We start from the raw sequence: 55,035 nt of genomic DNA on the forward strand, positions 1-55,035 counted from the left end.
CCGCCCAGCAGCGCGCTGGTTTCGAAGGCGCGCCGGATCAGGTCGACCGTGTCGTACCCGACCGCCAACGCCACCAAGGCCGCCGCCGAGCCGACCAGCAGCCGGACAGCCCAGCGCCGGGGCGCCGGGACGGGGTCCGGCAGGTCGGCTTCGGCCGGCAGGCCCGATGCCGCGGTACCGGCGGCCCGGTCGTCCGGAACCACCGTCACGGCGCCGCCGGGGTCCAGTTCCATCGGCGCGATGAAGTCCTTGTCCCGCGTCCGCCCGGTCATGACAGGAAATCTCCGATCAGGAAGTCCAGCGCCTGGTCGAGCCGGATGTTCGGCAGGCCCCGGCCCTGCCGGGCCGACAGCAATGGCGGCCGGAAATCCAGGAAGTTGAGCCGGCGCACGCCGTCGTCGGTCAGCAGCCGGTGGTCGTCGGGGATCTCGCCGGGATACAGGACGGTCGGTTCGGTCCGCCCGATGGGAATGCCCCTTACACAGGCGAGCTGCCGGCCCTGGTGCTCGGCCATCACCGTCTCGGTGCATTTCAGCGCCGCGATCGCCATGGTCTCGACCCGCGCGCCCTCGAACCGGATCGCGTTCCGCCGTTCCTCGACCAGCCCGTCTAGCAGGCGGCGCAGGTTGGCGTGCTGGTTGGACGGGATATGGTCGGCCTTGGTGGCGGCGAACAGAACCCGGTCGATCCGCCCGCCGAGCAGCCGGCCGAGCCAGCTCGACCGTCCGTGGCGGAAGGATTCCAGCGTGGCGGACAGGGAGGTCTGCATGTCGGCCAGGGCGGCGGGCCCGGCATTCAGGGCGCCGATGACGTCCACCAGCACGATCTGACGGTCCAGCCGGGCGAAGTGCTCGGTGAAGAATCGGCGCACGACGTTGGTCTTGTAGGCCTCGAACCGCTCCTCCATCATCGCCCAGAGGGTATGCCGCCCAGCCCGCGCCGAGGGTTCCGGCAATGGGCAGAAGGCCAGCACCGGCGCTCCGACCAGCTCGCCCGGCTCCACGAAGCGGCCGGGCTGGATCAGGCTGAGCAGCTGGTCGGAGGCCCGGCATGCCAGCAGGTATTGCGTGTAGAGTTCCGCCGCCCGCCGGGCGACCGCCTCCTCGGCGGGGCCGGCAGGGTCGCGGTTGGACAGGTAGGCAAGCCATTCCGCCGCCAGGGCGTCGCGCGGCGGGCGCCTGGCAAGCTCAAGGGTCTCGCGCGACCACTCGGCATAGCTCCGGTCCAGCAATGGCAGGTCGAGCAGCCACTCGCCGGGATAGTCCACGATGTCCAAGTTCAGCCGGGTCGGTCCCAGCAGACGGCGCTTCAGCATCGTCCCCGGCATGTAGCGGACCGCCACCCGCACCTGGCTGGTGACCTTGGTGTTGTTCGGCCATTGCGGGTCGGGCGCGGTCAGCCGGGCGATCTGGCTTTCGTAGTCGAAGCGCGGCACCGCCTGGTCGGGCTGAGGCTCCATACGGGCGGCGATGAAGCGGCCGGTCGCGACCACGTCCAGGAACGGCAGCCGGTCGGCATGCAGCAGGTTGTCGATCAGGGCGGTGGTCAGGACCGTCTTGCCGGATCGGCGCAGGCCGGTCACGCCGATGCGCAGGTTGCCGTCCAGCATCCGGTCGGTCAGTTCGCCGACGCGGTCGAAGGCCCGGCTTCCCAGGTTGGTCAGGTCGCGGAAGGGTGATGGAGGCAATCTCTGTCTCGACAGGTCCGGTTGGTACGGGTTCGGGTGGAACGAATTCTGCGGCAAAGCCTGTCTATCGTGAACCGGCGGGAAGCACATCCGTCCTGTGCAGGTCGGCCCACCGCGCGAGATCGCCGCCCTGGACCGCCGAGGTCCCAATGCCGGGCGCCGGCTCGCGCTCGTTGTTCTCCAGCCGGTTGTCATGGTTGTGCATCGGCTCGTGCCCCCGGTTGCTGACCCGCTCGTTCAGGCACGCCCGCCGTCCCGCGCAGAGATTGTGCGTGACCTTGTTGCCGGTGGCGCCGTAGATCAGAAGCCCGACCCGCCCGGCCTCGATGTCGTTCCCGACGACCGTGTTGTACTTGGCCTCGGAGTCCGTTCCGGGCCGCATCCAGCGGCCCGTGGTCAGCCCGCCGACGGAAATGCCGTCGCGCTCGCACCCTTTCATGACGTTGCCGGCCACGAAGTTGCCCTCGCTGCCGCCCTTCATCATCAGGCAGGTATGGCCGGGCGTTCCGTCGACGACGTTGCCGACCAGCCGCGACCGGTTGACCGCGACGAGGTCGATGCCGCCGTCGCCGTTGGCGTTCCGATCGGCGCCGCTGTCGCGGACGATGTTGCGATAGAGATGGACATTGTCCGCCTGGCTGATCTTGATGCCGTCCTCCCCCGCCCGCTCGACCAGGTTGTCGGCGATCACGATGTTCCGGGCATACCGGGACATGTCGCTGGTATCGCGCCCGGACAGGCCGAACTGGATGCCGTTGCCGCTGGCCCCGGCGATCACGTGGAAGCCGAACACCCCGACGTTCCGCGTCCCGAAGCCGTAGATCCCGGTCTTCTCCGACACGATGCGCGCCTTCCCGTGGCCGTCGGCCGATATCAGCCGGATCGGGGCGCCCTCCGTCCCGTTCTTCGAGAACTTGACCGGCCCCCGATAGGTTCCCGCCCTGACCATGATGTCGGTTCCGGGCACCGCGCGCTCGATAGCCACGTTGATGTCGCCGACCGGGCCCTCGGGGGAGACCCAGATCCGGTATCTCTGCTCTCCGCCGCCGTCGAACGGCGCGGCCGCCCGGGACGGGGCCGGCCAGACGGAGACGGCGGCTGCCAGCAGCAGGGCGAAGAGGAACGGATGCTTCATCGACGGGGAAGACGGCAGGAAAGGCATGGGTAACGCGAACTCCATCCGGTCGGGAGAGATTGCGGGACGGGCCGAGCGGATCTCCGGTCAGGCGCCGATCTCGAACATCATCAGCAAGGTCCGCTGGAGACCCCAGAGATTGTCGTCGGAGACGAGGTAGAGCAAGGTGCGCCCGTCCGGCGTCGCCACCACGGAGATGCCCTCGAAATTGTCGGTCGTGACCGGCGGCTCCAGCACCGCCAGTTCGGTGCCGGACAATTCCGCGCCCGCGTCGATCGAGGCGCCGGGCACCCGGACGATCCGCGCGCCGAACCCGCCCAGGATCGAGGCCCGCCGCTCCACGACTACGAGGTCGCCGTCCGGCAGGATCGCGGCATCGGTCGGGCGGTACGGCGCCTTGCCGCGATAGCTCAGGCTTTCCCAGCCATCGGCACCGCCCAGCCAGGCCCGGCTGAAGCCGGCCTTGTCGTCGGACCCTTCCTCGATCACCAGCATCCGTCCGTCGGGAAGGGCCGCCAGCACCTCCGGGCCGCTGTTGCCCTCGGCGCTGCGGATACCCGGCGGGCGCGGCAGCTTGGGCAGGGGCCGTGTCACAGGGCCGTCCGGGTTGGGGGCATAGAGCTCGACCCGGTGCCAGCGCTCGAAGCTGACCGCCCAGCGTCCGTCGGGCAGCCGGGCCAGCCCCTCGGAGTCGGCGCGGTTGGTCACGGCCTGCTTCCCGTCGATGTCGAGCAGCGGCGCCACGGTGATGCCGCGCACCCCCGTGAGGTCGCCCTCGTCGTCATAGTCGATGTTGCCGGTTATCACCTTGCCCCGGTCGGAGATCGCGACGAACCGGCGCCCGTCCGGTTCGACCTCAATGCCGGAAAGGCCGCCGAATTCCGGATCGGGATCGGTGAGCGCCACGCCGCCGCGGTACTTCAGCGATCCGATGTCCCGCCGCTCGGGCCGGCTGTCGTCGAGGCGGACGGCATAGGAGTTCTCCAGGGGACCGTTGGCGGTGAGCGGCGAACAGCCGACCACCGCCAAGGTGGCGAGCGACGCGAGGAAGAACGCCCGCCGGACGAAATCTTGAAGTGCAGCCATGGCCCCATAGATGGCATCGCCGATGATGCGGTGCGACAGCTTTTCTCGGTTCATGCCGGGTACCACGCCGCGGTAAGACCTTTGTCCCCCGTCAGGCCGGAGGTTCTCAATAGGCTCGCAGGCCCCGGCTGCGGAAGATGTTCCGGACCGTGCGGACCTGCCGGGCGCTCGGCGGCCCGAGGGTGCGGAGCGCCGGCGACGGGCAGCGGTCGCGAAGATGGGCGGTCGCCAGCCGATGGAACGGGAGCACCTCGATCCGTTCCACGTCCGGCAGCGATGCCGCGAACTCGGCCAGGGTTTCCACGTGGCGGGGATCGTCGTTGACGCCCGGGACCACCGCGAAGCGCACCCAGACCGGCTTGCGGGCCGCCCGCAGCATCCCGGCGAACCGCAGGGTGCCTGCGGACGACGGGGACGGCCGCCCGTCCAGCGCCCCCGGCTCGACCGGCGTCAGGTCCAGCACCACAAGGTCGGTCAGATACAGCAAGCCCTTGGCCGCGAACAGGTTTCCGCCCCCGCAGGTATCCAGGGCGGTGGCGATGCCCATGTCGCGGCAGCGCCGGAACAGTTCGCGGATGAAAGCCGCCTGGTCGAGCGGCTCGGCGCCGGCCACGGTGACGCCGCCGCCGGACACCCGCATATAGTCGGCGTAGCGCGCGATCTGCTGCATCAGGGAGTCGATCTCCCCGGCGCCCTCCCTGCCCCTCGGCTCGGCTTCCGAAACCAGGGTGCTGCCCGGTTCGGCGCACTGGGTGCAACGCAGCGGGCACCCGTCCAGGAAAATGACGAAGCGCACCCCCGGCCCGCCGGGTCCGGTGCCGAGCGCGGAGACGGAATGGATCCGCCCCGAGACGTTCCGGGAACTCTCCGGCGGTTCCATCTGGTTGGAAAGATCGGTCATGAAATCCCGTGCGCCCGCCTGGCCGGATGCGTTTGCGCCATCGAGCCGCCGGTACGGCACCGACCTCGATCGTCACCATGGAGCAGGGCGCTGACGGGCGCCTTGATCCACATCAACCTGCACGGCGTCGGGTCCCGGCCGGATCGGGGTAACCGAATCTACACGCGTTGCGCCTAGCCTTGCAGGCGGTGCCCGCTCGGAGGGCTGGATCGGAAACGACGCGACGCAAGGCAATGACATCGCACATGACGTATGAACTCGTTCACAAGTTCCGTGGTCAGGGCAAGATGAACGAGGCCGAGGATTGGATAAGGGCCAACGTCAAAGGCTTATGGGAGCTTCAGTTCCTCGGCATGTCCGAGGAAATCGACGAGTTCAAGAAGACCAAGACCTATATCTTCCATGTCCGGTTCACCTTCGGGCGAAGCGAGGACATGAAGCGCTTCAAGGACGAGTACATCGACGGCAAGCAGCCGCGACGTACCCAGGCGTCGGCACCGGCGAAGAAGCGCGGGTTCTTCAGCCGCCTGTTCAACTGACCCGGCCGTCGTCCGAGCCGGAACGGACTCCCCTCATCATGTTCCGACCGCCGCATCGGAACCCCGAGCCCGCCCGGATGTTGAATACGAAATACAAGACGCGGAGTCCGGACCCAGGCCGCGATCGCCGGACGGCAGGTGCGCCCCTTTTGTCATTTTTAGGGAAACTCGAAGAAAATCTCCGGCGACCGGATGACCCTTGCGGGTCCAATCACCTAAGCCGGAAAGTATATTTGAGAGTTAGCCTGTTTGCTGTACATAATGGCGCATTCGATGGAAACTCCGTGGGTTGGATAATTTCTTCCCGCAGAGCTTTTGTTCCGCGGCGTTGCGACCACGGTCAGGAGATCCGCCTTTGACAACAGCACATGCTCCTGACATGGACGAACATACGCGGCAACTTGAACAGGCCCTGAAGGAGAAAGAGGCGGCCCTGCGCGAACTGCAGCACCGGGCCAAGAACAGCCTTCAGCTCGTCATCAGCCTCCTGAAGCTCCAGAGCGGCCGCATCCGCGACCCGGATGCCCGGACCGCCTACGACCTGACGCTTCAGCGGATCGAGGCGCTGGCCATCGCCTACCGCCACCTGCACGAGTCCGGCAGCGAGACGCAAGTCGAGTTCGGCCGGTACCTGAGCGAACTGGTGACGACCACCAGCGCCAACGTGCCGGGCGGCGCGCAAGGGACCGAGATCGACGTGCAGTCCGAGAAGATCACCGGCGGCCTTTCGCTTGCCGTGCCGCTGGGCCTGATCGTCAACGAACTGCTGACCAACAGCCTGCGGCACGCCTTTCCGGCCAAGAGCTGGATCCGCATCTCGCTGACCCGCCCCGCCCCGGACATGCTCGATCTGGTGATCGCCGACAACGGCCGGGGCCTCCCTTCCGGGTTCGACCCGGACGCCGATGCCGGGATGCTGCTGGCCGAGGCGCTGGCGGCACAGCTGAACGCGACGCTGACGGCCGAGACGACCGGCAGCGGCACCGTCGTACGGATGTCGATCCCCCTTTAGCCCATGGCGGCCGACCGTCCCGGCGGCCCTGGTCCAATCATGCGAAAGCCCGCCGAACAAGGTTCGGCGGGCTTTCCCGTCATGTCCGGCAAGGGAGCCGGCGCGGTCCTTACTTGGACGCGCCCGCCTCCTTGGTGTTCATGCCGCGGCCGGTCGTGCGCTCGCTGATGCGCGCCCGCTTGCCGCGCAGCTCGCGCAGGTAATAGAGCTTGGCCCGGCGGACGTCGCCCTTGCGGACCAGCTCGATGCTGTCGATCCGGGGGCTGTACAGCGGGAACACGCGCTCCACGCCCTCGCCGTAGCTGATCTTGCGCACGGTGAAGCTGCTGTTCAGCCCGGCGTTCTTGCGGGCGATGCAGACGCCCTCGTAGGCCTGGACGCGCTCGCGCGTGCCCTCGACCACCTTCACGTTGACGCGCAGCGTGTCGCCGGGGGAAAACTCCGGAACGCCGCGCTTGTCGACCAGCTTCTGGACCTGTTCGGCCTCGATCTGCTGAATGATGTTCATCGCACTCACCCCTTACCTTCACTGATGGCGCGCCGAACCCTTGGCAGGCTCCCGGCGGACCCGTTTGTCATCTATTCCATCGTCACGACGCGGTCGCGCCGGCGGCGCTTCCGCGGTTCTTCCGCCTCGCGGGCGGCCTCGTAGCGGGACCACAGGTCGGGCCGCCGGGCCCTGGTGATCCGCTCCGCCTCGGCCAGCCGCCAGGCCCGTACCTTCTCGTGGTGACCGGAAAGCAGGACTTCCGGCACCGTGCGCCCCTGCCAGTCGGCCGGCCGCGTATAGTGGGGATACTCCAGCAATCCCCGCTCGAAACTCTCCTCCCCGGCGGTCTCCTCGTTGCCCATGACGCCCGGCAGAAGCCGGACGACGGCATCGATCAGGGCCAGGGCCGCCGGCTCGCCGCCGGACAGCACGAAGTCGCCGAGGCTGACCTCCTCGGCCCGGTGGGCCTCCAGGACCCGCTCGTCGACCCCTTCGTAGCGTCCGCACAGAAGGGTCACGACGGGTTCGGACGCCAGCTCCCTGACCAGGGACTGGTCGAGCAGGCGTCCGCGCGGCGACAGGTAGATGACCCGGCCCCGTTCCGCCGCTGCCGCGCCGCCGGTGGCGGCCGTCAGCGCCGCGTCCAGGACATCCGGCCGCATGACCATGCCGGGACCGCCGCCGAACGGGGTATCGTCGACCGAGCGGTGTTTATCGCGTGCGAAAGACCGGATGTCCACTGCTTCCAGGGACCAGATCCCGCTTTCGAGCGCTCGCCCGGCCAGGCTGAGACCCAGCGGCCCCGGGAACATCTCCGGGAAGAGGGTCAACACGCGGACGGTCCAGGGCCGGTCCATCACGCCCCCTCCCTGCCGCCGGCGCCGTCAGCGCGGCCGTCATCTTCGTCTTCGCCCCGATCCGGGGCGCCCGGCGGCGCCAGCAGGTCTTCGGGCGGGTCGGCGACGATGCGTCCGCCGGCCACGTCCACCACCGGCACGATGGCCCTGGTGAACGGAACCATGGCGGTCCGCCGGTCGGGAAGCGCCACTTCGAGCATGTCCCCGCCGCCGAAATCGTGGAGGGCGACCACCGTGCCGATCCGCTCGCCGTCCGGCCGCAGGACCGGCAGGCCGATCAGGTCGGCATGGTAGAACTCGTCCTCGTCCTCGGGCGGCGGCAGGCGATCCCGCTCGACATGGAGCAGCACGCCGCGCAAGGCTTCCGCGGCGGTCCGGTCGGCAACCCCCTGCACCCGGGCCAGCCAATAGTCCTTCATCGCCGATTGGAGTTCGACGGTGAAGCGGCGGGTACCCGTGTGGTCGGTGAGCGGATTGTAGTCCGCGATGGCGGCGGGATCGCCGGTGAAGCTCTTCAGCTTCACCAGGCCGCGCACGCCATGCACGCCGACGATCTGGCCGACGCACACGCGTGCGCCAGTTGCATCGGGCTTGCCTGCGGACCGGGGTGCCATGGGAGGAGACCTGAGCCTTCGAGATTACCGGATGGAATTATTCGGCGCTGCCGGCGGCTTCCGCCTCGGCGCGCTTGGCCGCAGCGGCCTGCTCCGCCTTGATCCGCTCCTGGGCCTTCGCCTTGGGGGCGGCCTTCTTGGGGTTCTGGCTCTGGGCCGGCATCGGGACCACCTCGGCGCGGCCGAGGAACAGCTCGACCCGGTCGGTCGGCTGGGCGCCGACGGACAGCCAGTGCTTGGCGCGCTCGGTGTTGAGCACGACGCGCTCCGGATGATCCTTGGCCAGCATCGGGTTGTAGGTGCCGATCTTCTCGATGAAGCGGCCATCGCGCGGGCTGCGCGCGTCGGTGACGACGATGGCGTAGAACGGGCGCTTCTTGGCGCCGCCGCGGGTCAGACGGATCTTCAAGGACATTGCGAAACTACTCTCTTCACTCAGGTTGCAGGTATTGGCTGTCTTGTCGGTAGGCGAACTGTCTTGGGCGAAACTGCCCGGACGGCGGCTTACGGGAAGCCCTTGCCGCGGGGAAGGAGACCGGCCAGACCCTGGCGCATCATGCCCTTCTGGCCCATCTTCTTGACCTTCTTCATCATGGTCTGCATGTCCTGGAACTGCTTGAGCAGCCGGTTGACATCCTGGACCTGTACGCCCGACCCCATGGCGATGCGGCGCTTGCGCGACGCCTTGATGAGGTCGGGATTGCGCCGCTCGGCCTTGGTCATGGACGAGATGATGGCTTCCTGCTTTTTCAGGATGCCCTCGTCGATGTTGGCGTCCTTGAGCTGGTTCTTGATCTTGCCGATGCCCGGCAGCATCCCGAGCATGCCGCCCATGCCGCCCATCTTGCGGATCTGCTTGAGCTGGTTCGCCATGTCGTCGAGGTCGAAGGTGCCCTTCTCCATCTTCTTGGCGAGCTTCTCGGCCTCCGCCTTGTCGATGTTCTCGGCGGCCTTCTCGACCAGGCTGACCACGTCGCCCATGCCCAGGATGCGGCCGGCGATGCGGTCGGGGTGGAAGGCTTCGAGGGCGTCCACCTTCTCGCCGACGCCCAGCAGCTTGATCGGCTTGCCGGTGATCTGGCGCATCGACAGCGCGGCACCGCCGCGGGCGTCGCCGTCGATCCGGGTCAGCACGATGCCGGAGATGCCGACACGGTCCTGGAAGTTGGTCGCGACCGTCACCGCGTCCTGGCCGGTCATGGCGTCCACGACCAGCAGGGTCTCGACCGGCCTCGTGGCGTCGCGGACGGCTGCCACCTCGGCCATCAGCTCGTCGTCGATCGCGAGGCGGCCGGCGGTGTCGAGCATGACGACGTCGTAGCCTTCGAGGCGGCCGGTCTGCATGGCGCGCTTGGCGATCTCCACCGGCTGCTGGCCGGGGACGATCGGGAGGGTCGCGACCTGGACCTGCTCGCCGAGGATCTTGAGCTGTTCCTGGGCCGCCGGGCGCCGTGTGTCCAGCGAGGCCATCAGGACCTTCTTGCGCTCGCGTGTCTTGAGGCGGAGCGCGATCTTGGCGGTGCTGGTGGTCTTGCCCGAACCCTGGAGGCCGACCATCAGGATCGGCACGGGGGCGGCGGCTTCGAGGTTGATGCCTTCGCTGGACGAGCCCAGCATCTCGACCAGATGGTCGTGGACGATCTTGACGACCATCTGGCCGGGCGTGACCGAGCGCAGGACCTCCTGGCCGACGGCCTTCTCCTTGACGCCGGCGATGAACTGCTTGACGACGGGCAAGGCCACGTCGGCTTCGAGCAAGGCGACGCGCACCTCGCGCAGAGCGATCCCGACATCCTCCTCGCTCAGCGCGCCACGCCGCGTGAGACGATCGAAGATGTCTCCCAGCCGTCCGGTCAGCCCTTCAAACATGCGTCACTCGGTCATGGTTCGCGAAAGTCGGATGCCCTGCCCCACTGCGCCGCCGCGACGGCCAGACTGGCTGGCCATGCGCCCGACATGCGCCCAAACGGAAACGCGCCAGTGCGCGAAACTCGCGGACCGGCGGGCACCCTCGGGCGCAGACAAGGCGGCTCATGGGATTGAGCGGACCGCGAAACTAGGGGACCGGCGCGGCGATGTCAACAGAAGGGTTATGCTTTTGTGCGGCTCCCTCCGGCGGCTTCCTCGGCTATCGCTAATCCCCCCGGAAAGGCCGCATATGTCATCATCCGTGACGGCGAGCCCCGATTATCGGGAAGCCGACAGGCGTCCGCGACCTTGGCTGACGACACCCCCTCCCCTGGCAAGGACGCAAATGTCAGCATCCGTGACGGCGAGCCCCGACGATCGGGAAGCCGACGGGTGTCCGTGACCGTGGCTGACGACATCCCCCTCCCCTGGCAAGGACGCAAATGTCAGCATCCGTAATGACAGGGCTGTCGGCGGGCGATGTCGCGATGCGTCGAGCGGCCGTTGCGAGCCCGCAAAGTTGCATGCGTCATGAAGACGCTCGTATGAGGCGAATACCTGTTCTAGTTTGGAAATGCGGACAGCGACCGGGACTGGCCCGGCCGCCTCCGCTACAGAGGGAGTAGTTCGATGCGCAAACATCGGTTCTCTCTCCAGGTCTGGTTCCAGGCGTTCAGGGTGAAGATCCTGTTCATCCTGCAATTCTAGACCGGGAGCCGGCGGCGGGATGTGCGTCCCGCCGCCTACCCTCGAAAGATAAGCGAACCGCCGGAATTCTTCAACACTGTCATGGGTCCCCGCACCCAGGTCCATGAACGTCATCATCCGTATCGGCCAGGCTCGATGATCCTGGAGGCCGGCGGGCGTCCGGAGGCGTGTTGCAGGATTAGCCCCCCTCTCAGGGACGCCAATGTCAGCATTCGTCATGGTGGGATCGTCGGCGGGCAGCCAACGCGATCTGCCGAGCGGCTGTCGCGAGCCCACGGAGTTGCATGCGTCACGAAGACGCTCGTATGAGGCGAATGTCTATTCTAGCTTGGACATGCGGACAGCGACCGGGACTGGCCCGGTCGCCTCCGCTACAGAGGGAGCAGATCGATGCGGAAACATCGGTTCTCTCTCCAGGTCTGGTTCCAGGCGTTCAGGGTGAAGATCCTGTTCGACCTGCAATTCTAGACCGGGAGCCGGCGGCGGGATGCACGTCCCGCCGCCTACCCTCGAAAGATAAGCGAACCGCCGAAGTTCTTCAACGGTGTCGTGGACCTCCGGGGCGGAAGGTTGCGCCTGCCGTCAGGTGGGCATGCCGGCCAGCAGACCGGCTTCATCCTGGCACTAGACCATCTCTCGCTTGCGGATGCGGCGTACCCGGACAAGCGGGACCCGCGTCCGGAATTATGCCCCGGATGTGGAGCTGATGGATCCCTCGGCGGACCTTCCCGGTTCCTGTGGAGAGCTCGCCGAAAAACATTGGGTCCACTTCAGGAGAATGCAGCATGAGTGATCAACCACACCGCGCCCTCAGCGATGTCCTTGATCGATTGGAGAGCACGGCACGAGGCGAGAGCATAACCGTGCAGGAAGTGGTCGAGAAACTTGGTCACAAATCCTTTGCGTCATTGATGCTGATTTTTTCACTGATCTCCACCTCGCCGGCCAGCGCGATCCCCGGCCTGACGGCGACGGTCGCGGTAATCATCCTCATTCTGGTCGTGCAGATGATCCTCGGACGGGATTGCGTCTGGCTGCCACAGATCATCAGCCATCGGCGCCTGTCCACGGAGAAGCTCTGCAAGGGGATCGGCTGGCTGCGCAAGCCCGTGCTGTTCGTGGAACGGTTCTTGAAGGCGCGGCTCACCTTTTTCCTTCATCGGCCGTGGCTTTTCCTGCCCTTGTTCCTGATCCTGGCGCTGACGCTGTTCATGCCGTTCATGGAGGTGATACCGACCTCGGGGTCCATCGCGTCGGCCGTGATCGCGTTTTTCGCTGCCGGGCTGCTGACCAGGGACGGCGGCCTCGTCCTGTTCTCGCTGATCCTGCTCCTGGCGGTGCCGGTGGCCGTCTGGCAGTTCGGCTTCAGCTGAGCCGCGAGGGTTCAACGGAGCCCCCCTTCCCTGAGAGACTTGGATGGAGCTTCAGCTAACCCGCGGGCGATACATTCTCGCGAATCTCCGGAGCGGAGCGGCGACAAGCCGTCAGGGCAACCGAGTCGGGCGGCGTTACTGATCGTGGCTGATGAGGAAAATCACTCTGGCCCCTTTTAGCACGGAATTGGGCTTGTGGTTCAAGTCATGCACAACTTATAGGATGACCATAGACGGATCATTCGTCAAAATTGTCCAGTCGAGCGGTGCGAAGATCCCTTGAAGGGAGGCACGCCGAGCCACCTAGACACATAAATCGGGCTCGATAGCCGTTTCAGATCCCCGCGAGCCTTCGGAGCGGAACGTCGCCGAGGGGCGACAAGCCGGCAAGCCGATAGCGTCCGGCGCGGTTGCTGAAGGCAGGTGATGAGAAATTCACTCTGACCGCTTTTAGCGCCACTTCCGAGCGGCACGGCCAGGCCGGCTAGAGCTGTACCCGATCAGGTCGCTCCGCCCGAGACAGCTGATCCGATGCATTGCGCCATGGGCGCAACCTACGACCGTCGGCCCGCATCACCTCCGCCCTGCATCGAGCCGTAGGTTGCGCCCATGGCGCAACACAGTGCGGCGAGTGGAACGGCCGGCTGCGAGGATCGGAGCGGTTCAACCTGATCGGGGACCGCTCTACCGGTAGGCCGAGCCGTCCTCCGCGCGGGCGGGGTGGTCCAGGTAGCGGCCCTGCTTCGGGACGGCGACGCGGTCGAATTCCTCCGCCAGGCGGTAGAGGGCGGTGCGCATCTCCGGCCCTTTCATGGGTTCGCCGTGACCGGTGACGACCAGGTCGGGATCGAGGGCGGCGAGTTTGGCGACGGACCGCTTCGCCTTGTCCCACTCCACCGTGTAGTAGGTCGGCGGGCCGTGCATCTCCGCCCGCTGGACCGCGACGGCGTAGGCGCTCTCCTGCCCCGTCGTCACGAAGGCGTCGCCGGCGACGATGGTGCGGTCGGTCTCGCGCCAGAGCGACACGTGGCCGACGCTGTGGCCGGGCGTGTGGAGCCAGCGCCAGCCGGGCATCTCCGGGATGGTGCCGTCCTCCGGGAGCGCCCGGAGCCGGCTGCCGACATCGACCGGGCCGCGCGGGTAGAATCGGGCCAGCGCCGCCATGGCGCCGCCGCCGACGGAGGGATCGCCCGGCGGGTAGGACGCCCTGCCGTTCAGATACGGGTGTTCGAGCGGGTGGGCGTAGACGGGAACGTCCCATTCCCGGGCCAGATCCTCCAGCGCGCCGATATGGTCGAAGTGGCCGTGGGTCATCACGATCGCCGAAGGCCGGGCGCCGGGTCCGAACCGCTCGCCGGCGGCCCCCGTGATCATGCCCTTGGTCCCTGGGATGCCCGTGTCGATCAGGACCCACTGCCGGTCGCCGGCGCCGGGACGGCCCCAGAAGACGACGTTGACGATGCCGAGCCGGCGGTACGCCAGATCGGGGGCGATCTGGTGGGTCTTGTCGCCGCGCGCCGCGTCCAGCTCGGGATCGACCGCGCTGGCGCTCGGGGGCAAGGGGATCTGTCCGGCCATCTCTATGCTTTCCCGCCTCTGTTCTTCCGAACCTTCGTATTCCGGTGGGCCCGATCGACGGGCGCATTCAACCAACCGGCCCCCGTTTCGACCGTTCCCGGCGGAGTATAGGAAAATTTCACACTTGGTTATCGATTGGTCACGACGGCCTTAACGAATCCTTCGTCCTTTCCGCCTAGGCTTGCCGAGGAAGATTCCAGGATGGCCCCCCAATGGCTTCTGCCTCCGCCGAAACCAGCGAGATCCCCCGCGCCAAGCTCTCCCAGCAGGAGCTGAACGCACTGACGAACCGGCACAAGGCATTCCTCAAGCGCCAGCCCGGAGGGACGCGCGCCATCTTCAAGATGCGCGACCTGTCACACCTCGATCTCAGCGGCCTGGACCTGACCGACGCCGATTTCAGCGGGGCCAAGCTGTTCAGTACCCGTCTGCTGGGCTGCAACCTGACGGGCGCCGATCTCTACGGCACCGACCTGCGCCTGGCGAACCTGACCGGCGCCACCCTCATGAAGACCGACCTGCGGGGCGCCTGCCTGCGCGGCGCCATCCTGAGCGAGGCCATGCTGATCGAGGCGGACCTGCGCGACGGCATGCTGGTCCATATGGGCAAGTCGGGCGAAATGGCGTCGGTCAACCAGGAGGCGGTCAAGCTCACCACTGAGCTGACCTGCGCCATCATGCGCGGCGCCAACCTGTCCCGCGCCCGGGTATCCAATGCCTTCGTGATGCAGACCGACATGACCGACGCGGTCATGCGCGGCACCAAGTTCGTCCGGGCCAACCTGACCAATTCCGACCTGACCGGGGCGGACCTGCAGGGCGCGGACCTGACCGGCGCCAACCTTACCGGAGCCCGGCTGACCGGTGCCATCCTGTCCGGCGCTGTGCTCGACAGCGCGCGGCTGGCGAACGCCGTGCTGATCGGCGCGATCCTGGACGATGCCCAGCGCCGCGCGCCGGAACTGGCGGGAGCCGTGCTGGCGAAGGACTTCGCCGGCCTCGGCCGCACCTTGCCGGAGGTGGCCGCGGGCCACGCCGCCTGGATGGACAGCGGTGGCAAGGAGGGGCATCGGGCCGACCTCTCGGGCTATGAGCTGACCGGTTTCGACCTGCGGGGGTTGAACCTGTCGGCCGCGGTGCTGCAGGGCGCCACCCTGGTCAAGGCCGACATGAGGTCCGCCGTGCTGGCCATGGCCGACATGTCGCTGTGCGACCTGCGCCGGATCAACCTGTCGAACGCCGACCTGCGCGGTGCCAACCTGGAGCGGGCGACCCTCACCGGGGCGGACCTGAGCGGCGCCAAGCTGAACCCCGTGCACATCCAGAGCGGCAGCGGCCATGTCTGGCGCGCCAACCTGCACCGGGTGCGGCTGGAGGGGGCCAATCTCCAGGGGGCCGACCTGCGCAAGGCCAACCTGACCGACGCGGTGCTGTCGCGCGCCGACCTGCGCGGGGCGGACCTGCGGGAGACCAACCTGACCGGCGCCGACCTGAAAGGCGCCCGCCTGGAAGGCGCCGACATGGCCGGGGCCACGGGCACCTGACGGCCCGCTGTTCCCTGCCGCCTTCCTTGCGGGAACTTCGCCTCAGTAGGAGAATTCGGCGAAGACGCGGTCGATGTCGCCCTGCCATTCGCCATGATAGCGGTTCAGCAGGATCGTCGCCGGGGTCTCGCCGGTCTCGGCCACTTCCAGCAGGGTGTTGATGAAGTGGGTCTCGTCGTCGCCCCAGCGGTCGTTGCGGGCGCGCCGCCGCAGGCCTTCCCCGGCGATCCTCAGGACCTCCGCCGCGACCTCCCGCAGGGGACGGCCCCGGTGGGTGGCGTCCAGGGCGAGGCGCGGCACCTCGGCGCGGAGATGGGCCCGCTCCTCTGCCGTCCAGTCCTTGACCAGGTCCCAGGCGGCGTCCAGCGCCGTGCCGTCGTAGAGCAGCCCGACCCACAGGGCCGGCAGGGCGCACAGGCCGCGCCACGGGCCGCCGTCGGCGCCGCGCATCTCCAGGTAGCGCTTGAGGCGGACTTCCGGGAACAGCGTGGTCAGGTGGTCGGCCCAGTCGGTCATCAGCGGCAGTTCGCCCGGCAGCGCCGGCAGGCGGCCCTGGAGGAAGTCGCGGAAGCTCTGGCCGGAGGCGTCGATGTACTTTCCGTCGCGGTAGACGAAATACATCGGCACGTCGAGGGCGTAGTCGGCATATTGCTGGAACCCGAACCCCTCCTCGAACACGAACGGCAGGTCGCCGCAGCGGTCGGGGTCGGTGTCGGTCCAGATATGGCTCCGGAAGCTCTGGAAGCCGTTGGGCCGGCCCTCGGTGAAGGGCGAGTTGGCGAACAGCGCCGTCGCGATCGGCTGGAGGGCGAGGCTGACGCGGAACTTCTTCACCATGTCCGCCTCGGACCCGAAGTCCAGGTTAACCTGCACGGTACAGGTCCGCATCATCATGTCGAGGCCGAGCGAGCCGCGCTTCGGCATGTATTCCCGCATGATCTTGTAGCGGCCCTTGGGCATCCACGGGATCTCGTCCCGCTTCCATTTCGGATTGAAGCCCAGGCCGATCATGCCGATGCCCAGCTCCCGGCCGACCTGCTTGACCTGGTCCAGGTGCTCGTGGACCTCGGCGCAGGTGTCGTGCAGGGTTTCGAGCGGGGCGCCGGACAGTTCCACCTGGCCGCCCGGCTCCAGGCTGATGTTGCAGGAGCCGCAGGTCAGCGCGATGACGTTGTCGCCCTCATACACGGGTTCCCAGCCGAAGCGGGTCATCCGGTTGAGCAGCTCGCCGATGCCGTCCGGCCCGTCGTAGGGCAGCGGGCGCAGGTCGCTGGTGCGGTACGCGAATTTCTCGTGCTCGGTCCCGATACGCCAGTCGGACGCGGGCTTGCTGCCCTGCTCGAGATGGCTCACCAGACTGCGCGGGTCGGAAATCGGTTCGCCGCGGGACTTCGGAGGGGCGGACATGGGATGCCTGATCAACCTGGTTCTTGGTTTCGGGACGCGGGGGAACGGAACGGGGGACGCACGTCGGCGCCGCCTGCCGCCCAGTCCCCGGCCAGGGCCTGCCAGCAGGCGAGCGCGGCGAGCGCCGCCGTGTCGGCACGCAGGATCCTTGGCCCCAGCCCGACCGGAACAACAAATGGCAGTTTCAGCAACCCGTCAAGCTCATCCTTGGCGAAGCCCCCTTCCGGACCGGTCAGGATCGCCGCCGGGCCGGGTGCCAACTCCGCGACGGCGCTGGCGATCGGCCTGACCGGACCGGCTTCGGCGCATAGCAGGATCACGCGTTCCGCCGGCCAGTCGCGCATCGCTTGGTCGAGCCGGGCCGGCTCCCTCAGCTCCGGAACGGTCAGCCGCTCGCACTGCTCCGCCGCCTCGACCGCGTTGGCGCGCAGCCGGTCGACATTGACGCGGGCCACGTCGGTATGGCGCGTCAGCACCGGCCAGACCAGCGCCGCGCCGAGTTCCGCCGCCTTTTCCGCGACGAAGTCGATGCGCGCCCGCTTGATCGGAGCGAACAGCAGCCACAGGTCGGGTTCCGGGGCCTGGGGCCGGCGCAGCGCCTCCACCGCCAGGCTGCACCAGCCCTTGCCGAAGCCGTCGATTCGGGCGGCCCATTCGCCGTCGCGGCCGTTGAACAGCGCGACCCGGTCGCCGCGGTCGAGCCGAAGCACATGGCGCAGGTAATGCGCCCGCTCGTGGCCGAGGCCGACGGTGGCCCCGCCGGACAGGGGCTCCCCGACATAGAGGCGGGTCCGCAGCGGTTCGCGGTCGGTATCGGTCTCCATGGTCTCCATCGATGGTCGGGCGGGATCAGGTCAGGTTTCGAGGAAGTCGAGCAATGCGGCGGTGAACTCCTCCGGCCGCTCCTCGGGGATATAGTGTCCGCAGTCGAGCGCCTGGCCGCGCACGTCCAGCGCCACTTCCCGCCAGGTCGCCAGCACGTCGAAGCAGCGGTCCATGGTGGCCCGCGCGCCCCACAGGGCCAGCAGCGGGCACGATACCTTCACCCCGGCTGCGCGGTCGGCCCGGTCGTGCTCCAGGTCGATCGTCGCCGCAGCGCGGTAGTCCTCGCACATGGCATGGATCGCGGCGGGGTTCCGGAAGCACCGGATATACTCGGCCATGACTTCCGGCGTGAAGTGGGCGGTGCCGACGCCCCACATGCTGGTCTTGCGCCGCAGGTAGAATTCCGGGTCCAGGCCGATCATGTGCTCCGGCAGCGGATGGGGCTGGATCAGGAAGAACCAGTGGTAGTACGCGGTGGCGAGCTGCTGGTCGACGCTCTGGAATGTGGTCAGCGTCGGCACGATGTCGAGCACCGCCAGCCGCCGGACCCGGGCGGCATGGTCGATCGCCATGCGGTGGGCGACCCGGCCGCCGCGGTCGTGGCCGACCACCTGGAACCGCTCGAACCCCAGGATCCGCATCACCTCCACCTGGTCGCGCGCCATCTCCCGCTTGGAATAGGAGGAATGGTCCTCCGTCGTCGGCACCTTCTCGCTGTCGCCGTAGCCGCGCAGGTCGGTCGCCACGACGGTGAACCGCTCGGCCAGGGCGCCGGCCACCTTGTGCCAGATCACGTGGTTCTGCGGAAAGCCATGCAGGAGCAGAAGGGGCGGACCGTCGCCGCCGACGACGAGGTTGATCTCGGCGCCGCTGGTCGCGATGCGCCGCCGCGTGAATCCTTCGAACATTCCGTCGTCTCCCGAAGCTTCCTGGAGTTGGAGTGGCGCGCCACTTTCCCATACCGCTTCCCCGGTTGTCTGCAAGATCCCGCGTTCAGGCCGGAACCGGCGCAAAGTGGCTAGGTCGGACGGGAGATCCGGCCGGGCACGAAATCATCCCCGCGCGGGCGAAGGCGAGGGTCTCATAGCCCTTAAGGAAGATTTAATTGTTCTTAAATTCAGGTTAATTGATAGGGGTAGTCATCCCCTGGCCCGATCCATCCGACATGACCGCCACCATCAAGCCCGCCGATCCCGCCGCCATCCTGAACCTTGCCCGGGGAACCGGAACCGCCGCCGGTTCCGGCGACCGCCTGCGCGAGGTCTACCGGCTGTCCGACGGTCTCGGCGACCCGGCGATGCGCTCAACCCTGATGGAGGCGATGCGATCCTGGCTGCGGGTCGAGAAACCTCCCCGGCGGAACACCGCCCAGCGCCGATTCTGCGAACCCTTCGAGGAGTTGCTGTGCGGCCCGGTCGGGCGCCAGCGCCAGCGGTTCTAGATTCCGCGGTCGGCGATCGCGCCGGTGTGGGACGCGATCCTGCGCGAGGCCGGCAAGGGCGAACCCGACGATCTGGAAAGCTGCCACGGCGCGTTGCGCGCGGTCCTCGGCCGGGCCAAGGCCGACCCGGCCTTCGCCCGCAAGCAGGCCCGCGCCTATCCCGACTTCTGGGCGATCGCGGCGGAGATCGACTGCGCGATCCGGGTCCGCGAGCCGGTGCTGAGCCTGCGACGCCTGCTGGCCGGCGCGGTGCCGGATCGCCCCGACCCGGCCGCGGTGGCGGCGCTCGGCCGGTTCGTCTCGGAACTGGGCGAGCAGGACCGCGGCAGCGTCGACCTGTTCCTGACGCTGCTGGCCCGGCATCCGGAGACGGGCCGTTCTGCCCTGGACCTGATCGACGCCCTGGCGCGGAACCCCGCCGCCATACCCGCCGAAACCCTCGAGACGGTCTATGCCGCCGCGATCGGCGACCTGCAGGCCGGGGCGAAGGCGGCGTTCGACGGCAGCCCGGGAACGGCCGACCTGAACAAGGCGCTGGACCGGATCGAACCGGCGGCGCGCCACCTGACCGGCCTGAAGTCCAGCGCCGGCGGCCGGATTCCGCGCAACGCGGCCCGGCTCCATCGCCTGGAGAGCGAGCTTCACGACCTGCTGAACGACCGTTTCCTGGGCGAGGTCGCGGCGCGGGCGGACGAGCATGCCCGTCTCCTGGCCGGTATCGGTGCCGGAGGCGGCACGGGATCGGGCCGGGACCGGCGCGCCTTGGGCGAGGCCCTGTCGGCGCTCGCCCGAAGCAGGCAGCTGTTCAAGGCGCTGGGCCGGCTGGACGCCTATCGGCGCGAGGTCGAGACGGTCCAGGCCCAGGTCTCCAGCGACCTGGTCTCCCTGGCCGACAGGGCGGCTTCGGCCGACGCGGGGACGAGGCGTTCCGCCCTGGAGGCGACCGTCACGACCCTGCACGCGCTGGAGCGGATCTGCCCCAGCGAGGCGCTGATGCCGCTGCTGGCGGAGGGATTCTCGAAGCTCGGCGGCGACGGCACCGGCGACCTGATGGTCGACCTGATCCGCCACATGAACCCGGCGGCGGGTCCCGCAACAAGGTGAATACCTCTTAAGGGGGTGCGTTAATACCCCTTAAGTAAAGTTTAATTCGATCGATTTGGCGTCTATTGATACGGCTATTGATAGGAGTAGGCGCACCGCCGGATGGCGATGCGGCGGCTTCAGGTTCCCACCCCGTATCCAGGCAGGGCTCGACCATGGCGCTGATTTCGTACCGGACGCTGTCAGTCTCTTGCCGCGGCGCGGCCGACGAGCCCTGGTCCATCGAGCCTGGCCCCGTCCCGAACGAGATCCGCGCGGCGCTCCGCGATCCGGTGCCGGCCCTGCCCAGGCGGCGCGAGCCCCGCCGCCGGTCGTCCGGGCTGCGCCGCTTCTGCGAACCGTTCGCCGACCTGCTGTGCGACGCGGTCCCGCCCCGCCGCCGGGTCGGCCAGATCCCCCGCTCCGTGCTGCGCCCCCTGTGGACGCTGCTGCTGGCCGAACGGGCCGCCGACCGGCGCGGACGCTGCGGCCCGGGCGGGGAGATCGGCGCGGTCGAGGTCGCGGGGCTAATCCATCGCGCCCGGCGGCAGCCCGACTTCGCCGAGCGCGCCGCGTCGGCCCACCCCGATTTCTGGGACATCGTCGACGACATCCGGGCAGCGCTGATCCTGGACGACCGCGTCCACGACGCCCGAGCCCACCTGGCGGCGGCGGCCGCGACAGGCCAATGCCCCCATTGGCTGCTCGACCATCTGGCGGCCTCGGTCGCCGGGCTGTCGGCCGCCGATCCCAAGGCGGCCGACCTGTTCGTCATGCTGGTGGCGCGGCACCGTCCGGTCGCCCGCACCGCCCTGGAGATGCTGGACCGGCTGGCCGACCGGCCGGAAACCCGGATGCATGTCGCGGGCCTGATCGACCGGCTGGCCGAGGACGTCCGCACCCGCGCGTTCGCCGCCGTGCCGGAGCGCGGCCCTGCCGACCCGCTGGCGCTGGAAGCGGCGGTGCGCGATCTGGCGGCGCTCAAGCTGAGCGCCGGCCGCACGGTCCATGCGGGGGCGGCGTTCGGCGCGCTCGAAGCGGACCTGCGCGCGCTGCTGGCCGGCCGGTTCCTGGCCGGGACCGCGGAGCGCATCGCCGGACTGGTTCCGACGGACCGGACCGACCTGCGCCACCCGGACGTCGCCCGGCTTCGGGTCGCCCTGGCGGCGCTCGCCCGCAGCCGCCGGCTGTTCAAGGCCCTGGGAACCCTGCCCGTCTTCGAGCGCGCGCTGGCGTCGGTGAGCGAGGACGCCGTATGCCGGCTCGCCGGGCTGGCGGCCGGGATCGGCGGCCTGCCCGCCGAGGAACGGCCCGCCGCCCGCGCCGTGATCGAGGACGCGCTCGGCGCGCTGCACCTGGTGACGCCGCCGCAGGCCTTCCGCCGGGCCGCGGAGCGGGTGCTGCCGGCTCAGTCGTAATCGTTGTCCTGGGCCATCTCGTCGGCCAGCTCGCCCGCGAGTTCGGCGAAAAGCTGGGCGTCGACGTCCAGCCCCTGCTCCTCGCAGATCCGCACGAAGACCCGGTAGGCGTGCAGGATCGCCACGTCCAGCACCGCCTCGTCCCCGTCCTCGCTGTGCCGGTCGGTGATCTCCCGCTCCCGAAGCGTCCCCACGATGTCGTGCTGGGCCGCCTGGAGAACCGCTTCCATCGCACGCCTGTGGAGATTGGACATCTGAACTGTTCCCTTGCCGTGAGTGTGGGGTCGTAAGCGGTAACCGTCATAGCAGGTCGGCGTTCACTCCGCTCCCGTCGATTTGGCATCCGAATCGCCATGGCCCATGCCGACCGCACATTGCTACCGTGTCTCCGACCTGATAGGTTCCGCGCTTTCCGAATCAGCGTCAACGACGGTCAAATACCATGAAGGTCAACGCCAACCAGATGCGTCCGGGCCACGTCCTGGAGCACAATGGCAAGCTGATGGTGGTCCTGAAGACCGCCATCGTGCAGCCCGGCAAGGGCGGCGCGTTCATCCAGCTCGAAATGAAGGATGTCCGCACCGGCAACAAGATGGTCGAGCGGTTCCGCACCCAGGAGACGGTCGAGCGCGCCCGGCTGGACGAGCACGAGATGCAGTTCCTGTTCGCCGAGGGTGACAACTTCACCTTCATGGACAAGGAGAACTTCGAGCAGATCGTGATCCCGCGGGACATCATCGGCGACCCGGCCGTGTTCCTGCAGGAAGGCATGTCGGTCACCGTGCAGACCCACGAGGGTTCGCCGCTCGGCGTCGAGCTGCCCGCCACCGTCACGCTGGAAGTGGTCGAGGCCGACCCCGTCGTGAAGGGCCAGACCGCCTCCTCCTCCTACAAGCCCGCCAAGATGGACAACGGCGAACGGGTCCTCGTCCCGCCGCACATCGAAGCCGGAACCCGCATCGTCGTGAACACCAGCGACGGCACCTACCTGGAACGTGCGAAGGACTGACAACCCGATATGGCAAGCCGCTCGGCAATCATCAACGTCATGGCTCGCGCCGCCGAAAAGGCGGCGCGCGGGCTGGTCCGCGATTTCGGCGAGGTCGAACACCTGCAGGTCTCCCGCAAGGGGCCGGCCGACTTCGTCTCGACCGCCGATACGAAGGCGGAGCAGACGCTCAGGGCCGAACTCCAGAAGGCGCGGCCGGACTTCGGCTTCCTGATGGAGGAGACGGGCGAGAGCGCGGGCAAGGACGCCAGCCAGCGCTGGATCGTCGATCCGCTGGACGGCACCACCAACTTCCTGCACGGGCTGCCGTTCTGGGCCATCTCGATCGCGCTGGAGCGCGAGGGGGAGATCGTCGCCGGCGTCATCTACGAACCGCTCCGCGACGAGCTGTTCTGGGCCGAGAAGGGGGCCGGCGCCTGGAACAACCACGCGCGCCTGCGCGTCTCCGGCCGGCGCAAGCTGGACGAGTCGGTGATCGCCACCGGCCTGCCCTTCAAGGGCCGCGGCAACCATCCGGAACACGTGGCGCAACTCCAGGCCATGATGGCGGAGACCGCCGGCATCCGGCGCTTCGGCTCGGCGGCGCTCGACCTGGCCTATGTCGCGGCCGGACGGTTCGACGGCTACTGGGAAAGCAACGTGCAGCCATGGGACGTGGCGGCCGGCATCCTGATGGTGACCGAGGCCGGCGGCTTCGTCACCGAGATCGGCGGCGGGCGCAATCCGCAGCGCGGCGACAGCGTCCTGGCGGCCAATTCGCACCTGCACCTTATGATCGCCAAGGTGCTTCGCGGTGCCACGGCAACCCGGAAGCCACAGGCCGAGGGCTGACCATCGCGTGTGGTTGATGGCGGGTTGTCGGACTCCCGCCATTGGGCTATCGTGCCCGCGTGCCGCCCCGGCGTTGCCGGCCCCCAGACCCCTGGAACGGCCGGGATTTCCGAGATGGCAGGCACCTTGAAGGCTTGGGTACGGGGACAAATGGGTCGCTACGTTCCGACTGCCGTCCGCCGCATGGCGCTCGGTTGCGCGCTCGGCGCCGCGACGATTCCGTGGCTGGCGGAGGTTCCCGCCGTGGCGCAGGAGGCGGTATCCCCCGCGGCACCCCCGGGCATCCCGGCGCGCAAGCCGGCGGTTCCGGACGCCGACCCGGGCGTGATGGCGAAGCCCGGACCCGTGCCGTCCCCCGACTCCGACCGGCCGCTGCCGGTCCCGCCGGCCCCCGGCCTGGGCGGAACCCCCCAGGTCGCTCCGGCCGGACGCGCAGCACCGCCGCCCCCTGGCCTGGAGGTCGGCGTTCCGCCGGACATCGCCGGCGCCCCCATTCCCCCACCCCCATCCGAACTACCGCAGGCCGAGGCGCCTGCGGGCGTCCAGTTCGACACGCCGGTGCCGCCCGCCGCTCCCGGCGAACCCCGCCGCATCACCTCCATGCCCGACCTTCCGGAAGCCCGCGGCGGATCCGCGGCGCCCCGTCCGGCGCCCGAGGTGGCGGCGACACCTCCCGCACCTCCCGGTCCGCCCGCCGAAGTGCCGGACGGGACCGAGTTCCGCGTCGTCTATCCCGACACCGCGGCGAACGCCCTGTCCGCCCGAGACACCGCGCTGCTGGACGGCGTGGCCGCGCGGCTACGCCGGGACGAGGTGGCCCGCCTCCAGGTAACCGCCTATGCCAGCGGCACGCCCGAGACCGAACGGGAGGCCCGGCGCCTGTCGCTCGACCGCGCGCTGGCGGTCCGCTCATACCTGATCGGCCAGGGCGTTCGCAGCACCCGCATCGACGTCCGCGCGCTGGGGACGCAAGCGCCGGACGGCCCCGCCGACCGCGTCGACCTGCTTCTGGTGAACTAGTGGCGTACCCGGCCCACCCCCTCCCGACCTCTTCACCTGAGAGAGCCCCTGAGAGCATGGTGTCAATGTCGCGGCCGCAGCGCTACATCACCCGTATGGTCCTGTTCGTCGCCGCGGTGCTCGCCATCGTGCTCCTGCTCTTCCCGGCGCTGGAACGGTCCTTCATGGCCAATCCCGCGCTGAACGGGCTGATCATCGCCGTGCTGCTGCTGGGCATCGGCTACATCTTCCGGCAGGTGCTGATGCTGAAGCCGGAGGTGGCGTGGCTGGAGAGCTTCCAGACCAACCGCCCGGAGTCCGACGCTGTGCCGGAGCCGGTGCTGCTCGCCCCCATGGCCCGCATGCTGGGCGAACGCCGGGGACGGCTGAGCCTGTCGGCGCTGTCCATGCGCTCGCTGCTGGACGGCATCGACGCCCGTCTTGACGAGACCCGCGAAATCTCCCGCTACCTGATCGGGCTGCTGATCTTCCTGGGACTGCTCGGCACCTTCTGGGGGCTGCTGGGCACCGTGAGCGCGGTCGGCGGCGTGATCTCCAGCCTGTCGGTCGAGGGCGGCGACATGGGCATGATGTTCGGCAACCTGCAGCAGGGGCTGCAGGCGCCTCTGTCGGGCATGGGCACGGCCTTCAGCTCCTCGCTGTTCGGCCTCGCCGGGTCGCTGGTCCTGGGCTTCCTGGAGTTGCAGGCGAGCCAGGCGCAGAACCGCTTCTACACCGACCTGGAGGACTGGCTGTCCGGCGCCACCCGGCTGTCGAGCGGTGCCGGCTTCGGCGAGAGCGAGCAGTCGGTGCCGGCCTACCTGCAGGCCCTTCTGGAGCAGACCGCCGAGAACATGGAGAACCTGCAACGCACCGTCGCCCAGGCGGAGGACGGCCGGCGCTCGGCCAACCAGAACCTGCTGGCCCTGACCGAGAAGCTGAGCACCCTGACCGACCAGATGCGGACCGAGCAGACGCTGATGCTCCGGCTGGCCGAGAACCAGATGGAGATGAAGCCGATCCTGGGCCGGCTGGCCGACGCGCTGGGCAACCAGCAGCTCGGCATGGACGAGGCGACCCGCCAGCACATCCGCAACATGGACGTCTACACCGCGCGCCTGCTGGAGGAGGTCGCCACCGGCCGGGTCCAGTCGGTGCAGGAGATCCGCAGCGAGATCAAGCTTCTGGCGCGCACCATCGCGGCCCTGGCGGAAGACGGCGAGCGATGAGCGGGCGCGGGCCGAAGAGGCGGGACGGTAACGGGTAATGGCAGCCATCGGTCGCGGACGGCGCAGCGCCGAGCGTTCGGTCAATATCTGGCCGGGCTGGGTCGATGCCTTGTCCTCCCTGGTCATGGTCGTGATTTTCGTGCTGATGGTCTTCATCGTGGCACAGTTCTACCTGTCCAACACGCTGTCGAGCCGCGACCAGGCGCTGACCCGGCTGAACCGCCAGCTGTCCGAGCTGAGCGACCTCTTGTCGATGGAGCGGGAGGCCAACGCCGACCTGCGGGTGAACATCGCCCAGCTCTCGGCCGAACTGCAGAGCTCGACCGCGACCCGGGAGAGCCTGAGCGCCAGCCTCGCCGAGGCCCAGGCCCGTCAGGACGAGCTGAGCGCCCAGGTCTCCGCCCTGTCGCGCCGGGGCGAGCAGGCCAGCGGCGAGATCACCCAGGTCAGCCGCGACCTGGAGGACGCCTACAAGGTGATCGAGGCCGACCGCCAGAAGATCGAGGCGTCGCTCCGCGAGATCGCCAGCCTGCAGGCCGACATCCAGGCCCTGCGCGACGTGCGCGAACGGCTGGAGGGCGAGGTCGCGGCTCTCACCACCCTATCGCGGAACACCGAGGCCGAGCGCGCCCGGACCGCCGCGGCGCTGGAGCAGACGGAAGCCGCCCGCGCCCAGGCGACCGAGGAGCTTCGCCTGACCCGAGAGCAGCGCGAGGCGCTGATGACCGAGTTGTCCGCCGTCCGCGACCGGTCGCAGCAGCTCGAAGCCCAGCTCAGCAGCGAGCAGGAACGCACGGTGCTGGCCCAGCGCGAGATCGAGCAGCGGGAGACCCGGATCGAGGAACTGGTCATCGCCCTGGACCAGACCCAGGCGGCCCTGACGGGCGAGCAGAAGCTGACCGAGGAGGGCCGCGCGGAAGTGGCCGTTCTCAACCAGCAGATCGCGGCGCTGCGCGACCAGCTCGCCCGCCTGACCGCCTCGCTCGATCTGGCGGAATCCCAGAACCAGGAGCAGCAGGCCCAGATCTCCGACCTGGGCCGCCGGCTGAACCTGGCGCTCGCCAGCAAGGTGGAGGAGCTGGCCCGCTACCGGTCGGAGTTCTTCGGGCGCCTGCGCGAGGTGCTGGGCAACCGGCAGGACATCCGTATCGTCGGGGACCGCTTCGTCTTCCAGTCCGAAGTGCTGTTTCCCAGCGGCTCCGCGACGCTGGAGGAAGGCGGCAAGGGCCAGCTCGCCCAATTGGCCGCGACCCTGCTGGACATCGCTAACCGTATTCCGCCCGGCGTCAACTGGATCCTCCGGGTGGACGGGCATACGGACCCGCGGCCGATCAGCACGCCGCAGTTCCCGTCGAATTGGGAGCTGTCCACGGCGCGCGCGATCTCGGTCGTCAAGTTCCTGGTGGAACAGGGCGTTCCGTCCGACCGGCTGGTGGCGGCCGGCTTCGGCGAGTACCAGCCGCTGGACCCGGGACGGAACGAGGACGCCTTCGCCCGCAACCGGCGCATCGAGATGAAGCTGGACCAGCGCTGAGGGGTGCCGGCGCGGGATCGGCGGAACCGGACCATGTGACGGGCGATTTCTTCAGTTCCGTCAGGGTGTTGTACCTTTCCGCCGGATCGGCACGAAGATCGGCAAGTAATGGTGCATCATCCTCCTTGGGCCTTTATGTTACAGGCCTTTACCAACATCCGTGATCGGCAACGCCATGACCGGCTTGATCGAGACGCCGGGCAGGATGGAGCCCTGCCTTCCCGACGACCTGCCCTTGCCGGTCACCGACCTTGTCGCGAGCTTGTCAGCAAGGGCGAGCGTCCTCGGCAACCGGCTTCACGCCCGCACCCGGGCCGACCTTGCCGGACTCGTGCGGATCATGAATTGCTACTACAGCAACCTCATCGAGGGTCACGATACCCACCCGCGCGATATCGAACGTGCCTTGGCCGGCAGTTTCGCGGAGGAGAAGGTGCGGCGTAACCTTCAGGCCGAAGCCGCCGCCCATGTCCGTGTCCAGTGCGAGGTGGATGCCGGATATGCGGCGGGTGATATGCCGGAACCAGCTTCGGAGGAGTTCATCCGCTGGCTGCACAGGGAATTCTACCGGGACGCGCCGCCGGAGATGCTGCGCATCGGGAACGCCGACCAGTCCGTGTCCTTCGACATGGCGCCTGGAGAATACCGGTCGCGTCCGATGCATGACGTATCCGTCGGACGCCATGTGCCGCCTTCCAGCGAGCGGGTGACGGCGTTCATGGCGCATTTCTCCAGCCGGTACAGGTTCCGGCATCTCGGCCAAGGCTCGCGCATCGTCGCCATGGCCGCATCCCATCACCGGTTCAACTACATCTATCCTTTTCCAGACGGCAATGGCCGTGTCAGCCGCCTGATGAGCCACGCCATGGCCCATGCCGCGGGAATCGGCGCCGGTGGCCTGTGGTCGATTTCCCGCGGGCTGGCCCGGGGGCTGGCCCGGGGGCTGGCCCGGGGGCTGGCCCGGGGGCTGGAAAGCCGGGGTGAGTACAAGCTTCAGATGGACGCGGCGGACATGCCCAGGCAAGGCTCATTGGACGGACGGGGCAACCTGTCCCTGAGGGCGCTGCTCGGCTTTATCGAATGGTTCCTTCGGGTCAGTCTTGATCAGGTCGAGTTCATGGCCGCCCTGTTCGACCTCGACGGCCTCGGCACCCGCCTTCGGGATTATGTCGCGGCGCGGGCGGGCCTGAGGGTCGAGGCGGCGCGCATCCTGGACGAGGTCCTTCTGCGCGGTGAAATGGCAAGGGGCGACGCCGCGCGCGTGTCCGGACTGAAGGAACGGACGGCGCGCGACCTGCTGGGTGCCCTCGTCAAGGATGGAATATTGGGGTCGGATACTCCCAAGGGGCCGGTCTCGCTCCGGTTCCCGGTTCACTCCGTCGAGATCCTGTTCCCCCGCCTGTTTCCGGCGGCGTGACGGTCGGGGCAATCTCGCCGAATTGGGCATCGTTCCGGCATCGATCGAGTTGAAGGTGAAGTCGGCCCCGGTCATCAATATCGACGCCGGAGTCGATGCCATGCTGGACGGCCAGTCCCCGGACGAGGCGTTTCCGGAGACCGTCCCTATCGCGGGAAAACCCGCGCGTTGTTGATCCGCACGGCGCACCAGGCGCCGACGCTGAGGCTCAGTGCAGGCAGGCGCTCGCGGCCGACTTCCACCTCCAGCACGTGGCCGGCATAGTCCAGTTCGACGCGGGCGTTCGGGCCGACCTGGTGGATCAGGCGGACCTGGGCCGCTTCCGGGCCTTCGCGGCCGATCGGCACGAGGTCGATCTCGTGGGGCCGGACGAAGCAGGTCGCGGCGCCGTGGGTGCCGTTCAGCCCGGGCATCCTCAGTTCCGCACCCTGGGTGGTCCGCGCGAGGCCGTTCTCGATCTCGCAGTCGAAGCGGTTGACCTGCCCCAGGAAGTCGCAGACGAAGGCGGAGGCCGGCTCGTCATAGACCTGGGCGGGCGAGCCGATCTGCTCGATCCGGCCGTGGTTCATCACGACCACCCGGTCGGCCAGTTCCAGCGCCTCCTCCTGGTCGTGGGTGACGAAGACGCTGGTGATATGCATCTCCTCGTGGAGGCGCCGCAGCCAGCGCCGCAGTTCCTTGCGGACCTTGGCGTCGAGCGCGCCGAACGGCTCGTCCAGCAGCAGGACCTTGGGCTCGATCGCAAGCGCCCGCGCCAGGGCGACCCGCTGGCGCTGGCCGCCGGAAAGCTGGCTGGGGTAGCGGTCGGCCAGCCAGTCGAGCTGGACCATCCGCAGCAATTCGGTGACCCGCGCCGCGATGGCGGCGTTGCTCTGCCGTTCGGCTCGGGGCCGGACCCGCAGGCCGAAGGCGACGTTCTCGAACACGCTCATGTGCCGGAACAGCGCGTAATGCTGGAACACGAAGCCGACCTCGCGGTCGCGCGGCGCACGGCCCTGGGCGTCCTCGCCGTTCAGCCGGATCTCGCCGGCATCGGCGAACTCCAGCCCGGCGATGATCCGCAGCAGGGTCGTCTTGCCCGACCCGGACGGCCCCAGGAGGGCCAGCAGCTCGCCGTCGTGGACGGTCAGATCGACCCCGTCCAGGGCGGCGAAACTGCCGAAATGCTTGGCGATGCCCCTGATCTCGATACCCATGGCGGGTCATTTCCCCCGTACGTGAAGCGCGGTCAACGGCGTGTCGCCGCGATCTGGCCGGCATGGCGCCATTCCAGCAGGCTCTTCACCACCAGGGTGACCAGGGCCAGCAGGGCCAGAAGCGACGCCACCGCGAAGGCGGCTACGAAGTTGTATTCGTTGTAAAGAATTTCGACATGCAGCGGCATCGTGTTGGTCTCCCCCCGAATGTGGCCGGACACGACGGAGACGGCGCCGAACTCGCCCATGGCGCGGGCGTTGCACAGAAGCACGCCGTAGAGCACGCCCCAACGGATGTTGGGCAGCGTCACCCGCGTGAAGGTCTGCCAGCCACTGGCGCCCAGCACCCGGGCGGCCTCCTCCTCGTCCACGCCCTGCTCCTGCATCAGCGGGATCAGCTCCCGGGCGACGAAGGGGAAGGTCACGAAGATGGTGGCCAGCACGATACCCGGCAGGGCGAAGATGATCTGGACGTCGTGCTCGCGCAGCCACGGCCCCAGCAGCCCCTGGGCTCCGAACAGCAGCACGAACACCATGCCGGAAATCACGGGCGACACCGAGAACGGCAGGTCGATCAGGGTGATCAGCAGGCTCTTGCCGCGGAACTCGAACTTGGCGATGCACCAGGACGCCGCGATGCCGAACACCAGGTTGAGCGGCACGGCGATGCCGGCCGCCAGGAGCGTCAGCTTCATCGCCAAGACCGCGTCCGGCTCCACCAGGGCTTCGAGATAGGCGCCGAACCCCTGGCGAAGCGCCTCGAAGAACACGGCGACCAGCGGGATCACCAGGAACAGCAGCAGGAAAAGCAGGGCGATGCCGATGAGCACGGCCTTGACCAGCGGCGACTCGCCCAGCGCCGGGCGCGGGATGCTGCGTTGCCCGGTCACGGGCGGTGTGCCGGCGGGCGGCGTGGTGGCGATGACGATTTCAGCCGGCATGGCGCGCCCTCGTCCAATGCTGGAGCAGGTTGATCGCGAGCAGCAGGAAGAACGACGCCACCAGCATCGCGGTCGCGATGGCGGTCGCCCCGGCATAATCGAACTGCTCGAGCTTGATGATGATCAGCAGGGGCACGATCTCCGACACGCCGGGCAGGTTGCCGGCGATGAAGATGACCGATCCGTACTCCCCCACGCCGCGGGCGAAGGCCAGCGTGAAGCCGGTCAGCAGGGCCGGCATGATCGCGGGGAAGACGACCCGGCTGAATATCTGCCAACGGTTGGCGCCTAGGCTGGCCGCCGCCTCCTCGACCTCCGGCTCGGCGTCCTGGAGCACGGGCTGGACCGTGCGGACGACGAACGGCAGGCCGATGAAAGTCAGCGCCACGACGATCCCCAGCGGCGTGAAGGCGACGCGGAACGGCAGGAACTGGCCGATCCAGCCGTTGCCGGCATAGAGCGCCGTCAGCGCGATGCCGGCCACCGCCGTGGGCAGGGCGAACGGCAGGTCGACCAGCGCGTCGATCACCCTGCGGCCGGGGAACTGGTAGCGGACCAGCACCCAGGCCACCAGCAGGCCGAACACCGTGTTGATCAGCGCCGCCACCAGGGCGGTCAGGAACGTGACCCGGAAAGCGGCTATCACGCGGGGTTCCATCAGCACCGCCCAAAGCCCGCCGAAGCCCAGACCGGAGGCCTTGAGGGCCAGACCGGCCAGCGGGATCAGCACGACCAGGCTGAGATACGCGACCGTGAAGCCGAGCGTGATCCCGAATCCGGGAAGGATGCTCGGCTTGCGGAAGCTATCCTGGAGGTTTCCTGCGACGAGACCGGTCATGGTTCACTTGCCCGCGGCCGTGGAGACCTTGTCGAAGATGCCCCCATCGGAAAAATGCCTGTCCTGGGCCTGGGTCCAGCCGCCGAACTTCTGGTCGATGGTGAACAGCTTGACGTGGGCGAACTGGTCGGCGTGGCGGGCCGCCACCTCGGCCAGGCGGGGCCGGTAGAAGTGCCTGGCGGCAAGCTCCTGCCCCTCGGGCGAATAGAGCAGCTTCAGGTAGGCTTCGGCCGCCCGGCGGGTTTCCCGGCGGTCGACGACCTTGTCCACGACGGCGACCGACGGCTCGGCCAGGATGCTGAGCGAGGGGGTGACGATGTCGAACTGGTCCGGTCCCAGTTCCTTGACCGCCAGATAGGCCTCGTTCTCCCAGGCCAGCAGCACGTCGCCGATCTGGCGCTGGACGAAGGTGATGGTCGAGGCGCGGGCGCCGGTGTCAAGCACGGGAACGTTCTTGAACAGCGCCTGGACGAACTCCTGCGCCTTGGCCTCGTCGTTGCCGTACTTCTCCAGCGCGAAGCCCCAGGCGGCCAGATAGTTCCAGCGGGCGCCGCCGGACGTCTTGGGATTGGGCGTGATGACCTGCACGCCCGGCTTGACCAGGTCATCCCAGTCCCGGACCTGCTTGGGATTGCCCTTGCGCACCAGGAACACGATGGTGGACGTGTAGGGTGCGCTGTTGTCCGGCAGCCGGCCCTGCCAGTCCTTCGCGATCAGGCCTGTCTCGGCGATGGCGTCGATGTCGTAGGCCAGTGCCAGGGTGACGACGTCGGCCTCGAGCCCGTCGATGACGGACCGGGCCTGTTTGCCGGAGCCGCCGTGGGACTGCCGGATGGAGATCTTTTCCCCGTTGTTTTCAGCCGCCCAGCGCTCGGCGAACAGCTTGTTGAACTCGACATAGAGTTCCCGGGTCGGGTCGTAGGACACGTTGAGGAGGGTCGAGGCGGCGAACGCCGGCGCCGCTCCGAACCCGACCGCACCCAGGGTGACACCGGCCGCCAACATGAGGGTGGCGGCGCCGCGCGCGAAATTCCGGAACACCATGGCACAAATCTCCTGGTCTGGCTTCTCGGCCGAGATGTCGGGCCATTTCACACGATGATTAGGCACAAATCTCGATCGATCTGGTGTAGATTACGCACGCAATCGGGATGCAGCCAAGCTGTTTTTTCAGCGAGGGGGAGGCCAGCCGCAGGTCGGATGGTGCGCGGCGGTATCCGACATCGACGCGCTTGTCTGTCGGATGCCGCTTCGCTCTATCCGACCTACGGTGCCGGCATCAGTTCTGGCCGGCTTGGCGGAGCAGTTGGCCGCAGGGGCTGTCCTGGCCGTCACCGGGTTCGATCAAGGGGATCAGCGCCGCGAGGGGCGTCAGCAGCACCCCCAGGGCGACGGCGGCGGCACCCCGCGCGACCGCCGCCGTCGGATCGACGGTGACCTGGGGATCGGCGAAGGTACCCTCCGCCCCGACCGGCGTGCGAGCGGAAAGCGGGCTCGGGTCCTTCGGATGGGCCAGCATCTCGATGTCGAACTGCTCGGTCTTCAGGTTGGCCGACGCCTCGCCGGTGACATTGGTGTCCTCGGTATCGAATACCAGCGCGTTGGACTTTACCATGCCGTCGGTGATGCCCAGGTCGGCCACGACGCAGCGCACGCCGACCGGTTCGTCCTCCGACAGGACGAAGCCCAAGGCTTCGGCGACGTCGATGCCGATCACCTCCAGGATCAGGTTGCTGACCTTGCCGCCTTCCATCACGGCCGACATCTGGCCGTTGCTCGATCCCAGCATGCTGCGGACCGTGTCGCCGTTGCCCTTGAGCTGGAGCTTGCCGCCGAAGGTGCCGCCCATGTCCTCCGCGAACTGCGTGCCGCGGAAGAAGCGCGCCAGGTCGAGCGCCCGCATTTCCAGGTTCACCTCGATGGCCGGCGGCTTCTCCTGCCCGTCCACCTGGATGATGCCGCCGGCCTTGCCGCCCGCCACCTGGAGCCTGACCGGCTCGAGACGGGCGCGGCCGTTCTCGACGATCAGCCTCGCATCCAGCTCACCGGCCGGAACGTTGGGCACCAGCAGCCGGTCGGCGTGGTAGCGCATCTCGACGTCGGCCGCCTTCAGCATCTCGACATTGATCTCCGTGTCGGGAATGACGCGGCCCTCCTGTTCCAGCTGGCGGGCCAGCTCGATCTGGTCGGGAGACGCGGTCTCGCCCTCGCCGGTGCCGCCGGGAGCCCCGACGAAACCGGCGAGGTCGTCATAGTCGAGATTGCGGGACGACAGGTTGCCGGTGATCTTCGGACGCTCGTGCCCAAGGTCGATACGCACCTCGCCGCCGATGTCGCTGTCGCCGATCCGGCCTTCGGCGTCCGTCATGGACCAGACCTGCCCCTGCCGTTCCAGCCGGCCCGAGACGTTGAACGGCGGCGTGGCCGGGGACGGGAATCCGATGATCGGGAACAGGTCGGCAAGGTTCTGTCCCTTGACGTCGACCGTGATATCCATCCCGGCAAGCTGCTGCGGGTCGGTCAGCGAGCCCTCGACCACGGTGCGGGTGCTGCCGACCGTTGCTTCCGCGCGCACGGGGAACGGGGTCTGCTTGTCGCGCAGCGCCAGGAAGGTGCCGGTGGTGGCATCCAGGTGGAACGGCTCGTCGGCGTACCTGCCGTCGGCGATCATGCGGACACGGTCCTCGCCCTGCTCGTTCCGCTCGGTATTGACCGTGCTGGCGACGTCGATGTTGAGTGCCTCGTCGCGGTAGGCGACTTCGCCGCCCTGTACGTCGATATGCCCGATCTCCGGCAGGTTCGGGCTGCCGTCGCCCTCCTGCGGGGGATCTCCCTGGAGATTGGGGAAGTCCCAGTTGCCGGTGCCCTCGGCGTTGCGGGCGAGGTTGATCTTTGGATCGACGAGCTTCACCTCGGGAATCGAGATGGTCCCGCCGATCAGGCGGCGCAGGTCGATGGTGGCCTCGACCGCGCCGATGTCCGCCATGTTCTTGTCGCCGGCCCAGTCGGCGTTGGCGACATGGATGCCGCCGGCCCGGATGCGCGGCGTCAGCGACCAGTCGATGTCGAAGTTCTCATCGATCCTGACCTCCCGCCCGAGCGCGGCGCTCGCCTGCCGGGCCACGAGATCCCGCGCCCAGCTCGTCTCCAGCATCAGCAACGCGCCGACGACCAGGAGCACGAGCACCCCGATCACGATCCCGACCCATTTCAACACCCGCCCCACAACGTCACCTCGACCAAACCAACAGGTCACGAGTCAACGGGCGCGGACGGCTTTCGTTTCGAAATCGATCGATCGGGCTCGGCGGGCGGGGTCGGCGGGCGCGCTCAGCCGACGGCCGGCTTGCCCGCCGCAGCTTCCTGGTTCAGCTGCTTCGCCATGTCGCGCAGCACGAACTTCTGGATCTTGCCGGTGGAGGTCTTCGGCAGGTTGGTGAAGACGACCGTGCGCGGGCTCTTGAAGTGGGCCAGGTGCTCGCGGCAGAAGGCGATGATCTCCGCCTCGGTGACCTGGGCGCCGTCCTTCAAGGTGACGAAGGCGCAGGGCGTCTCGCCCCAGCGCTCGTCCGGCCGGGCGACCACGGCGGCGTCGAGCACGGCCGGGTGGCGGTAGAGCACCGCTTCCACCTCGATGGTCGAGATGTTCTCGCCGCCCGAGATGATGATGTCCTTGGACCGGTCCTTCAGCTCGATGTAGCCGTTCTCGTGCATCACGCCCAGGTCGCCGGTGTGGAACCAGCCGCCCTCGAACGCCTCCCGCGTGGCGACCGGGTTCTTCAGGTAGCCCTTCATCACCACGTTGCCGCGCATGAACACCTCGCCGATGGTCTTGCCGTCGGCCGGCACGGGTTCCAGCGTCGTGGCGTCGGCCACCATCAGCCCTTCCTGAACGACGTAGGTCACGCCCTGGCGGGCCTTGAAGACGGCGCGCTGCTCGATCGGCAGGGCGTCCCATTCCTCGTGCCAGGCGCAGACCACGTCGGGGCCGTAGACCTCGGTCAGGCCGTAGACATGGGTAATGGCGAAGCCCATCCGCTCGATCTTCTCGATCACCGCGGCGGGCGGGGCGGCGCCGGCGGTCATCATGCGGATCCCGGCGGGGATCTCGCGGCGCTGGTCGTCGGGCGCGTTGACCAGCAGGCCCATCACGATCGGCGCGCCGCACATGTGGGTGACGCCGTGGTCGGCGATGGCGTCGTACATGCCCTTGGCGGTCACGGCGCGCAGGCAGACATGGGTTCCGGCCATGGCGGTGATCGTCCAGGGGAAGCACCAGCCGTTGCAGTGGAACATCGGCAGCGTCCACAGGTACACGGGATGGTGCGGCATCGCCCAGGTGACGGAGTTGCCGATCGCGTTGAGATAGGCGCCGCGGTGATGATAGACGACGCCCTTGGGATTGCCGGTGGTGCCCGAGGTGTAGTTCAGCGCGATCGCCTGCCACTCGTCGCGGGGCATTTCCCACTGGAAGGCGGGATCGCCCGTCTCCAGGAACTGCTCGTAGGTCTGCTCGCCGATCAGGTCGCCGCCCTTGGCCAGCGGGTCGTCGATGTCGATCACGATCGGCCGGTGCCGGGGATCGATCATGTGGACGGCCTTGTTGATCACCCCGGAGAATTCCCGGTCGGTGATCAGCACCTTGGCCTCCCCGTGCTGGAGTTGGAAGGCGATCGCCTCCGCGTCCAGCCGGATGTTCAACGCGTTCAGCACGCCGCCGGCCATGGGGACGCCGAAATGCGCCTCGAACACCTCGGGAATGTTGGGTGCCATCACCGCCACGGTGGTGCCGAGGCCGACCCCACGCCTGGACAGCGCCGAGGCCAGCCGGACGCAACGCTCGTAGCTCTCGGCCCAGGTCCGGCGCACGGCGCCGTGGACGACCGCGGTGCGGTTCGGGTAGACCGAAGCGGTGCGGCGGATGAACGACAGGGGGGACAGCGGAACGTAGTTCGCCTCGTTCTTGTCCAGTTCAATCTCGAAAGGATTGCGGTGCTGAGTCATCCGTTTGGTCCCGGGATTGCGGTGGGCGCCCTTGACGGGCATTCTTGTCCCGGCAGCATAGCCCGTCCCGGTGCCGGTATGGAATGCTCCGGTGCGCGCATCCCGCGACACTTCGCCTCCCGATATCCGTCCTCCCGACACCTTACCCCGATCACGGACCCCCGACCCCGGAATGGCAAGCGCCCTCATCCTCCTCACCGGGCACCGCGAAGCGCCCTACCTGATCGATTATCTTCGGGGCTACAGCGACACGCTGCCGATCCACCACGTCACCGACCACGAGGATCTGGAACGGGAATGCCTGCCCGGCCGGGTGCTGATCGCCTTCTGCACCGCCGTGATCGTGCCCCGGCACCTGCTGGACCGGCTAGGCCGGCCGGCCTTCAACTTCCACCCCGGGCCGCCCACATATCCGGGCCGCAGCCCCGAGAGCTTCGCCGTCTACGACGGCGCCACCCGGTTCGGCGCCACCTCCCACGTCATGGCGCCGCGGGTGGACGAAGGGCCGATCGTCGGGGTCGAGTGGTTCGACGTGCCGCCGGGAACCGGCCAGATGGGCCTGGCCGACCTGGCCTTCCAAGCGACGCTTCGGCTGTTCGCCCGGCAAGCGCCGATCATGGCGCTGTCGTCCCAGCCGATGAAGGTGCTGGACGTGCGGTGGTCCGGCCGCAAGACCAGACGGGCCGACTACGACCGCATGACCGACCTGCCGGCCGACATCGGCGCGGCCGAGTTCGAGCGCCGGCTGAAGGCCTTCGGGGAAGACCCCGAGACGCGGATCACGGTCACGCTGCACGGCCGCCGCTTCCTGCTGGAGCAGGAGGCTTGATCCCGGATGCGGCTGTGCTTCGTCGACCTGATGCCGTGGGACTACGACGCCGACACGCCGTACGAACGCCCCCTGGGCGGCATGCAGTCGGCCGCCTGCCATCTGGCGGCCGCCCTGGCCCGGCAGGGTCACGAGGTGGCGCTGGCCACCCGCACCGGCCGGCCGGGCCGGCGGCGCGGAGTCGCCTGCCTGGCGCTGGACGACCCGGGCGACCGTGACGCCCTGAGGCGGGCGACCTGGGACGCCGTCGTGTCGCTGACGGCGCAGGCCGGCCCCATCCGGGCGCTGGTGGCGCCGGGCACGCGGGCGTTCCTGTGGACCGGCCATGCAGAAGACCAGCCGGCCGTGGCCTGCCTGGGGGATCCGGCGGAACGGCGGGGCTGGGACGGCGTGGTGCTGGTGGGCGAGTGGCAGCGGGCCGGCTACGCCGCGAGCTTCGGGCTGGAACCCGGACGGAGCACGGTGCTCCGCAACGCCATCTCCCCGCCCTTCCAGGACCTGTTCGAGGACGCCCGCGACCTCGCGGCGGCGAAGGCGGCGGATGGGCCGATGGATCTCGCCTACACCTCGACCCCGTTCCGCGGGCTGGAGCTTCTGGCCGGCATGTTTCCGCTGGTCGCACGCCCGGCGCGGCTGCGCGTCTTCTCCGACATGGGTCCCTACCCCACGGGCCCGGCGGACAGCCAGTTCGCCGGCCTGTACGAGCGCTGCCGGTCCACGCCGGGAATCGAGCATGTCGGGTCCCTGCCCCAGCCCGCGCTGGCGCGGGCGCTGCGCCCGGTCCCGATCCTGGCCTATCCCTGCACCTTCCCCGAGACCGGCTGCATAGCGGTGATGGAGGCCATGGCGGCCGGCTGCGCCGTGGTCGCCAGCGACCTGGGCGGCCTGGCGGAGACGACGGCCGGCCACGCGCTTCTGGTCGATCCCGGCGAGGACTGGAGCAGCTTTCCCGGGCGCTATCTCTGCGCGCTCGACCTGGTCATGGCCTCGGTCCGGTCGCCCGCCGGGATCGCCCGGCTGTGGGAGCAGGTGCGCTTCGTCAATGCGACGGCGACCTGGGACGTCCGGGCACGGGAATGGACTGACCGTCTGGCAGCCTGGCCGCAATGGTAAGACCGGTTCAGAGGCTCAAAATGTCGCAGGCAGCTGGAAACCGGAAACACCTGTGCAAAACGCGCGCGGCGTGACGCAATATCCGCCCGCGTCGCCGGACACGTTTCCAGGACGCGAGGAATCGACACACCGCTCCAATCAAGAAGAAGGCGTTCCATGACCGGTCGTTATGCTGAGCTTCACACCCGCTCGATCACCGATCCCGCAGGCTTCTGGGCCGAGGCCGCCCGCGACATCGATTGGATCAAGCCGTGGGACAGCGTTCTCGACAGTTCCAAACCGCCCTTCTACCGCTGGTTCACCGGCGGGGTGCTGAATACCTGCCACAACGCGGTGGACCGCCATGTGGCGGCCGGGCGCGGCGAACAGGCGGCGATCATCTATGACAGCCCCGTCACCGACACGGTCCAGAGCATCACCTACGCCGAGCTGCAGGACCTGACCGCCCGCTTCGCCGGCGCGCTCCGCGGCCTGGGCGTCGCCAAGGGCGACCGGGTGATCCTGTACATGCCGATGATCCCGCAGGCCGTCGTGGCGATGCTCGCCTGCGCCCGGCTGGGCGCCATCCACTCCGTGGTGTTCGGCGGTTTCGCCCCGCACGAGCTCGCGACCCGCATCAACGACGCCAAGCCCAAGGCCATCGTCACCGCGTCGTGCGGCATCGAAGGCAAGAAGGTGCTGGCCTACAAGCCGATGCTGGACGCCGCGATCGACCAGTCCGACCACAAGCCCGACCATGTTGTCGTGTTCCAGCGCCCCCAGGCGGCGGCCGAGCTGAAGGCGCCGCGCGACGTGGACTGGGCCGAGGCCGCCGCGGTGGCGGAGCCGGCGGACTGCGTTCCGGTGGCCGCGACCGACCCGCTCTACATCCTGTACACGTCCGGTACCACCGGCCAGCCCAAGGGCGTGGTCCGCGACAACGGCGGCCATGCCGTGGCGCTGAAATGGACCATGACCAACATGTACGACATCAAGCCGGGGGAGGTGTTCTGGGCCGCCTCCGACGTCGGCTGGGTGGTCGGACACTCCTATATCTGCTACGCCCCGCTGCTGCACGGCTGCACGACGGTGGTGTTCGAGGGCAAGCCGGTCGGCACGCCCGACGCCGGCACCTTCTGGCGGGTGATCCAGCAGCACAAGGTCACTGCCCTGTTCACCGCGCCGACCGCCTTCCGCGCGATCAAGCGCGAGGACCCGAACGCGGAGCTGATCGGGAAGTACGACCTTTCGAGCCTGCGCACCCTGTTCCTGGCTGGCGAACGGTCCGACCCCGACACGTTGCACTGGGCGGAGGACCACCTGAAGGTCCCGGTCATCGACCACTGGTGGCAGACCGAGACCGGCTGGTGCATCGCGGGCAACCCGATGGGCATCGAGCGGTTCAAGATCAAGTACGGTTCGGCGACCAAGCCGCTGCCGGGCTGGGACGTACGCTGCCTGGACGTCTCGAACAACGAGGTCAAGCGGGGCGACATCGGGGCCATCTCGGTCAAGCTGCCGCTGCCTCCCGGCACGCTGATGACGCTGTGGAACGCCGACCAGCGCTTCGTGAAATCCTACATGACGGACTACCCGGGATACTACCAGACGGGCGACGCCGGGTTCATCGACGAGGACGGCTACGTCTACATCATGGCCCGCACCGACGACATCATCAATGTCGCCGGCCACCGCCTGTCCACCGGCGGGATGGAGGAGGTCCTGGCCTCCCACAAGGACGTCGCGGAGTGCGCGGTGATCGGCGTGGCCGACGAGCTGAAGGGGCAGGTTCCGCTGGGCTTCATCGTCCTGAAGAACGGCGTCGACCGTCCCCATGCCGACATCGTCAAGGAGGTGGTGCAGCTCGTCCGCGACGAGATCGGCCCGGTCGCGGCGTTCAAGCTGGCCATCGTGGTGGACCGCCTGCCCAAGACCCGCTCCGGCAAGATCCTGCGCGGCACCATGCAGAAGATCGCCGACAGCGAGTCGTACAAGATGCCGGCCACCATCGACGATCCGCTGATCCTGACCGAGATCGCCGAGGCGCTGCAGGGTATCGGCTATGCCAAGGCCGGCATGGTTTAGTGCGACTCCGCAGGTCGATCGGCGTTGCCGGCATGTCACGCGGCATCTGCATGCGAGGGGGTATGGGCCGTTGTCCTGATAACAGGGTTTGCTATACCTTGTTATCAGGAGGTGTCCCATGAACGTATCCCTTACCCCCGAACTGGAACGGCAGATCGAGCAACGCGTGGCGAGCGGGCACTACACGTCGGCGAGCGAGGTGATGCGCGAGGCGCTGAGGCTCTTCTTCAGATATGACGAGGCACGCTCCCGTGAGATCGATCTGCTCAACCAACGGATAGCGGAGGGATTGGCTCAGCTGGATCGCGGCGAGGCAATCCCTGGTGACGAGGCTCGTCGCATGACCGAAGACCGCATCGCCATGCGACGCAAGGCCAAACAGACACAGTAGACATGCCCTATTCCGTCGCGCCGCTCGCACTTGATGACCTCGACGATATCCACGCATACCTCGAAGTCATCGATGGCTGGGGTGCGGCCGATAGCCTCATCGATCAGTTGTACGAGCAATTTTCGATAATCGGCGCAAACCCCGGCATGGGACATAGAAGGCGTGATTTGACGGATTATGACGTGTTCTTCTGGAACGCTCTCCAGCGTTATGCCGTAATCTATCGGAAATCCTCGCCTGTGGAAATTGTCCGGGTGCTCGCTTGGCGCAGGCTGGATCCCGCCCTGCTGACACCGGCAGGAGGACTGCGGATGTGATCCGCACCCCGGCCGGAGCACCGCCCATCCTGCCAGACGGCGCCCCTCCCGGAGCGCCGTCATTTTTTTGACAAACGATCGGCGCCCCCTGGAATAAGGGGAAGACCTCCGGTGTTCGCAGGGTTGAGTTTCGGCTCGTGGCTTGAATCCGCTTTCGGGACCGCCGACATCGGAACTTTGCGGACCAACGAAGGTTTCGCCTGAATTATCCACCAACCGGATGACGCAGTGAGCAGATTCGGGACTGAGCTGGAAGTACAGATCGCATCGCTTCGCCGATATGCGCGGGCTCTCCTGCGCGACAGGAACGACGCGGACGATCTGGTCCAGGAATCGCTGGCCCGCGCGCTGTCGCGTGCCGACCGATTCAAGCCTGGGACGAACCTCCGGGCCTGGTTGTTCACGATCATGCACAATGTGCACGTGAACCAGGTTCGCCAGAAGATTTCTCGCCCGGACGAGGTACCGGTCGAGGACTACGAGATGAGGCTGACCACGCCGGCCCGTCAGGAGACCAGCATCGAGCTGCGCGACATGTCCAGGGCGCTCGCCGACTTGCCCGAGGAACAGCGCCAAGTCCTGCTGCTGGTGGCCCTGGAGGGCTTGAAATACGACGAGGTCGCCGCAGTCTTGCAGATACCGATCGGCACCGTGATGTCGCGCCTCAGCCGGGCGCGCGAGGCGGTGCGGATCAAACTCGCGAACGAGGGCGGAGTGCCTCTCCGCCGGGTCAAGTAGGACAATCACATGGTGGCGCGGCCCGTCGAAGATCGAGATCTTCATGCTTACGTCGATGGCTTGCTGGATACCCAGCGGCGCATCGAGGTGGAGGCTTGGCTGGCGGAGGACCCGGCCTCGGCCGAACGGGTAAATGCGTACCGCAGCCAGATCGAACAGCTCCACGACCTTTTCGACGGCGTGCTGCGCGAGCCCGCGACGGCCGAGATGGAGGATCTCCACGACCGCCTGTCCGGGCGCATGGCCGGAAACGACAACCGGCGGCGCGGCTGGCTCCACTCCCCCTTCGCCCGCATGGCGGCGGCCGTCGTCCTGCTCCTGGCCGGGGGCACCGGCGGCTGGATTCTGCGGCCGCCGGCCGAGCCGGCGGCGGTCGAGCAGCAGCCGACCCTGCAGTCGTTCGCCCGGGAGGCGGTGCAGGCCCATACCTTCTACGCATCGGATAACCGGTTCGCCGTCGAGATGGGCGGCGAGGACCGGGGGGCGCTGGACAGCTGGCTGTCGGAGCGCCTGGGCCGTCGCATCTTCGGGCCTGATCTGTCGAGCGCCGGCTACCGGCTGATCGGCGGGCGGTCGCTGCCGACCGAGGCGGGTGCCGGCGCCCAGTACATGTACGAGAACGACAACAAGCGCCGCCTGACTCTGTTCGTCGGCATGCCCAGCAAGGCCGGGCAGGAAGCCGCCTTCAGCTACGTCCAGAAGGGCGACGTGTCGATGTTCTACTGGGTGGAGGGCTCGATCGCCTATGCCCTGATCGGCCGGCTGGAGCGCGAGCAGCTGATGAACATCACCCAGACCGTGTACCGCGAGCTGAAGGGCCGCAACGTGCCGCCGCCTCCGCCTGCTCCCGCGCCCCCGCCGGAAGCGGCCAAGCAGCCGCCGCAGCCCGCGGCGCAGCCGGTCGGCGACGTGAAGCGGAAGGACATGTAGGGGATGCGCCGGTAACCGCCCAACCCGCCCGCAACCCGCTTGACTGCGGTGATTTGACACAATAGGCTCACGTCCATCGCTCGAGTTGAGCAGGCGAGGCAATAACAAAGAGGGCCGCACCAAGCGGCCCTCGTCCTTTTTGGGGAGGGGGATGACGCGACCATGGCAGACGGTCCGTTTCTGAAGTTCGACACGCTCAGCCTTCATGCCGGGCAGCAGCCCGACCCCGCGACCGGCGCCCGCGCCGTCCCCCTCTACCAGACGACATCGTACGTCTTCCGCGACACCGACCATGCCGCGGCGCTGTTCAACCTGGAACGGCCCGGGCACATCTACAGCCGGATCTCCAACCCCACCGTGGCGGTGCTGGAGGAGCGGCTGGCCGCCCTGGAAGGCGGCGTCGGCGCGGTCTGCACCGCCAGCGGCCAGGCCGCCCTCCACCTGGCGATCGTGACCCTGATGGGGGCCGGAGGGCACATCGTCGCCTCCAAGGCGATCTATGGCGGCAGCCACAACCTGTTCACCCACACCCTGCCCCGCTTCGGCATCACCACCAGCTTCGTCGATCCGCGCGATCCCTCGGCTTTCCGGGCGGCGATCCGGCCGGAGACGCGGCTGGTGTTCGCCGAGGTGCTGGGCAACCCCGGCCTGGAAGTGCTCGACCTGCCGGCGGTCGCCGAGGTCGCCCATGCCGCCGGGCTGCCGCTGATGATCGACAGCACCTTCACGACGCCTTACCTGTGCCGGCCGTTCGAGCACGGCGCCGACCTCGTCATGCATTCCGCCACAAAGTGGCTCGGCGGCCACGGCGTCGCGATCGGCGGAGTCCTGGTCGACGGCGGGCGGTTCGACTGGGAGGCGTCCGGCCGCTTCCCGACGCTGACCGAGCCCTACGCCGGCTACCACGGCATCGACTTCGCCAAGGAGTTCGGCCCGGCCGCCTTCGTCATGCGGGCGCGGGCGGAGGGCTTGCGCGACTTCGGCGCCTGCCTGAGCCCGGCCAACGCCTTCCAGATCCTCCAGGGCGTCGAGACGCTGCCGCTGCGCATGCGCGCCCATGTGGAGAACGCGCGCAAGGTCGCCGGCTTCCTGGACGGGGCGGACGGCGTCGCCTGGGTCCGCCATCCCGACCTCCCCGGCCATCCGGACCACGAGCTGGCGCGCCGGCTGCTGCCCAACGGCGCCGGATCGATCGTCACCTTCGGGATCGCCGGCGGGCGGGAAGCGGGGCGGAAATTCATCGAGGCGCTGCGGCTGTTCTCCCACCTCGCCAATGTGGGCGATGCCAAGTCCCTGGTGATCCACCCCGCCAGCACGACCCACCAGCAGATGGACGCCGCCGCGCTGCGCGAGGCCGGGATCGGCGAGGAGATGATCCGGCTGTCGGTCGGGCTGGAGGATCCGGGCGACCTGATCGGCGACCTCAAGCAGGCGCTGCGCGCCTCGCGGAAGGGGTGAGCGGGCTATGGAACTGACAGTCGACGGACACAGGGTCTTCGCCGCGACCGGCGGCCGGGACCTGGACCGGGCTTCCCCTCTGGTGGTGCTCATCCATGGCGCGGGCATGGACCATTCCGTCTGGAGCCTCCAGGCGCGCTATCTCGCCCACCATGGCCGCTCGGTGCTGGCGGTCGACCTGCCGGGCCATGGGCGTTCCGGCGGGACGGCGCTAGGCGGCATAGAGGAACTGGCGGACTGGACGGCGCGGCTGATCGAGGCGGCGGGATTCGAGCAGGCGGCGCTGGCCGGCCACTCCATGGGCGGGCTGGCCGCGCTGGAGACGGCGAACCGCCATCCCGGGCGGGTACGCGCGCTGGCCTTGCTCGGCGTGGCGGAGCGCATGCCGGTCCATCCCGACCTGCTGGCCGCCGCCGCGGCGGAGGACGACCGGGTTTACGACGGGGCGATCGCGATGGTGATCGGCTGGGGCTTCGGCACCCTGCGCGGCGGATCGGCGGCCCCGGGATTGTGGCAGGTCGGGACCGGCATCCAACTGATGCGGCGGGCGCCGCGCGGCGCGCTGGCCACCGACCTCGCGGCCTGCGACGCATGGCGCGGCGCACCCGACGTGCGCTGCCCGACGACGCTGATCCTGGGCGCCGCCGACCGCATGACCCCGGCCAAGTCGGGCAAGGCGCTGGCCGCGAGGATCGCGGGATCGAACACCGTGGTGCTCGCGGGTTCCGGCCACATGATGATGGTCGAGGAACCCGATGCGGTGACCGATGCGCTCCGCGCGTCCCTGTGAGGCTCCGCGCGGCTATATGAGGCGCAGGACGGCGACGCCGGCAACGCCGGCCGCCATGGCGACCAGGAAATTGCCGGTGGCGCGGGCCAGGACGAGCGTCAGCAGGGCCGCCCCCCACCCCGCCGGTCCGGAATTGAGCACCAGCGGGGCGCACAGGGCGGCGAAGACGGCCCCGGGGATCTGGGCCAGCCAGGCTTCCAGGAAGCGCGACGGCCGCAGCCGCCGGATCAGCCAGAAGCCGCCCGCCCGCGTCGCGTAGGTGGCCAGCCCCATCAGGGCGATGGTGGCGACCCCCTGATAGCCGTCCAAAGCTTCAGCGGGCATGGCGCAGCGCCCCCACGAGGCTGCCGGCCAGGGCACCGCCCAGGATGTACCAGGTGCCGGGGATCGTACGCTCCATCGCCAGGGCGACCGCGGCGGCGACCAGCCAGGGCAGCAGGTCGCCGCGCCCGCGCCAGAAGCCGGCCAGCAGGGCCACGAAGAAGGCCGTGCCCAGATAGTCGATGCCGTAGCGGTCGAGATCGGGCAGCATCCCGCCGAACACCCGGCCGGCGAGGGTCCCGGTGTTCCAGAACAGGAAGATGGTCAGGCCGCTGCCCAGCAGGAAGGCGGCGTCCCGGCCGCCGTTCCGCATGTCGGCGACGCTGAGCCCCCAGGACTCGTCGGTCAGGAAATACAGGCTGCCATAGGCCCGCGACGGCCGGACATGCTTGAGCCAGGGCGCGAGGGTGGCGCCCATCAGCAGGTGGCGGGCATTGACCACCAGCACGGTCGCCACCAGGGCGCCGACCGGCAGCGGGTCGCCCCACAGTTCCACCGACAGGAACTGCGAGGCGCCGGCGAAGACCAGGGCGCTCATCAGCGAGGTTTCCAGCAGGGTCAGGCCGTTCTGGCCGGCCAGGAAGCCGTAGAACACGCCGAACGCCAACCCGCCCGTCGCGATCGGGAGGGTTCGCAGGGCGCCGGCTGCCAGTCCGGCGCGGGAAAAGGCGATGGGAGGTCCGCCGGGAAGCGGCTGGATGTTTTCGGGCATTCGCCGGCTCTCCTCTTGTCATTATCTTTCTGGACAGGAGGCCGGATTGAAGCTTCCGCGGGGCGATAGGTCAATGTTATTGTCGTTTATGCGCCCGTATGCCTGCCATGTGCGGTATCGCCATGCGGTCCAGGATGAAGCGGGCCAGCCGGTCCGCCGCGGGCGTCGGGGCTCCGGACCGGGTCACCAGGGCTATGGTGCTGTCGGGCAGGGCCGGAAAGCCCTCGTCCGGGGTCAGGACCCGCATGCCGGGCAGGATGGTGCTCCGCGCCAGGGCCGTGACCCCCAGACCGGCCAGGACGGCGGCCTGCAGGGCCGAGACCGCGGCGCTGGTACAGCGGATCTCCCACGAGCGGCCGACCTGCCCCAGGGCCGACAGCATGAATCTCCGGTAGAGGCAGGGCGCCGGTGACACCGCCAACGGGACCAGCCCGTCCGCCGCGTCCTTCCAGTCGGCCCGCGCCACCCAGTGCAGCGGCTCCTGCCAGACCGTGCGGCCGGGGCTCTCGTCGGGAACGTGCTTGACCAGGACGAGATCGAACAGCCCGGCCTCCACGCCGGATTGGAGCACGGCGGAGGCATCCACGGTGATCTCGGGGGTGACGGTGGGAAAGCAGCGGGCGAACTCGCCCAGGATGTCGGACAGGTAGTGGGTGGCGAACTCCTCCGCCGTGCCCAGCCGGACGGTGCCGCCGATCGGCGGGGCGACCAGCCGGCCGACCGCCTCGTCGTTGATCGCCAGGATGCGCCGGGCATAGGTCAGCAGGCGCTCGCCGGCCTCGGTCGGTACGACCTGCCGGCCGCTGCGGTCGCACAGCCGGGCGCCGATCTGGTCCTCCAGCCGCTTGATCTGGACGCTGACGGCGGACTGGGTCCGACCCAGGATCTCGCCGGTGCGCGTGAAGCTGCCGGTTTCGGCGACGGTCAGGAATGCCCGGAGAAGATCGATGTCGAGGGTCGGCGGCGAGGGACCATGACGGGACGGCATGCTGCGCATTTACCTTATGAATTTTCCCGGCGACGTCAGCACCTTTACGCTTTGCCAAGGGGGAACGCTTTTCCCAATCGGGAGGTCCAATTGATCGAGAATTTTATCCATCGGCGCGTTGCCCTGAAGGAGGTGGAGATCCATGCCGCGATCGGCGGCGAGGGTCCGCCGCTGCTGCTGCTCCACGGCTACCCGCAGACCCATGTCACCTGGCACCGCGTCGCCCCGGTCCTGGCCCGGCGTTTCACCGTCGTGGCGCCCGATCTGAGGGGATACGGCGACAGCGCGCCGCCCCGGGACGGCGATTACTCGAAGCGGGCCATGGCGGCCGACCAGGTCGCGCTGATGGCCGGGCTGGGCTTCGACCGGTTCGGCGTCGCCGGGCACGACCGGGGCGGCCGGGTCGCCTATCGGCTGGCGCTCGACCATCCCGGCCGCGTCGGCCGGTTGGCGGTCCTGGACATGGTGCCGACGCTGGACATGTGGGAGATGATGGATGCCGGGATGGCGATGGCCGTCTACCACTGGCTGTTCCTGGCGCAGCCAAGCGGGCTGCCCGAAAGCCTTATCGAAGCCGATCCCGCCGGCTACCTCACCCGGACGGTGCGGAGCTGGTGCGCCGATCCGGACGTGCCGGAGCCGGCTGCCCTGGCCGAGTATGTCAGGTGCTTCCGGCGGCCTGAGGTGATCCATGCCGCCTGCGAGGATTACCGCGCCGGAGCCGGTGCCGACCGGGAGCACGACGCCGCCGACCGGGCCGCCGGGCGGCGGATCGCCTGCCCCGTGCTGGCGCTGTGGGCGCGCAGCGGGACCGACGGCCGGCCCTACGACCCGCTCGCCGTGTGGCGCCGCTGGGCCAACGCGGTCTCGGGCCGCGAGATCGGCTGCGGCCATTTCCTCCAGGAGGAAGCGCCCGACGAGGTCGCGCGTGCCCTGCTGGCGTTTTTCGAATAGAAGGGCCCGGCGACGACGCGAAACCAAGGCGAAGAGGTTCGGCACGTGACTGCTGCGATCGAAACCCGGGAGGACTACCGGCATTTCCTGGCCATCCCGACGCGCTGGATGGACAACGACATCTACGGCCACGTCAACAACGTGGTCTATTACTCGTACTTCGACACGGTCATCAACGGCTACCTGATCCGGGAAGGCGGCTTCGACATCCATGCCGCGCCGGTCATCGGCGTGGCGGTCGAGACCATGTGCAAGTTCAGGAAATCGCTGGTATTTCCCCAGACCGTGGACGCCGGGCTGCGGGTAGGCAAGCTGGGCAATTCCAGCGTGCGGTACGAGGTCGGCCTGTTCGCCGAGGGGGACGTTGAATTGGCTGCGTCGGGCCATTTCGTCCATGTCTTCGTGGAGCGCTCGACCATGCGTCCGGTGCCGATCCCCGACGCCCTGCGGGCCTGCATGGAACGGCTGCTGGTGGCGTGAGCCGGAATGCAAGACGGCGCCCCGTTTCCGGGGCGCCGCCAGTTCGTACCTTCGCAGAGGCCTGCCGTTACGCGGCCTGCTGCTGATCAGACTGCTTGTGCTCCAGCACCTGGGAAGGAGCGGCCGAAGCGATCTTGATCGTGCGGGGCTTCATCGCCTCCGGGATTTCGCGGACGAGTTCCACGTTCAGGAGACCGTTCGCCAAATTGGCGCCAGTCACCTTGATGTGGTCGGCTAGCTGGAAGCGGCGCTCGAATGCCCGTCCTGCGATACCGCGATAGAGGTATTGGCCGTTTTCCGCGTCATTCTTAGTTTTACCAGTGATCACAAGCAGATTTTCCTGCGAGGTGATCTCCAGATCCTCGGCACCGAAGCCGGCGACCGCCATCGTGATGCGGTAGGCATCGTCGGACAGCTTCTCGATGTTGTACGGAGGATAGGACAGGGCTGAGTCATCGACCTTGAGCGCGGACTCCAGGACACGGGTCATGCGGTCGAAGCCGACGGAAGAACGGAACAACGGCGACAGATCATAGGTGCGCATTTCATACCCTCCAAAGAGCGATATCAGCGTCGGGGTTCACCACCATGGTCCAACCCCTCCTCTTCGTGAACCGGGCCCGGTATCGGCACCCCGTCCACGTCAGATGAGATAATCACGCCGACCCGGGGTTCAAGAGGGGATTCGCATCGTTGAATCTGTCGCAGGGCCGCCGCGCGATTGGGGATGCCCCGGAGCGCGTCATTCATTTTTAATCTGTAGCTGGGACCATCGATCATGGGACTTGAGATCCCCGAGACGGGAGACAGAGTGAGCGGCCCGACAGCCTTCTTCAATCGTACATACGACGAGACGATGGCGCTGCTCATCGAGGCGAGGAACTACATCGCCTACAACGAGGCGGCCGACCAGCGCGGGCTGCCGCCCCAGGTCCGGTTGCAGGTAAGCTACGAATCCCTGCGGGTGACCAGCCGCCTGACCCAGGTGATGGCATGGCTGCTGGCACAGAAGGCCGTGCACGCCGGCGAGCTCACGGCGCAGCAGGTCGCGACCGAGGAATACGCCCTGGCGGGCGGCGACGTCTGCACCGACCCTTCGGGTCCCGACAACCAGGAACTGCCATCCGGCCTGCGCAGCCTGCTGGAGCGGAGCTACAAGCTGTACATGCGCGTCGCCCGCCTGGACGAGCAGGTCAGGCGCAACGTCGCCTGAACGTCCCGTTCGCCGGAACGGGCCGGATCGGCCGAGCGGAGCCGGACATGCGAAAAGGCGCCCGTATCACGGACGCCTTTTCACGGTGTCGATCTCATGTCAGGCAAGGCCCTGCAAAAGCGCGCGGCTAACGGGCTTGACGCCCCGAAGCGGCTTACTTCTTCAGGCCGAAGCTGCCGAAGCGCTTGTTGAACTTCGCGATCTGGCCGCCGGTGTCGAGCAGCTTCTGAACGCCGGTCCAAGCCGGATGCGACTTAGGATCGATGTCCAGGCGCAGCGTATCGCCAGCCTTACCCCAGGTGCTCCGGGTCTGGAACGAGCTTCCGTCGGTCATGACGACGTTGATCTCGTGATAGTCCGGATGGATGTCTTTCTTCATGGCCCAAGTCCCCGAAAACGAGCGCGCCTTATAGCGGACCGCTCGCCGGGACGCAAGCGGCATATCCGGAAATCGGGGGTCGGGCGGGCTGATGTGACGCGGGCGGCCCGGCTTGTTGCCCTCGCGACAGCTTGCTATACCAGCAAAGGCCGTTCAAGCTCCGTCATTGCGGGATCCCTCCTGGTGTTTCGAGATAAAAACAACGCTGAGGCCACGCCCAAGCAGGCGTCCGTCCAGCGCCGCGACCTCGGCCCGCTGCGCCAGCTCATCCCGTTCCTGAAACCGTACCGCCTGGCGATCGCCGGCGCCGTCGTGGCGCTGGTCGTCGCGGCCGCCACGGTGCTGGGGCTGGGCGCCGGCCTGCGCGCCCTGGTCGACCAGGGTTTCGCCGCCGGGAACGCCGGACTGCTGGACCAGGCGCTCCTGGTCATGCTGGGCGTCATCTTCATCCTGGCGGCCTCGACCTTCGGACGGTTCTACCTGGTCTCCTGGATCGGCGAGCGGGTCGTCGCCGACCTGCGCCGGGCCGTGTTCGACCATGTGGTCAGGCTGAGCCCCGCCTTCTTTGAATCCACGCGCACGGGCGAGATCCTGTCACGGCTGACCACCGACACCACGGTGCTCCAGGTCGTGGTCGGATCCACGGTATCGATCGCGCTGCGCAACCTGCTGCTGCTGGCCGGCGGATCGGTGATGCTGGTGATCACCAGCCCGAAGCTGACCGGCCTCGTCTTCCTGGTCGTGCCGCTGGTGGTGGTCCCGATCGTGGTGTTCGGCCGCCGGGTGCGCAAGCTGTCGCGCGAGAGCCAGGACCGCGTCGCCGACGTCGGCTCCTTCGTGGACGAGACGCTGGGAGCCATCCGCACCGTCCAGGCCTATGGTCACGAGGACGCGGAACGGCGCAACTTCGGCACCCGGGTGGAAGAGGCCTTCGACGTGGCGGTCCGCCGGGTGCGGGTGCGGGCGATCCTGACGGTCATCGTCATCGTGATGGTGTTCGGCGCGATCGGCACCATCCTGTGGGTCGGCGGCCATGACGTGCTGGCCGGCCGCCTGACCGGCGGCGACCTCTCCGCCTTCGTCTTCTACGCGGTCGTCGTCGCCGGGTCGGTCGGCGCCATCAGCGAGGTCATCGGCGACCTCCAGCGCGCGGCCGGGGCGACCGAGCGGCTGTTCGACCTGATGGCGACCGTGCCGCAGATCACGGCACCCGCCGATCCGGTCGCGTTGCCGGTACCGGTGAGGGGCGCCGTCGCCTTCGACGCCGTCCGCTTCAACTATCCCTCGCGTCCGGACGACGCGGCGCTCGACGACTTCAGCCTGTCGGTCGAGCCGGGCGAGACGGTCGCCCTGGTCGGGCCGAGCGGCGCCGGCAAGACGACGGTCTTCCAGCTCCTGCTGCGCTTCTACGATCCGCGGGAAGGCCGCGTCCTGGTCGACGGAGTCGACGTCAGGACGGCGGACCCGGCGGAGGTCCGCGCCCGGATCGGGCTGGTGCCCCAGGATCCGGTGATCTTCTCCACCAGCGCCCGCGAGAACATCCGCTACGGCCGGCTCGATGCCAGCGACGACGAGGTCCGCGCCGCGGCCGAGGCGGCGCACGCGCTGGACTTCCTGGAGCAGCTGCCGGACGGGCTGGACACCTATCTGGGCGAGCGGGGCGTCCGGCTGTCGGGCGGCCAGCGCCAGCGCGTCGCCATCGCGCGCGCCATCCTGCGCAATCCGCCGATCCTGCTGCTGGACGAGGCCACCTCGGCCCTGGACGCGGAAAGCGAGCGAGTCGTCCAGGCGGCGCTGGAGCGGCTGATGGAGAACCGGACGACCCTGATCATCGCCCACCGCCTTTCGACGGTGCTCAACGCGGATCGCATCGCGGTCATGGATGGGGGACGGCTGGTTGCAACCGGAAGTCATTCCGAGCTGATCCGCCAGGGAGGCTTGTACGCGCGCCTCGCGTCGCTCCAGTTCGACCTTCGCGAGGATGACGGGCAATCCCTTGCCTTGCGCGGCGTAGCGGAGTAGGTCTTTGACATGGTTGACACGCGCCCCACCGGTCCGAACACGAATCTTCCCGTCCGCAGCGACACCGGCAGCGGCCGCACGCCGGCCGGCCGGCCGGTCGAGGAGCCGAAAAGCAGGCGGACCCATGCCGGGCGCGTCCCGAGCCTGAAGCAGCTTGCCAGCCTGATGGTGGACGGCATCCTGACATTGCCCTCCTATTACCGCCGGGGCATGTACCTGGACCTGCTGGTCTGATCCCAGGTTTTCGGCTTCGGCCGGCCGCCGGTCCGACGCCCCGCAGCGACGCCTTTTCCCGTTTCCACCTTCCGGCCCCGGCGGCACCTTCCCCCATGCTTTCCCAGAAAGCCAAGTACGCCCTTCGCGCCCTCCTGATGCTGGCGGAGCTGCCGGAGGACGATCTGGTCATGATCGCCGACATCGCCGAACGGGAGAACGTCCCGCGCAAGTTCCTGGAGGCGATCCTGGTGGACCTGCGCAAGCGGGGCCTGCTGGACAGCCGCCGGGGCAAGAACGGCGGCTATCGCCTCGCCCGGCCGGCGGCCGCGATCTCCTTCGGCGAAGTGATCCGGATCGTGGACGGCCCCCTGGCGCCCCTGCCCTGCGCCAGCCGAAGCAGTTTCCGCCCGTGCGAGGACTGCACCGACGCGGAGACCTGCTCGGTCCGCTGGCTGATGCAGCGCGTCCGGGATGCGACGGCGGACATCCTGGACAACTGCTCGCTGGAGGATGGCCTGAGGCACCGGCGGGCGACCGGAGCCCTGCCGGGCGAGGAGACGGCCGCCGCCACCGCCTGAAGGCTTCCGGAGGCGCGGTTTCCCCTCCGTTTCCAGATTCCTCCGGCGCGGAGCTTTCGAGACGGCGCCCGATGCTCCATGTTCAATGCATTCTGAATTTGAGATGCTCTGCCCCACGGCTGGTCGCCTGACCGCCAGCCATGGCGCGGCGGCATCGGTGCGGGAGTGCAGGTCATGCAGCGGAATCACCAGCGGCCCTCGGTCTTCCGGGCATTCGTGTTCGGACTCGTGCTCGCAGCGGCGCTGGCATTGCAGCCCGCGGGCGCCGGCGCCGTGGACACGCGGAAGCTTCAGGAGTTCATGGGCAACTATGTCGGCCAGAGCATCTCGCTGGCCGACCAGGGCCTCAACGAGCGCGACCTGGCCGTAACCATCAAGCCCTACGGAAACGACGGCTTCTCGCTGGACTGGACCACGATCACCCGGCGGATCGACGGCAAGACGAAGCAGCAGTCCTACTCGGTCGCGTTCGAGCCGACCCAGCGGGCGGGCATCTTCAGGGCGGCGCAGCGGCGCAACATGTTCGGCCACTTCATGCCGCTCGATCCGATGGCGGGCGAGCCGTACCTGTGGGCGCATCTCGGCAACGACACGCTGACGGTCCAGGCCCTGCTGATCACGGAGGACGGCGGCTACGAGATCCAGACCTATGAGCGCACGCTCGCACCCCATGGCCTGGACCTCAAGTTCTCGCGGGTGTCGGACGGCAAGGTCCTGAAGACGATCAGCGGCGTCCTGCGAAGGGTCAAGGACGGCCAGGTCGACCAGGGGAAGTAGACCGCGGCTTCAGTCCAGCAGGGTGCTCCTGACGGTGATGAAGCGGGTGATGGTGCCGAGCCAGCCGGGAGCGAGGCCGAGACCTCGCAGGAACAGGCAGCCGACCACCCGCGATACCCGGCCCTCGGCGTCCGCGAAGGGAAGCAGCAGGCGTTCGCAGGTCACCGGCGCCGCACCCCGCCGACGCAGTTCGTCGTCGGACCAGGTGACCTGACCGGTCGCACGGACCTTCTGGCAATCGGCTTCGAGGCGCTCGCTCCCCGGACCCAGGAGGGCCGCGCCGAGATGGCGGCCGGACAGGTCGACGCCGAGGGTCCGGACGAGGCCGCTGCCGAACCGCGTCAGGCGGGTCCCGGCATCGGTGAACTTGACCTCGAACATGTCCGGCAGCCAGGGGCCCAGCTCCGGCACGATGTCGATCGACCACACCGGCGGACAATCAGGCTCCCGCTGGTGGCTCAGCCAAAGCTCGTACATGCACCAGAGTCGCTGGTCGCCCGGATAGAAGCTGCTGAGGTTCCAGGAGAAGCCGTCGCCTATCCCGGCAGCCGCCACAGGGTTGGCGATGGAAGGTTCGCTGTAGAACCGTTCCCACTGAGCCGTGACGGTTTGCGCAATGGACATGAGGGCCTCGCCGGTAGGGGCGCCAGGGATCTTCCTGGCACACCGGAGATAAGCAGGAAGTATGCCACTCCGGAAAATTCAGGCTAAATCACCTGTTCCAAAACTGTGACCCATGGCGGGAAGAAGACGGACCCGGCCGGATGGGGCTACGGGACGGCAGATTCTGCCGGTGGGAAACTCCTGCCGGAACATGTAGCGGCACGCTGCGTTGCTTTTCCAGCGACCAGGGGCCCCGGGATCGCCGTTAGCCTTGTCAAAAAGCAAAAGCGAACAGGAGAAAACCAATGAATGCGATTTCGCGTTTTGCAACCGGCGCAGTCCTGCTGCTCGCCTTGGCCGGCTGCAGCGACAACATGATGGGACGGTCCGACCCGCCGGCCACCTCTCCCGCCGGCACCTCCACCAACGGCCTCGGCACCGACCAGCTGGTATGCCCGCCCGGAAGCCAGCAGCCGGAGTGCCTGCGCCCCCGGACCAATCCCGACGACTGATCCATCGGGATCACGGCGAGCAACGGGCCGGGGCCGCGATCAGCGG

The 55,035-nt window shown here is 68.3% G+C and carries 58 protein-coding genes (2 of these 58 only partly in view); 30 read left to right on the plus strand and 28 right to left on the minus strand.

What is annotated here, in order from left to right; genetic code table 11:
• From JL101_RS18960 to JL101_RS18980, 5 genes are all read right to left on the minus strand, one after another.
• Nucleotides 1-272: the start of a TIGR01620 family protein gene (locus tag JL101_RS18960; protein ID WP_203097820.1), read on the minus strand. Its footprint begins 733 nt before the window's first position; 272 of the gene's 1,005 nt are visible here — the first part of the coding sequence; the start codon lies at nt 270-272; its stop codon lies off the left edge, out of view.
• Nucleotides 269-1,687 carry a YcjX family GTP-binding protein gene (locus JL101_RS18965; protein ID WP_228434966.1) on the minus strand — a complete coding sequence of 473 codons (1,419 nt, stop codon included), beginning with the start codon at nt 1,685-1,687 and terminating at the stop codon, nt 269-271. The genes JL101_RS18960 and JL101_RS18965 overlap by 4 nt, the downstream gene beginning before the upstream one ends.
• Before the next feature lie 64 nt (nt 1,688-1,751).
• Nucleotides 1,752-2,849 (minus strand): right-handed parallel beta-helix repeat-containing protein, encoded by a 1,098-nt coding sequence (locus JL101_RS18970; protein WP_203097819.1) that lies wholly within the window; start codon nt 2,847-2,849, stop codon nt 1,752-1,754.
• 60 nt (nt 2,850-2,909) lie between these two features.
• Complete coding sequence (locus JL101_RS18975) at nt 2,910-3,962, minus strand: esterase-like activity of phytase family protein (RefSeq protein WP_228434967.1); 1,053 nt, start codon at nt 3,960-3,962, stop codon at nt 2,910-2,912.
• Nucleotides 3,963-4,014: 52 nt separating this feature from the next.
• Nucleotides 4,015-4,809, minus strand: a complete 795-nt coding sequence (locus JL101_RS18980; RefSeq protein WP_203097818.1) for a radical SAM protein — start codon at nt 4,807-4,809, stop codon at nt 4,015-4,017.
• 245 nt (nt 4,810-5,054) lie between these two features.
• Here JL101_RS18980 and JL101_RS18985 point away from each other — a divergent pair, with 245 nt between their 5' ends.
• Together JL101_RS18985 and JL101_RS18990 are read left to right on the plus strand one after the other, a co-directional pair.
• Nucleotides 5,055-5,348 carry a hypothetical protein gene (locus tag JL101_RS18985; RefSeq protein ID WP_203097817.1) on the plus strand — a complete coding sequence of 98 codons (294 nt, stop codon included), beginning with the start codon at nt 5,055-5,057 and terminating at the stop codon, nt 5,346-5,348.
• 379 nt (nt 5,349-5,727) lie between these two features.
• The gene (locus tag JL101_RS18990) at nt 5,728-6,360 is read left to right on the plus strand and encodes a sensor histidine kinase (RefSeq protein WP_203097816.1); all 633 of its coding nucleotides are present in this window, start codon (nt 5,728-5,730) and stop codon (nt 6,358-6,360) included.
• Nucleotides 6,361-6,469: 109 nt separating this feature from the next.
• Here JL101_RS18990 and rplS read toward each other — a convergent pair whose 3' ends face one another.
• The 5 genes from rplS to ffh form a co-directional block, all read right to left on the minus strand.
• Nucleotides 6,470-6,868, minus strand: a complete 399-nt coding sequence (rplS, locus tag JL101_RS18995; RefSeq protein WP_202684279.1) for a 50S ribosomal protein L19 — start codon at nt 6,866-6,868, stop codon at nt 6,470-6,472.
• Nucleotides 6,869-6,939: 71 nt separating this feature from the next.
• Complete coding sequence (gene trmD, locus JL101_RS19000) at nt 6,940-7,707, minus strand: tRNA (guanosine(37)-N1)-methyltransferase TrmD (RefSeq protein ID WP_203097815.1); 768 nt, start codon at nt 7,705-7,707, stop codon at nt 6,940-6,942.
• Nucleotides 7,707-8,321 (minus strand): ribosome maturation factor RimM, encoded by a 615-nt coding sequence (rimM, locus tag JL101_RS19005; RefSeq protein WP_203097814.1) that lies wholly within the window; start codon nt 8,319-8,321, stop codon nt 7,707-7,709. The genes trmD and rimM overlap by 1 nt, the downstream gene beginning before the upstream one ends.
• A 37-nt stretch (nt 8,322-8,358) precedes the next feature.
• On the minus strand, nt 8,359-8,736 hold the full coding sequence (gene rpsP, locus JL101_RS19010; protein WP_202684282.1) for a 30S ribosomal protein S16: 378 nt from the start codon (nt 8,734-8,736) through the stop codon (nt 8,359-8,361).
• A gap of 89 nt (nt 8,737-8,825) precedes the next feature.
• Nucleotides 8,826-10,190 carry a signal recognition particle protein gene (ffh, locus tag JL101_RS19015; RefSeq protein WP_203097813.1) on the minus strand — a complete coding sequence of 455 codons (1,365 nt, stop codon included), beginning with the start codon at nt 10,188-10,190 and terminating at the stop codon, nt 8,826-8,828.
• Between the two features lie 1,532 nt (nt 10,191-11,722).
• Between ffh and JL101_RS19020 the strand changes: the two genes are divergently transcribed.
• On the plus strand, nt 11,723-12,310 hold the full coding sequence (locus tag JL101_RS19020; RefSeq protein WP_203097812.1) for an exopolysaccharide biosynthesis protein: 588 nt from the start codon (nt 11,723-11,725) through the stop codon (nt 12,308-12,310).
• 684 nt (nt 12,311-12,994) lie between these two features.
• Here the strand turns inward: JL101_RS19020 and JL101_RS19025 are convergent.
• Nucleotides 12,995-13,888, minus strand: coding sequence for an MBL fold metallo-hydrolase (locus JL101_RS19025; protein WP_203097811.1), 894 nt, complete (start codon nt 13,886-13,888; stop codon nt 12,995-12,997).
• A 212-nt stretch (nt 13,889-14,100) separates the two neighbouring features.
• On the opposite strand from JL101_RS19025, the gene JL101_RS19030 reads away from it, so the two are divergent.
• Entirely contained in the window at nt 14,101-15,432 is a 1,332-nt protein-coding gene (locus JL101_RS19030; protein ID WP_203097810.1) for a pentapeptide repeat-containing protein, read from the plus strand.
• A 42-nt stretch (nt 15,433-15,474) separates the two neighbouring features.
• On the opposite strand, the gene JL101_RS19035 is transcribed toward JL101_RS19030, so the two are convergent.
• Genes JL101_RS19035 through JL101_RS19045 form a run of 3 tightly spaced genes read right to left on the minus strand, consistent with a single transcriptional unit; the run spans nt 15,475 to nt 18,572 of the window.
• Nucleotides 15,475-16,839, minus strand: coding sequence for a glutamate--cysteine ligase (locus JL101_RS19035; RefSeq protein WP_203097809.1), 1,365 nt, complete (start codon nt 16,837-16,839; stop codon nt 15,475-15,477).
• An 11-nt stretch (nt 16,840-16,850) separates the two neighbouring features.
• Nucleotides 16,851-17,663 carry a 16S rRNA (uracil(1498)-N(3))-methyltransferase gene (locus JL101_RS19040; protein ID WP_203097808.1) on the minus strand — a complete coding sequence of 271 codons (813 nt, stop codon included), beginning with the start codon at nt 17,661-17,663 and terminating at the stop codon, nt 16,851-16,853.
• A gap of 30 nt (nt 17,664-17,693) precedes the next feature.
• Nucleotides 17,694-18,572: an alpha/beta fold hydrolase gene (locus JL101_RS19045; RefSeq protein WP_203097807.1), complete on the minus strand. Its 879-nt coding sequence runs from the start codon at nt 18,570-18,572 to the stop codon at nt 17,694-17,696.
• A 257-nt stretch (nt 18,573-18,829) separates the two neighbouring features.
• Between JL101_RS19045 and JL101_RS19050 the strand changes: the two genes are divergently transcribed.
• From JL101_RS19050 to JL101_RS19060, 3 genes are all read left to right on the plus strand, one after another.
• Entirely contained in the window at nt 18,830-19,105 is a 276-nt protein-coding gene (locus tag JL101_RS19050; RefSeq protein WP_203097806.1) for a hypothetical protein, read from the plus strand.
• A gap of 24 nt (nt 19,106-19,129) precedes the next feature.
• Nucleotides 19,130-20,209 carry a hypothetical protein gene (locus tag JL101_RS19055; protein WP_203097805.1) on the plus strand — a complete coding sequence of 360 codons (1,080 nt, stop codon included), beginning with the start codon at nt 19,130-19,132 and terminating at the stop codon, nt 20,207-20,209.
• 155 nt (nt 20,210-20,364) lie between these two features.
• A complete protein-coding gene (locus JL101_RS19060) occupies nt 20,365-21,606 on the plus strand; it encodes a hypothetical protein (RefSeq protein WP_203097804.1) in 1,242 nt (413 codons plus the stop codon).
• Here JL101_RS19060 and JL101_RS19065 read toward each other — a convergent pair.
• Complete coding sequence (locus JL101_RS19065; RefSeq protein ID WP_158046516.1) at nt 21,597-21,860, minus strand: hypothetical protein; 264 nt, start codon at nt 21,858-21,860, stop codon at nt 21,597-21,599. The genes JL101_RS19060 and JL101_RS19065 overlap by 10 nt on opposite strands.
• A gap of 188 nt (nt 21,861-22,048) precedes the next feature.
• On the opposite strand from JL101_RS19065, the gene efp reads away from it, so the two are divergent.
• The 6 genes from efp to JL101_RS19095 all read left to right on the plus strand — a co-directional run bounded on the left by efp (nt 22,049) and on the right by JL101_RS19095 (nt 28,625).
• Nucleotides 22,049-22,615 carry an elongation factor P gene (gene efp, locus JL101_RS19070; RefSeq protein ID WP_201078486.1) on the plus strand — a complete coding sequence of 189 codons (567 nt, stop codon included), beginning with the start codon at nt 22,049-22,051 and terminating at the stop codon, nt 22,613-22,615.
• Nucleotides 22,616-22,624: 9 nt separating this feature from the next.
• Nucleotides 22,625-23,446, plus strand: a complete 822-nt coding sequence (locus JL101_RS19075) for an inositol monophosphatase family protein (RefSeq protein ID WP_203097803.1) — start codon at nt 22,625-22,627, stop codon at nt 23,444-23,446.
• Between the two features lie 150 nt (nt 23,447-23,596).
• Nucleotides 23,597-24,466 (plus strand): OmpA family protein, encoded by an 870-nt coding sequence (locus JL101_RS19080; protein WP_203097802.1) that lies wholly within the window; start codon nt 23,597-23,599, stop codon nt 24,464-24,466.
• Between the two features lie 65 nt (nt 24,467-24,531).
• Nucleotides 24,532-25,674 carry a flagellar motor protein MotA gene (locus tag JL101_RS19085; RefSeq protein WP_203097801.1) on the plus strand — a complete coding sequence of 381 codons (1,143 nt, stop codon included), beginning with the start codon at nt 24,532-24,534 and terminating at the stop codon, nt 25,672-25,674.
• A gap of 37 nt (nt 25,675-25,711) precedes the next feature.
• The gene (locus JL101_RS19090; RefSeq protein WP_203097800.1) at nt 25,712-27,208 is read left to right on the plus strand and encodes a peptidoglycan -binding protein; all 1,497 of its coding nucleotides are present in this window, start codon (nt 25,712-25,714) and stop codon (nt 27,206-27,208) included.
• Between the two features lie 175 nt (nt 27,209-27,383).
• Nucleotides 27,384-28,625 carry a Fic family protein gene (locus tag JL101_RS19095; protein WP_203097799.1) on the plus strand — a complete coding sequence of 414 codons (1,242 nt, stop codon included), beginning with the start codon at nt 27,384-27,386 and terminating at the stop codon, nt 28,623-28,625.
• Between the two features lie 146 nt (nt 28,626-28,771).
• Here the strand turns inward: JL101_RS19095 and JL101_RS19100 are convergent, their stop codons facing one another.
• From JL101_RS19100 to JL101_RS19125, 6 genes are all read right to left on the minus strand, one after another.
• Nucleotides 28,772-29,821, minus strand: coding sequence for a sulfate/molybdate ABC transporter ATP-binding protein (locus tag JL101_RS19100; protein WP_203097798.1), 1,050 nt, complete (start codon nt 29,819-29,821; stop codon nt 28,772-28,774).
• 32 nt (nt 29,822-29,853) lie between these two features.
• Nucleotides 29,854-30,762, minus strand: coding sequence for a sulfate ABC transporter permease subunit CysW (gene cysW / locus JL101_RS19105; RefSeq protein WP_203097797.1), 909 nt, complete (start codon nt 30,760-30,762; stop codon nt 29,854-29,856).
• Nucleotides 30,752-31,600, minus strand: coding sequence for a sulfate ABC transporter permease subunit CysT (gene cysT / locus JL101_RS19110; protein ID WP_203097796.1), 849 nt, complete (start codon nt 31,598-31,600; stop codon nt 30,752-30,754). Before cysT ends, cysW begins: the two co-directional genes overlap by 11 nt.
• A 3-nt stretch (nt 31,601-31,603) precedes the next feature.
• The gene (locus JL101_RS19115; protein ID WP_203097795.1) at nt 31,604-32,644 is read right to left on the minus strand and encodes a sulfate ABC transporter substrate-binding protein; all 1,041 of its coding nucleotides are present in this window, start codon (nt 32,642-32,644) and stop codon (nt 31,604-31,606) included.
• A gap of 235 nt (nt 32,645-32,879) precedes the next feature.
• A complete protein-coding gene (locus tag JL101_RS19120; protein ID WP_203097794.1) occupies nt 32,880-34,814 on the minus strand; it encodes an AsmA family protein in 1,935 nt (644 codons plus the stop codon).
• A gap of 116 nt (nt 34,815-34,930) precedes the next feature.
• A complete protein-coding gene (locus JL101_RS19125; RefSeq protein ID WP_203097793.1) occupies nt 34,931-36,604 on the minus strand; it encodes an acyl-CoA synthetase in 1,674 nt (557 codons plus the stop codon).
• Nucleotides 36,605-36,776: 172 nt separating this feature from the next.
• On the opposite strand from JL101_RS19125, the gene JL101_RS19130 reads away from it, so the two are divergent.
• The 9 genes from JL101_RS19130 to JL101_RS19170 all read left to right on the plus strand — a co-directional run bounded on the left by JL101_RS19130 (nt 36,777) and on the right by JL101_RS19170 (nt 45,234).
• Entirely contained in the window at nt 36,777-37,433 is a 657-nt protein-coding gene (locus JL101_RS19130; protein ID WP_203097792.1) for a formyltransferase family protein, read from the plus strand.
• A gap of 6 nt (nt 37,434-37,439) precedes the next feature.
• Entirely contained in the window at nt 37,440-38,546 is a 1,107-nt protein-coding gene (locus JL101_RS19135; RefSeq protein ID WP_203097791.1) for a glycosyltransferase, read from the plus strand.
• A gap of 156 nt (nt 38,547-38,702) precedes the next feature.
• The gene (locus tag JL101_RS19140) at nt 38,703-40,610 is read left to right on the plus strand and encodes a propionyl-CoA synthetase (RefSeq protein WP_203097790.1); all 1,908 of its coding nucleotides are present in this window, start codon (nt 38,703-38,705) and stop codon (nt 40,608-40,610) included.
• A 118-nt stretch (nt 40,611-40,728) separates the two neighbouring features.
• Complete coding sequence (locus JL101_RS19145; protein WP_203097789.1) at nt 40,729-41,001, plus strand: type II toxin-antitoxin system ParD family antitoxin; 273 nt, start codon at nt 40,729-40,731, stop codon at nt 40,999-41,001.
• Nucleotides 41,002-41,003: 2 nt separating this feature from the next.
• Nucleotides 41,004-41,318 (plus strand): type II toxin-antitoxin system RelE/ParE family toxin, encoded by a 315-nt coding sequence (locus JL101_RS19150; protein ID WP_203097788.1) that lies wholly within the window; start codon nt 41,004-41,006, stop codon nt 41,316-41,318.
• Nucleotides 41,319-41,546: 228 nt separating this feature from the next.
• On the plus strand, nt 41,547-42,056 hold the full coding sequence (locus JL101_RS19155; RefSeq protein WP_203097787.1) for a sigma-70 family RNA polymerase sigma factor: 510 nt from the start codon (nt 41,547-41,549) through the stop codon (nt 42,054-42,056).
• Between the two features lie 60 nt (nt 42,057-42,116).
• The gene (locus JL101_RS19160) at nt 42,117-42,986 is read left to right on the plus strand and encodes an anti-sigma factor family protein (protein ID WP_228434970.1); all 870 of its coding nucleotides are present in this window, start codon (nt 42,117-42,119) and stop codon (nt 42,984-42,986) included.
• 162 nt (nt 42,987-43,148) lie between these two features.
• A complete protein-coding gene (locus JL101_RS19165) occupies nt 43,149-44,444 on the plus strand; it encodes an O-acetylhomoserine aminocarboxypropyltransferase (protein ID WP_203097786.1) in 1,296 nt (431 codons plus the stop codon).
• A 7-nt stretch (nt 44,445-44,451) separates the two neighbouring features.
• Nucleotides 44,452-45,234 (plus strand): alpha/beta fold hydrolase, encoded by a 783-nt coding sequence (locus tag JL101_RS19170; protein ID WP_203097785.1) that lies wholly within the window; start codon nt 44,452-44,454, stop codon nt 45,232-45,234.
• 12 nt (nt 45,235-45,246) lie between these two features.
• Here the strand turns inward: JL101_RS19170 and JL101_RS19175 are convergent, their stop codons facing one another.
• The 3 genes from JL101_RS19175 to JL101_RS19185 all read right to left on the minus strand — a co-directional run bounded on the left by JL101_RS19175 (nt 45,247) and on the right by JL101_RS19185 (nt 47,255).
• The gene (locus tag JL101_RS19175) at nt 45,247-45,558 is read right to left on the minus strand and encodes an AzlD family protein (protein WP_203097784.1); all 312 of its coding nucleotides are present in this window, start codon (nt 45,556-45,558) and stop codon (nt 45,247-45,249) included.
• Complete coding sequence (locus tag JL101_RS19180; protein WP_203097783.1) at nt 45,548-46,267, minus strand: AzlC family ABC transporter permease; 720 nt, start codon at nt 46,265-46,267, stop codon at nt 45,548-45,550. The genes JL101_RS19175 and JL101_RS19180 overlap by 11 nt, the downstream gene beginning before the upstream one ends.
• 76 nt (nt 46,268-46,343) lie before the next feature.
• Nucleotides 46,344-47,255: a LysR substrate-binding domain-containing protein gene (locus tag JL101_RS19185; RefSeq protein ID WP_203097782.1), complete on the minus strand. Its 912-nt coding sequence runs from the start codon at nt 47,253-47,255 to the stop codon at nt 46,344-46,346.
• 90 nt (nt 47,256-47,345) lie between these two features.
• On the opposite strand from JL101_RS19185, the gene JL101_RS19190 reads away from it, so the two are divergent.
• Together JL101_RS19190 and JL101_RS19195 are read left to right on the plus strand one after the other, a co-directional pair.
• Entirely contained in the window at nt 47,346-48,209 is an 864-nt protein-coding gene (locus JL101_RS19190) for an alpha/beta fold hydrolase (RefSeq protein ID WP_228434972.1), read from the plus strand.
• 45 nt (nt 48,210-48,254) lie between these two features.
• Nucleotides 48,255-48,689, plus strand: a complete 435-nt coding sequence (locus JL101_RS19195; protein ID WP_203097780.1) for an acyl-CoA thioesterase — start codon at nt 48,255-48,257, stop codon at nt 48,687-48,689.
• 67 nt (nt 48,690-48,756) lie between these two features.
• Here the strand turns inward: JL101_RS19195 and JL101_RS19200 are convergent, their stop codons facing one another.
• Nucleotides 48,757-49,233, minus strand: coding sequence for an Hsp20 family protein (locus tag JL101_RS19200; RefSeq protein WP_201078433.1), 477 nt, complete (start codon nt 49,231-49,233; stop codon nt 48,757-48,759).
• A gap of 267 nt (nt 49,234-49,500) precedes the next feature.
• Here JL101_RS19200 and JL101_RS19205 point away from each other — a divergent pair, with 267 nt between their 5' ends.
• Entirely contained in the window at nt 49,501-49,902 is a 402-nt protein-coding gene (locus tag JL101_RS19205) for a DUF1465 family protein (protein ID WP_203097779.1), read from the plus strand.
• Between the two features lie 154 nt (nt 49,903-50,056).
• Here the strand turns inward: JL101_RS19205 and rpmE are convergent, their stop codons facing one another.
• A complete protein-coding gene (gene rpmE, locus JL101_RS19210) occupies nt 50,057-50,281 on the minus strand; it encodes a 50S ribosomal protein L31 (RefSeq protein WP_037457659.1) in 225 nt (74 codons plus the stop codon).
• A 183-nt stretch (nt 50,282-50,464) separates the two neighbouring features.
• Here rpmE and JL101_RS19215 point away from each other — a divergent pair, with 183 nt between their 5' ends.
• The 4 genes from JL101_RS19215 to JL101_RS19230 all read left to right on the plus strand — a co-directional run bounded on the left by JL101_RS19215 (nt 50,465) and on the right by JL101_RS19230 (nt 53,874).
• Complete coding sequence (locus JL101_RS19215; RefSeq protein WP_228434974.1) at nt 50,465-52,303, plus strand: ABC transporter transmembrane domain-containing protein; 1,839 nt, start codon at nt 50,465-50,467, stop codon at nt 52,301-52,303.
• A gap of 9 nt (nt 52,304-52,312) precedes the next feature.
• Nucleotides 52,313-52,537, plus strand: coding sequence for a hypothetical protein (locus tag JL101_RS19220; protein WP_201078427.1), 225 nt, complete (start codon nt 52,313-52,315; stop codon nt 52,535-52,537).
• Nucleotides 52,538-52,632: 95 nt separating this feature from the next.
• Entirely contained in the window at nt 52,633-53,097 is a 465-nt protein-coding gene (locus JL101_RS19225; RefSeq protein WP_203097777.1) for an RrF2 family transcriptional regulator, read from the plus strand.
• 174 nt (nt 53,098-53,271) lie between these two features.
• A complete protein-coding gene (locus tag JL101_RS19230; RefSeq protein ID WP_203097776.1) occupies nt 53,272-53,874 on the plus strand; it encodes a hypothetical protein in 603 nt (200 codons plus the stop codon).
• A gap of 9 nt (nt 53,875-53,883) precedes the next feature.
• Here JL101_RS19230 and JL101_RS19235 read toward each other — a convergent pair whose 3' ends face one another.
• Nucleotides 53,884-54,498, minus strand: a complete 615-nt coding sequence (locus JL101_RS19235) for a PAS domain-containing protein (RefSeq protein ID WP_203097775.1) — start codon at nt 54,496-54,498, stop codon at nt 53,884-53,886.
• A 284-nt stretch (nt 54,499-54,782) separates the two neighbouring features.
• Here JL101_RS19235 and JL101_RS19240 point away from each other — a divergent pair, with 284 nt between their 5' ends.
• Nucleotides 54,783-54,989 (plus strand): hypothetical protein, encoded by a 207-nt coding sequence (locus JL101_RS19240; protein WP_203097774.1) that lies wholly within the window; start codon nt 54,783-54,785, stop codon nt 54,987-54,989.
• 39 nt (nt 54,990-55,028) lie between these two features.
• On the opposite strand, the gene JL101_RS19245 is transcribed toward JL101_RS19240, so the two are convergent.
• Nucleotides 55,029-55,035: the final stretch of an HNH endonuclease gene (locus tag JL101_RS19245; protein WP_228434976.1), read on the minus strand. It continues 221 nt past the right edge of the window; the window shows 7 of its 228 coding nt (coding positions 222-228); its start codon lies off the right edge, out of view — the gene reads right to left on this strand; the stop codon is at nt 55,029-55,031.

This window comes from Skermanella rosea (assembly GCF_016806835.2).
GTDB lineage: Bacteria > Pseudomonadota > Alphaproteobacteria > Azospirillales > Azospirillaceae > Skermanella > Skermanella rosea.

What these genes read in the sequence shown, in the direction of transcription:
- JL101_RS18970 (WP_203097819.1), bottom strand. Translation starts at nt 2,849, where the DNA reads ATGCCTTTCCTGCCGTCTTCCCCGTCGATGAAGCATCCGTTCCTCTTC.
- JL101_RS18975 (WP_228434967.1), bottom strand. Translation starts at nt 3,962, where the DNA reads ATGAACCGAGAAAAGCTGTCGCACCGCATCATCGGCGATGCCATCTAT.
- JL101_RS18980 (WP_203097818.1), bottom strand. Translation starts at nt 4,809, where the DNA reads ATGACCGATCTTTCCAACCAGATGGAACCGCCGGAGAGTTCCCGGAAC.
- JL101_RS18985 (WP_203097817.1), top strand. Translation starts at nt 5,055, where the DNA reads ATGACGTATGAACTCGTTCACAAGTTCCGTGGTCAGGGCAAGATGAAC.
- JL101_RS18990 (WP_203097816.1), top strand. Translation starts at nt 5,728, where the DNA reads ATGGACGAACATACGCGGCAACTTGAACAGGCCCTGAAGGAGAAAGAG.
- rplS (WP_202684279.1), bottom strand. Translation starts at nt 6,868, where the DNA reads ATGAACATCATTCAGCAGATCGAGGCCGAACAGGTCCAGAAGCTGGTC.
- trmD (WP_203097815.1), bottom strand. Translation starts at nt 7,707, where the DNA reads ATGGACCGGCCCTGGACCGTCCGCGTGTTGACCCTCTTCCCGGAGATG.
- rimM (WP_203097814.1), bottom strand. Translation starts at nt 8,321, where the DNA reads ATGGCACCCCGGTCCGCAGGCAAGCCCGATGCAACTGGCGCACGCGTG.
- rpsP (WP_202684282.1), bottom strand. Translation starts at nt 8,736, where the DNA reads ATGTCCTTGAAGATCCGTCTGACCCGCGGCGGCGCCAAGAAGCGCCCG.
- ffh (WP_203097813.1), bottom strand. Translation starts at nt 10,190, where the DNA reads ATGTTTGAAGGGCTGACCGGACGGCTGGGAGACATCTTCGATCGTCTC.
- JL101_RS19020 (WP_203097812.1), top strand. Translation starts at nt 11,723, where the DNA reads ATGAGTGATCAACCACACCGCGCCCTCAGCGATGTCCTTGATCGATTG.
- JL101_RS19025 (WP_203097811.1), bottom strand. Translation starts at nt 13,888, where the DNA reads ATGGCCGGACAGATCCCCTTGCCCCCGAGCGCCAGCGCGGTCGATCCC.
- JL101_RS19030 (WP_203097810.1), top strand. Translation starts at nt 14,101, where the DNA reads ATGGCTTCTGCCTCCGCCGAAACCAGCGAGATCCCCCGCGCCAAGCTC.
- JL101_RS19035 (WP_203097809.1), bottom strand. Translation starts at nt 16,839, where the DNA reads ATGTCCGCCCCTCCGAAGTCCCGCGGCGAACCGATTTCCGACCCGCGC.
- JL101_RS19040 (WP_203097808.1), bottom strand. Translation starts at nt 17,663, where the DNA reads ATGGAGACCGATACCGACCGCGAACCGCTGCGGACCCGCCTCTATGTC.
- JL101_RS19045 (WP_203097807.1), bottom strand. Translation starts at nt 18,572, where the DNA reads ATGTTCGAAGGATTCACGCGGCGGCGCATCGCGACCAGCGGCGCCGAG.
- JL101_RS19050 (WP_203097806.1), top strand. Translation starts at nt 18,830, where the DNA reads ATGACCGCCACCATCAAGCCCGCCGATCCCGCCGCCATCCTGAACCTT.
- JL101_RS19060 (WP_203097804.1), top strand. Translation starts at nt 20,365, where the DNA reads ATGGCGCTGATTTCGTACCGGACGCTGTCAGTCTCTTGCCGCGGCGCG.
- JL101_RS19065 (WP_158046516.1), bottom strand. Translation starts at nt 21,860, where the DNA reads ATGTCCAATCTCCACAGGCGTGCGATGGAAGCGGTTCTCCAGGCGGCC.
- efp (WP_201078486.1), top strand. Translation starts at nt 22,049, where the DNA reads ATGAAGGTCAACGCCAACCAGATGCGTCCGGGCCACGTCCTGGAGCAC.
- JL101_RS19075 (WP_203097803.1), top strand. Translation starts at nt 22,625, where the DNA reads ATGGCAAGCCGCTCGGCAATCATCAACGTCATGGCTCGCGCCGCCGAA.
- JL101_RS19080 (WP_203097802.1), top strand. Translation starts at nt 23,597, where the DNA reads ATGGGTCGCTACGTTCCGACTGCCGTCCGCCGCATGGCGCTCGGTTGC.
- JL101_RS19085 (WP_203097801.1), top strand. Translation starts at nt 24,532, where the DNA reads ATGTCGCGGCCGCAGCGCTACATCACCCGTATGGTCCTGTTCGTCGCC.
- JL101_RS19090 (WP_203097800.1), top strand. Translation starts at nt 25,712, where the DNA reads ATGGCAGCCATCGGTCGCGGACGGCGCAGCGCCGAGCGTTCGGTCAAT.
- JL101_RS19095 (WP_203097799.1), top strand. Translation starts at nt 27,384, where the DNA reads ATGACCGGCTTGATCGAGACGCCGGGCAGGATGGAGCCCTGCCTTCCC.
- JL101_RS19100 (WP_203097798.1), bottom strand. Translation starts at nt 29,821, where the DNA reads ATGGGTATCGAGATCAGGGGCATCGCCAAGCATTTCGGCAGTTTCGCC.
- cysW (WP_203097797.1), bottom strand. Translation starts at nt 30,762, where the DNA reads ATGCCGGCTGAAATCGTCATCGCCACCACGCCGCCCGCCGGCACACCG.
- cysT (WP_203097796.1), bottom strand. Translation starts at nt 31,600, where the DNA reads ATGACCGGTCTCGTCGCAGGAAACCTCCAGGATAGCTTCCGCAAGCCG.
- JL101_RS19115 (WP_203097795.1), bottom strand. Translation starts at nt 32,644, where the DNA reads ATGGTGTTCCGGAATTTCGCGCGCGGCGCCGCCACCCTCATGTTGGCG.
- JL101_RS19125 (WP_203097793.1), bottom strand. Translation starts at nt 36,604, where the DNA reads ATGACTCAGCACCGCAATCCTTTCGAGATTGAACTGGACAAGAACGAG.
- JL101_RS19130 (WP_203097792.1), top strand. Translation starts at nt 36,777, where the DNA reads ATGGCAAGCGCCCTCATCCTCCTCACCGGGCACCGCGAAGCGCCCTAC.
- JL101_RS19135 (WP_203097791.1), top strand. Translation starts at nt 37,440, where the DNA reads ATGCGGCTGTGCTTCGTCGACCTGATGCCGTGGGACTACGACGCCGAC.
- JL101_RS19140 (WP_203097790.1), top strand. Translation starts at nt 38,703, where the DNA reads ATGACCGGTCGTTATGCTGAGCTTCACACCCGCTCGATCACCGATCCC.
- JL101_RS19145 (WP_203097789.1), top strand. Translation starts at nt 40,729, where the DNA reads ATGAACGTATCCCTTACCCCCGAACTGGAACGGCAGATCGAGCAACGC.
- JL101_RS19150 (WP_203097788.1), top strand. Translation starts at nt 41,004, where the DNA reads ATGCCCTATTCCGTCGCGCCGCTCGCACTTGATGACCTCGACGATATC.
- JL101_RS19165 (WP_203097786.1), top strand. Translation starts at nt 43,149, where the DNA reads ATGGCAGACGGTCCGTTTCTGAAGTTCGACACGCTCAGCCTTCATGCC.
- JL101_RS19170 (WP_203097785.1), top strand. Translation starts at nt 44,452, where the DNA reads ATGGAACTGACAGTCGACGGACACAGGGTCTTCGCCGCGACCGGCGGC.
- JL101_RS19175 (WP_203097784.1), bottom strand. Translation starts at nt 45,558, where the DNA reads ATGCCCGCTGAAGCTTTGGACGGCTATCAGGGGGTCGCCACCATCGCC.
- JL101_RS19180 (WP_203097783.1), bottom strand. Translation starts at nt 46,267, where the DNA reads ATGCCCGAAAACATCCAGCCGCTTCCCGGCGGACCTCCCATCGCCTTT.
- JL101_RS19185 (WP_203097782.1), bottom strand. Translation starts at nt 47,255, where the DNA reads ATGCCGTCCCGTCATGGTCCCTCGCCGCCGACCCTCGACATCGATCTT.
- JL101_RS19200 (WP_201078433.1), bottom strand. Translation starts at nt 49,233, where the DNA reads ATGCGCACCTATGATCTGTCGCCGTTGTTCCGTTCTTCCGTCGGCTTC.
- rpmE (WP_037457659.1), bottom strand. Translation starts at nt 50,281, where the DNA reads ATGAAGAAAGACATCCATCCGGACTATCACGAGATCAACGTCGTCATG.
- JL101_RS19220 (WP_201078427.1), top strand. Translation starts at nt 52,313, where the DNA reads ATGGTTGACACGCGCCCCACCGGTCCGAACACGAATCTTCCCGTCCGC.
- JL101_RS19225 (WP_203097777.1), top strand. Translation starts at nt 52,633, where the DNA reads ATGCTTTCCCAGAAAGCCAAGTACGCCCTTCGCGCCCTCCTGATGCTG.
- JL101_RS19230 (WP_203097776.1), top strand. Translation starts at nt 53,272, where the DNA reads ATGCAGCGGAATCACCAGCGGCCCTCGGTCTTCCGGGCATTCGTGTTC.
- JL101_RS19235 (WP_203097775.1), bottom strand. Translation starts at nt 54,498, where the DNA reads ATGTCCATTGCGCAAACCGTCACGGCTCAGTGGGAACGGTTCTACAGC.
- JL101_RS19240 (WP_203097774.1), top strand. Translation starts at nt 54,783, where the DNA reads ATGAATGCGATTTCGCGTTTTGCAACCGGCGCAGTCCTGCTGCTCGCC.